The organism is Paenibacillus sp. JT22N12 (assembly GCF_056269365.1).
This window is the reverse complement of record NZ_JBWDNU010000009.1, coordinates 1-57671: the sequence shown is the minus strand read 5'-3', so window position 1 is coordinate 57671 and position 57671 is coordinate 1. Positions and strand designations below refer to the sequence as shown.

Here is a 57671-nt window from a genome sequence, read left to right as displayed (position 1 = left end):
ATGAAGCCTACCTACATGACGATCATCCGAAACTATTTTCACCATTTCCATGCTGATGTGGCAATGGCATCATTCTCATATACAAGACCGGGCTTGAGGGTGCAGAGCCTTCCCGAGTTTTATCGCTTATGGTACATAAAAGAAGGACAAGGGGTCCTTTATATGAACGGGCACCGCTATGAAGTACAAACAGGGCAGCTGTATCTGCTGCCGCCGGGATCCCAGATCGTTTTTGGCAGCGAGACTTTGCCGGCCATCGGCATCTACTGGTGCCACTTTCGCGCATCAATGGGAGATATGCAGCTGTTTGAGCTGCTCCAGCTCCCATTTTGCGTTAAACCCGTACATGGAGATCATATCATCGATTGCTTCGAAAGCCTCATCCATGCTTTTCACTCGACATCTTTGTCCAGTGATTTGAGGGTGAAGGCGGGCATGCTTGAGGTTATTGCTTATTATCTCGATTATTGCGGACAGCAGGAGGAGATTATGCAGCGAATCGATTCGCTCGAAGTGATCGATCGTGTGTTAGAATATATTGATGAGCACCTGGATGGCAATATTGGTGTGGACGAGCTGGCGAAGCTGGCTTTTCTGCACCCGAACTACTTTATCAGTTTTTTCAAAAGTGCAGTCGGTTTTTCGCCTATTCAGTATGTCAACAGAAGACGCCTGGAGGAAGCCAGACGGCTTCTGGAACAAACGGACCGCGCTGTGAATGAGGTTGCCGGGCAGGTGGGGCTGCAAAATCATTATTTGTCCCGACTGTTCAAGCAGCATATCGGATTGTCTCCGACACAGTACAGGCGCGTTCACCGCGAATCGCATCTCTTGCTCGAGGAAGGTGACCACTAAGATGGATAGGGAAGCAGCAGATTATTTCAGCCGCGAGTTGCTCGGCTGGTACCGTGAGAATAAACGTGTCCTGCCATGGAGGATCAATCGTGATCCCTACAGGATATGGGTATCCGAAGTGATGCTGCAGCAGACCCGGGTGGATACGGTCATTCCTTATTATGAACGTTTCATGGAAAAATTCCCTACGGCGGCTGCGCTTGCGCAAGCCCCCGAGGAGGAAGTGCTGAAGTGCTGGGAAGGGCTTGGCTATTATTCGCGTGCCCGCAACCTGCAGGCCGGAGCAAGCGAGGTGCTCACCCGGCACGGAGGCATAGTTCCGGATAACAAGGATGCCGTTTCGTCGCTGCGTGGAGTAGGTCCTTACACGGCTGGCGCCATAATGAGCATTGCCTTCAACCGGCCGGAGCCGGCTGTGGACGGCAACGTCATGCGTGTGCTGTCGCGGTATTTCTGCCAGGAGGACGATATTGCCAAGCCCTCGACGAGGATCAAAATCGAGAAGCTTGCTAAGTCGCTCATTCCTGAGGGAGCGGCCGGCGATTTCAATCAGGCGCTCATGGAGCTTGGAGCGCTTGTCTGTACTCCCAAGTCACCGGGCTGTCTGACCTGCCCGGTGATGGCGCACTGCGAGGGAAGGATGGCAGGGAAGGAGCATACGCTGCCGATCAAGACGAAGGCCAAGCCGCCGCGGCCGGAAATGCGGCTTGCAGCACTTGTTGTTGGCAGCGGCGAGCATGCCGGCAAGATACTGGTGCGTCAGCGACAGGGCAGCGGCCTGCTGGCCCGGATGTGGGAGCTGCCGCATGTATTGGGGCCCCAGCAGCCGCCAGGCGGCGAAGCGAGGCCCAGAGGCCGCGGGCGGAAAGCCGCCGCGGCTGGAGGCACTGCAGTTATCGGCAGCAGTGAAGCGCTGCTGATGCAGAGCGCAGCCGCAGCCGGAACAGATGGCGGCCTGCTTTCCCTGAAGAGCGCTGCGGAGCCGGATCTTATTCCGGACTCCGGGGTCGGACTTCGCGGCCTCGCTGCCAGCAGCGGCCTAGCAGGCAGGGCCAATACACACGCAATCCACGCGGATATGCTGTGCCGTGAGCTGTTCGCCCAGGATGGGCTGCTTGTCCGCCCGGCCGGCTGGTGGGGCGAGGCGGAGCATGTGTTCAGCCATATCGTTTGGGATGTGCAGGTGTACCGCGCGGAATTCGGGTATTGGCTTGCCAATGAAGCGGCGCTTGAAAAACCGGATCATTCGGGAGGAACGTTATTCGGGAGCGGAGGCGGTCAGAATTTCCTCGCGGCTGAGTCGGGCGCAACTTACACGACAAAGGGGAAGCCGCGGAAGGAACCAAACGGCGGACTGCCTCCACACTACCGCTGGATCGGGCCGGAAGATATGCGCGAGCTGGCTTTTCCCAATGTTTTTCTGCGCTTGCTTCGAGATTATTGGGAAACCACCGATTGAATCTTGTACAGGATATCTTTTACAATAGAATAAAGCGCCAAAACAGCTATTAATGGAAATGGGGAATGTTGAATGAGCCAAATGTTGGATGTGCTGATCCGGGAGAAAATTGTGGCGATCTTCCGCAACATTGAGGACAAGTATGCCGACCAGGCAGCTGAGGCGCTGCTGGACGGCGGGATAACCCTGATGGAAATAACGATGAATACGCAGGGCGCTGCTGGGATGATCAGCCGATGGCGCGATAAATACGGGAACAGGGCGGGAATTGGCGCAGGAACGGTGCTTGATCTGACGATGGCGAAGGAAGCCGTCGCTGCAGGCGCCCAGTTTCTGATTTCTCCTAATCTGGATGAAGCGGTTGTCGATTACGGAACGAAGAACGGCATTTCCGTATGGCCAGGCGTTATGACGCCAACTGAGATTGTAAGGGCATGGAAAGCGGGAGCGGAAGCGGTGAAGATCTTCCCGATGGGAACGCTTGGCTGGAAGTATTTGGCGGAAATCAAAGCGCCTCTGGATAAAATACCGATGATGGCCACCGGCGGCGTCGATCTGGACAATATTCAGGACTACTTCAAAGCAGGCGCCTGCTCCGTGGGAATGGGCAGCAAGCTGGTCAATATGGAATGGGTGAGAGAAGGACGTTTTGATTTGCTGACCGAGCGGGCCCGCAAATTTGCGGATGCGGTCAAATCGCTGTAGGCGGTGTGAAGATGAGGATAGCTTTGATTATAAGCGCGGCGCTTGTCGCGCTTCTTTTGTGGTTGATCTGGATTATCGCAGCCAAAGCCCAGCAGCCGAGGAGAATGGCCAATCCTGCTGTTCCGGTCGGGCGCTACCGGTCATTAACATTCAACAGCGGAGGAATTGCGCTTCAGGCATGGCTCTTGTTTCCGGACAATGAGATGCAGTTTCGGGATTCCAGCCTGCTGCCGCTGGTTATTGTGGCGCATGGCTGGGGCTCTAATCGTTCACGTGTGTTGAGATATACGCAGCCGCTGCTCGATGAGGGGCTCGCCGTTCTGCTGTATGATGCGCGAAGCCATGGGGACAGCGAAGCCATCAAAGCCCCTTCGGCGCTGATGTTTCGGGACGATATTCAAGCCGCGGTATTGGCTGCCCGCAAGCTGCCGGAGATTGATCCGCAGCGGATAGCCGTTCTGGGCCATTCGCTCGGCGGCTTCGGCACGCTGCTCGCGCTGGGTGCGGGACTTCCTGTACGGGCGGTTGTTACCGATTCGATGCCTACCCGCTTCGAGACCATGCTGAAGGCGGATTTGAAGCGGAAGAAGCTGCCGTTCTTCCCGCTTGGCTACTTCATTCCGGCGATTTGGCTGCTGCGTGCCGGGATCTCTCGTGCCGAATACAGGGCGGCACAAATTCCTTATGCGCTGGCGGCGAACGAAGCTGGTGCTGCGGTGCCGGTATTGATGATTCATGCGAAGGGAGACAGCTTCATCCCGGCGGATGATCTGCGGATACTTGCGGAGCAGTGGCCGGTTGATGCCTTTTATGTGGAGGGAAGCGGGCACAGTCAGTCCGAGCAGGACCCGCGGTTTTGGAGCAAAGTGATTCCATTTCTTAAGGAGAATCTCTTATAGCAAAAAAAGAGGCCTGCGGCAATATCCGCAGGCGCAAGAGAGAATATATAATAAAGGGGGGTCATGTCTCTATTATAGGCAAATAAGATGAAAAGAACATGAAGGAAACATTACAATTATATTACAAAAACATCCGGGTTCTGGAGCGGATAGAAAGCGACAGGTTCCGGATTACAAAAACATCCGGGTTCTGGAGCGGATAGAAAGCGACAGGTTCCGGATTAAAAAAACATCCGGGTTCTGGAGCAGATAGAGAGCGACAGGTTCCGGATTAAAAAACATCCGGGTTCTGGAGCAGATAGAAAGCGACAGGTTCCGGATTACAAAAACATCCGAGTTCTGGAGCGGATAGAAAGCGATGATGAGGTAGAAAATAAAGCAGTTCTGCGAGAAATAAGGTTCTTTAATGAGAGGCAGTATACAGACAATTCGAGGAGAGACTCGCCTCTATCCCACCCGATCGATTCTCCCATATTTCAGCGGGTTCAAGTCATATCATTCTTTTGCCCCATCAGGGTACCCCTGAAGAAGTTCGGGCAAGCGTCTCCGCTTACAACATAACCTGTAGATTCAGAGCCAGTGGACATAAAAAAATGATGACCCTTGATGAATTCAAGGGTCATCTCCTGGCAGCTAAACTCCGTGGTAGTTTGTTTTAACTATCCACAATCCGGTTCAGTATCCAGCTCTGCTGGAGGGCGAAAAAAATAAATTGAACAACAAATAGCGCTATGATATAATCGATAGCGCTATAGACAAATTAAATTATATGATGTGTCCAATATTATTCCTACTTTAATTGTACATCTGGAACTTTGATTTGTCAATGCTCTTTTTATCCCAAAAAACGGAAAAAGGAGTGTGTTCAAGGAGAGATGGAAGCGAATAATTGGCGGCAGGAACAGGAGCGACTGGAATGGGTCAGGAACAAGCTGCAGGCGAGAATCGCCGAACTGGAGCCGGAGGTTGCCGGACTGAGCGATCAGGCAGCGGACATCCGCAAGCGGTTTTGGGAAGAAGTTACGATCAACACAAGCACGCACGAAGACTTCGAAGAGACCTTCTACACGATTACCCAGCAGTCCGCGGTATTGGCCGAACGGGAGCGCGGCCACAAGTTGTTGACGCAGCAATGGAAAAGCATGAATCGTCTGCTCCCGTCTCCTTATTTCGGACGCATCGACTTTCAGGAGGATGGCCTGAACCTCAGCGAGCAGATCTATATCGGCGTATCTTCCTTTGTCGACGAAGACGGGTTGAGCTTTCTGATCTATGACTGGCGTACGCCAATCGCGAGCCTGTACTATGACTACTCCCCCGGCACGGCGTCTTATGTCACGCCGGCCGGACGAATCGAAGGGACGATGGAGCTCAAACGGCAGTTTCAGATTCAAAACGGGCAAATCCGCAACATGTTTGACGCGAGTGAAACGATCGGAGACGAATTGCTGCAGCAAGTGCTCGGCAAAGATGCGGACTCGAAAATGAAGAGTATCGTGGCAACCATCCAGAAGGAACAAAACGCCATCATCCGCAATGACAAAAGCCGCATGCTTATCGTACAAGGGGCGGCCGGCAGTGGTAAGACTTCTGCGGCACTGCAGCGGGTGGCATACTTGCTGTACAAACACCGCCAGACGATCAGGGCCGATCAGATCGTTCTTTTCTCACCGAATCCGATGTTTACCAGTTATATCTCCACCGTCCTGCCGGAGCTCGGTGAAGAGAATATGCAGCAGACGACTTTTCAAGAATATCTCGACTATTGGCTGGGTTCCTCGTTAAGGCCGGAGGATGCCTTTGATCAGATCGAATATGTACTGACCGCACAAGGAGCGCCGGGATATGAGGCTCGTCTTCAGGGGATCGAGTATAAAGCTTCTGAGGCTTTCCTGCAAGCCCTGCAGAACTATGGAATGTGGTTGGGACGGGAAGGAATGCGATTCAACGGTATCCGGATTCGGGACCGCGATTTGATTACTGCCGAGCGAATGAGAGCGAAATTTTACGGTTATGACCGTTCCCTGCCGTTGACCAATCGTGTCGTTCTCTTGCAGGAATGGCTGCTGAATGAACTGGCTTCGCTGGAACGCATGGAACGGGAAGCGCCTTGGGTACAGGAAGAGTTGAATTATCTCGATACCGAGCAGTACATGGAAGTCTTCGGAACGCTGCATAAAGAAAAGGAATTATTCGACCTTGCGGAAAATTACGCCACAGTTCGCGAGAAAATGAACAACAAGCGCCGGGAAGATGAAGGCGACTTTGATTTCGCCCGCAAGGAGGAAGATCTGCTCCGCCGAAGGATCGTGAAAGAAATCTTTAAACCGCTAAGGAAAAGTGTGAAGAAATTTTCGTTTGTAGATGTCAAAGGCATATATGGGCAATTGTTTGAGGGCGGAGCCGCTTATCGGGAGAAAATAAATGGGGCCGCCATCCCCCCGCTGTGGCCTGAAATATGCAGGCAAACCAAGGAAACGCTGCTTCGCAGCGAGTTGTTGCATGAGGATGCGACTCCGTATTTGTATGTAAAAGAACTGATTGAAGGCGTCCGGACGAACACGGAAATCCGGTATGTCTTCGTTGATGAGGGTCAGGATTATTCCCCGTTTCAATATGAATATCTAAAAAAGCTGTTTCCCCGTGCCCGGATGACGGTGCTCGGCGATTTCGGGCAAGCGATCTTCATGCAGGCTACAAGTTTGGCCGCCTCCGACTCGCCGCTTGTCCGCCTTTTCGGCGAAGCCGAAACAAGTCTTGTCTGTCTTGTACGCAGTTATCGTTCAACCAGGGAGATTGTTGAATTCACGAAATTGATGCTCCCAGACGGGGAAGAAATTGCACCGTTTGAAAGGGGAGGCCAAAAACCCCTTCTGAGGAAACTGGACGGCGGGGAGAAGCGTGATGCGCAAATTCTGGCAGACATCGCGGCGCTCAGGGCCGAGGGCTTCGATTCCATTGCCGTCATTACGAAGACCGCAGCCGAAAGCCGGGAGGTTCATGAATCGTTACGGATTCAAGGAGGCGAAGCTCTGCAGCTCATTACGAAGGAGACGCTGGTCTTTGAAAAAGGAGTGATGGTCATTCCCGTTTATCTCGCCAAGGGTGTCGAGTTCGATGCAGTCTTGGTCTATGACGCTTCGTCCGAAGCTTACGGTCGGGACAACGAACGCAAGCTTCTTTATACGGCGTGTACGCGGGCCATGCACCGGCTTCATCTTTACACAACGGGCGACTGGTCGCCGTTCGTGCAGGCACTGCCTGCGAATTTGTACGAGAAAGCGCCATATTGACGGATCGGTGGCGACGCAGACTACTTCGACACCGATCTGAAGACGATCCAATGGACCGTCACCGGTTATACGCTGGCCTTATCCGCCGTTATCCCGCTTGCTGGCTGGATGAATGATAATTCGGCTCCGATTCGCTCGTATGCAAACAGCCTTGGCCGTTAGTCGGCCAAGGCTGTTTTTTGCTGATTATGCTAGTACAAGGACTGTTCCGCGCCGGCTCGGTACTGTGGGGCTTCCCGCTGGACATGACACAACTTATCGTCCTCCGCGCCATCCAGGGGATCGGGCTTCTTGATGGGGATTGGCATATTCGGCGCAATCACCTGCATTCCGCTGTTCTCGCAAGCCGTTTTGGGTTCTGGAGGTTCTTTATCACTTCTAATTAGTGGTATATTTATTTAGAAGCGGATTAATAGACTTAAATCCGGGAGCAAGCTGCAAATAACCCATTTGGAGTTGGTGGAAGGAGGAGTAAAAATGAACTTTTCGAAACTGGAGGATTATCTGAATCGTTTTTACATGGAGAAAAACATTCCCGGCGTGGGTTTTGCAATGTATTACAAGCACAAGCCTGTCTTTGAGTACTATGCAGGATTTTCCGATGTAGAGAATCAAATCAAATTCGGAGCCGATACGATTTTCAGGCTCTATTCAGCGACCAAAGTCATAACCTGTACGGCGCTCCTGCAATTGTTCGAGGCTGGAAGGTTTAAGCTCAGCGATCCGCTGCACGCGTATATTCCCGAGTACAGGAACATGACCGTCCGGCACATTCTGAAGGATGGGTCGGAGGAGGTGCGTCCCGCGCAGAACAACATCACTATTGAGCATCTGTTTAGCATGACGGCGGGGCTTGACCAACGGGATACCGGGGAGACCCGAAAAGTTATCGAGGAATCAAAAGGCGAGGGCAAAACGCTGGATGTTATCAAGGCGCTTGCCAAAGAACCGCTGATCTTCGAGCCGGGTACACATTTCAAATACAGTGCCTGCCATGATGTATTGGGTGCGCTTATCGAGGTGCTGTCGGGCAAGACCTTCGGAGCCTATCTCAAGGAGAATATTTTTGACAGGATCGGTATGAGCGAGACTTCTTTTGCTCTGAAGGACGAGAAGCGCTTCTGTAAGCTTTACAATAAATTCAATGGAAAGACGCATACTGCCGAGAGCATAGGGGAGACATTTGTCCTCCAACCAGGCAGGGCTTATGAGAGCGGCGGCGGCGGACTCTACTCTACCGTAACCGATTACATCTTGTTTGCCGAGGCGTTATGCAATTATGGCCTGGCGTCAAACGGCGAGCGCATCCTAAAAAAAGAGACAGTCAATGAGATGAGGACAAAGCGCTTGTGCCAAGAGGCGCAGCAGGATTTCGCCAAATTCGGCGGAGTGAGCAAGAACGGCTACAGTTATGGTCTTGGCGTACGGACGCTGGTGGATAGGGAGGAAAACAACTCTTTGAGCCAAAATGGCGAATTCGGCTGGGATGGCGCCCGCGGATGCTATGTTGTCATTGATCCGGAGGCAGAAGTGGCATTGTTCTATGCACAGCAAGAGGGAGGCTCGCCATGGTATCGCTGGCACGGGACGATACGAAATTACGCCTATGCCAGCGTCTGGGGAGATTAACCACTATAATATTGGTTATGAAAGCGGTTAACCAGTGCAGCAAGATGAGCAAAAGATCCCGTCAAACACAATATTACATAAAACAGGTTGGTTCCCTTGACCGGGAGCCTAAGCTGCCTGTTGAAGCCATTAGGCAAATCTATCAAGGGATCAACAAAACAGGAAAAAACATGAAAGAGGGCGTATCCAGGGATACGCTCTTTTTTAGCGCAGTTTAATAAAAGATATGGAATTTATTTGCATTCATATCAACCTCTCGTCTACTTCCATTTTATATAGTTTTGGAGCTTACACCAATGATTTTACATACGCATTTCTATCTTTCCAGGCAGAGGAGCTCTAACAGGGGGCTGTGTTTTTCGGTAACTTATGGCTTAATAAGGGAGGGAATATTTTAGTATTAAGGAAGGAGATGGCCTTTGAAGATAGTCGGTTTTTGGCGAAGATCGATATTTATACGGCTTGTTCTTACCTTTCTGATCGTTATGGTACCGCTGTACGGAATCGGCATCAGTATGTACAAATGGGGCGTTACCGCGATCAAAAGGGAAATACTCAATACAAAGGCAGCCCAGATGTCCTACTATCTGGATAAACTCGAAAAGGAGATTCAGGGACTCAAGCTGGTACAGTCTGATACGCTTTACAATGACGATATTAACCGGCTGGCCAATAGTGTTCCGTTCATGGACAATTACGAACGCGGCTATTATTTAAACAAGCTGCAGCAGAGGCTGAGTGCGATTAAAAACGGCAGTAATTACATTGAAAATGTAATCGCCTACATTCCATCCATAGGGCGGACAATTCCTGCAGAAGGCAGTATAGAAGATTTGCAGGAATCGGATTTGAAATGGATGACGTTCTTCGACAATTCGACTCCTTCGCAGTTGATTTATAGTGATGAGCAGCTGCTTCTTAACGCTTTTTTTCCGCCCAACTACATCAAGAAAAGCCCTCAGCCTTTATATGCTGTGCAGATCAAGCTATCCCTCCCCCGGCTCAAGGAGTCTCTGCAGCAATTCAACCTGAACGAGAATAGCGGTTCATTCCTTGTGGATGCCCGCAAGCATTTGCTGATTTCAGACAACAGAGCAGCGCCAACTCAGGAACGTATCCGCGTGCTGATAGGCATTTCCGACAGCGGCAGCGGTTCAATTACGATTAAAGGAGAGCGTTACCTTTATATTTACCGCACTTCATCCTATATGGGTCTTACACTGGTCAGCTATATTCCGGAAAGCTCTCTGTTTGCCGGGCTGGGAAAATACGAATTCTCGTTCTGGCTGCTTTCTGTTGGGGTACTATTGATCATCATTCTTTTTTCGCTGACGATTCTCCGCTTTATCAGGATGCCGCTGCATACTCTGATCAGAGGGTTTAAACGGCTTGAAAAAGGAGACATGGATTTCTCGATCGGTCATCGCTATGAAGACGAGTTTGGTTTTCTCTATGACAGATTCAATTCTATGCTCGGACGGTTGCGATCGCTGATCGACCAGAATTATAAGCAGACCATCATGGTGCAGCGGGCGGAGCTGAAGCAGCTGCAAGCCCAGATAAACCCGCATTTTCTCTATAACAGTTTTTTTATCCTTTACACGATGACCAGGCGGGGCGAATATGAGCAATTAATGAAATTTCAGCTTCAGCTGGGGGAATATTTCCAATTTGTAACCAGAAATGCTTCGGATGAGGTAACCCTTGAGCAGGAAGTAAACCACGCACGAACCTATTGCGACATACAGTCGATGCGATTCTCCAACAGAATCCGGGTGGAGTTCGGCGAGCTGCCGCCGGCCTATGCAAACGTAGTTGTGCCGCGGTTAATTCTGCAGCCCATTATTGAGAACGCTTTCGAGCATGGTCTGGAGAATCTGGAAGAGAACGGTCTGCTGAACGTCCGGTTCCTTCCGGAGAAAGACGGATTGCTCATTGAAGCGGCGAATAACGGGGCACCGATGACAGACGAACAGCTCCGCAAATTCGAGTCCGATATAGAATCGAACGAACACGCGGAAGTCACAGGCTTGATCAATATACACCGGCGGATCAGGCTGCTTCTCGGGAACGGGTGCGGTCTCAGCATTGCAAGCGGCAAGTTCGGTGTTGTGGTAACGATCCGGCTGGCAACAATCTGAACAAGAAGGGGGATTCCGATGTATACGCTTTTGATAGTCGATGATGAACCGATTATCGCCGACGGCTTGTATGAAGATTTCAAGGATTGCGGTGAATGGGAAATGGATGTGCATCGCGTCTATTCCGGGAAGGGAGCGCTCGAGCTGTTGGGCCGGATGAAAGTCGATATTATCATTTCGGATATTCGTATGCCTGGCCTGGATGGAATCGGCTTGCTTCATCATGTTAGAAGCAATTGGCCATCCTGCCGTGTGATCTTTTTAACCGGTTTTAAGGAGTTTGACTACGCGCATCACGCCATGGAGAACGGTGCAGTCCGATATATTCTGAAAACGGAAGGGTATGGCAAGGTAAGGGAGGCCGCTCGGCAGACCATAGCGGAGATTGAGCGGTCGCTTCGTGCCGAAGCGTTGATTGCCGAGGCGGAAAAAAGGCTTCAGGTATTGAACGAGATGATGCTGCAGGACATGCTGGCAGCCGCGCTATGCAAAGAGATGGAGGCTGGTCCCGCCATTGCCGAAGAGCTGATGCGGATCGGCCTGCCTCTCAATCCCTTCAAGCCGGTCTGGATGGCCGTCTGCCGATTCGACACGCCATTCCCGCCGGTTCCGTCAGGATATATGGCCAGGAAGGCATCGGTCGAAACGATCCGTCTGATTGCCGAGCAGTATTTTTCGCCACTTGTGGAGAGTGTCATGACCGCTTCCGGTTCGAATCTGATGGCATGGCTCCTGCAGGCGAAAAATACAAGCAACGGGTCTGAATTCTCCGGCCATCGGGATGAGCAAATCGGACTGTTCATCCGTGAAACGCTCGAAACCATCCAGAGGGCAGCAAAGGAAACGACGGAGCGGACGGTTTCGTTTGCGGTCTGCACGGAGACTATTGAATGGGAGCGGATTGCGGAAGCGTATCAATCGCTCGCTCTCCTTCTTGATTACCGATTGGGTGCAGGTACGGAGATGCTTCGTACCGATAAGCAGGAGTCACGGTCCCAGGATATTGTCACTAAGGTCAAAGTCTATATTGACGCGCATCTTCACGAGGATATTTCTCTTGTGAGGCTTGCGGAGCTTGTTCATTTCAATCCAACCTATCTGTCCCGCTTCTTTAAACAACAAACCGGTCTTAACCTTTCCGAATTCATCCAGACTGTCCGGCTGGACCGGGCCAAGCAGCTGCTGGCTGATTCTGAGAACCGCATCCACGACATTGCAGCATCGCTCGGATATGGTTCTGCTTCGAACTTTGCCCGTTCCTTCAAGAAGTTGACGGGTCTCGCCCCACAGGATTACAGAGATGCATTTTGCAGGTAAACAAATGAATGGGGCGTAAAGAAATGATGATATGAAAACGCTTTAATCTTTTCTATAATGAAAACACGGTGGCCACTGTAAATAATGATTAAAGGGGAACGTGCATGAAGAAGAAAGTTTCATACACCAAAATTTTCCTTATTGCTGTCCTGACGGCTGCAATTCTGGTTCTTACGGCCTGCGGAGATAACGCGACAACGAACAAAGAAAGCGATGATTCATCGCAAGCAAGCAATACATCGAACGACAACACGGGGGAAGCAGCCGTCACTAATGGCGAAGACGCGAAGGGAATATACGAACCTCCGATTACCGTTACATCGGTTATGGGCTTAAGCGATCAGGTCCAGAAAGCCGTCGCCATCAAGCCCGATGTTGCGAGCGACAATATATGGACCCGAGGCTATGAGAAGGAATTGGGAATCAAGGTCAACTATCTCTGGACGGTACCCGGGGCACAAATGGAACAAAAAATGAACGTGGCGATTTCTGCAAACGATTTGCCGGACATCATCCCTGCCAACTCACGTCAATTCAAGATGCTGGTTGATACGGGTGTGGCCATGGATATCACGAAACTGTTTGATCAGTACGCCTCCGATTTTACAAAGGAAATGATGGAAGCCGACAAGCAAATCGGTTTAAATCAGGCTACTGTGGAAGGCAAACTGATGGGTCTCCCGCAGCTGAATGGGGCTATTGATGCAGCATCGATGATTTGGATCCGGACGGATTGGCTGAAAATTCTCGGTCTGGAGCCTCCAAAGACAATGGACGATGTAATGAAAATCGCGGAGGCGTTCACTAAAAACGATCCGGACCAGAACGGAGTCAATGATACCTACGGACTTGGGCTCGTGAAGGACTTGATGGGCGGTTTTGCCGGGCTTGACGGTTTCTTCGAGGGCTATCACGGTTACATTAACGGGTGGATAGATGACGGATCGGGCAATCTTGTCTTTGGGGGGATACAGCCGCAAATCAAGAGCGCACTCGCCAAGGTGGCGGAACTGTACAAGAACGGATATATCGACAAGGAATTTTCCGTCAAAGACACCGCGAAGGTCGCCGAGTCGGTAACGGCTGGCAAAGTCGGAATGCAATTCGGCCAGCATTTCAACCCGTTCTACCCGCTGCAGGATGCGAAGAACAAGGACCCGAAAGCGGATTGGCAGGCGTTCCCGGTCGTTTCAGCAGACAGTGTACCCGCCAAGCCGATGATTAACGGCTCTGCAGGCACGTTCTACGTCGTCAACAAGAATATGAAAAATCCGGAAGCAGCGATCAAGCTTTACAATTATTTCTATGCCAAAGACCCGGCGATCAGCCCGGAATTCGATCCCGCTTATCACGGCAAGAACGGCGAGCTCGAAAAAGCGCCGGATCAAAGCTTTCAATTGGCCACTATGTCGACGTTCTACCCGCAGCAGAACCTGTTCATCCATCAGAGCGTGAACAAGTATTTCAAGGAAAAGGATCAATCGGTCTTGGAGAATTACTGGGTCAAGGATAACGTGGAACAGATCGAGAAGTACAAGGCTGGCGATAATAAGCTCTGGAGCGCCTACGCTTGGGCGGGTCACGACAACAGCGCATTCAACGTGATCGACTACTACGACAAGAATAATCTTTTTTTGCAAAACGGCTATATCAAAACCGATACGGACTCGACTACTCAAAAGGGAGCGACGCTTAAGCAGATGCGCGACGAGACGTTCACGAAAATCATTATGGGAACGGCGCCCGTCGATGAGTTCGACGCTTACGTGACGAAATGGAAGAAGCTCGGCGGGGACGACATTACCAAAGAAGTCAATGCAGCCAAGTAAGGTCAACGAAGCCGGTTGGATGGATGAAATCGCTCCTTCAACCGGCTATAAATAGAACGGGGAGTGTAAAGGGAATGGCGATTAGACAAACCGCGGCTCAAACCGGTAGTTATACCAAACGTGCGCGTGCCGCAGCGAAATTCAGGCAGCAGTTTCCAATGCATCTCATGCTGCTCCCGTGTATTCTGCTGGTCGCGGTCTTCAGCTACTATCCGATGGTTGGCATACTGATCGCATTTCAGAACTACAATCCGACGAAAGGGTTCTTTAACTCGAAATTCGTCGGCCTCGAGAACTTTGACTATGTTTATGCGATGCCGGAGACGATGCAGGTGCTCTGGAATACGATCTTTATCGCGCTGCTGAAGATCATTTTCGGGCTGCTCGTACCCGTCATATTTGCGATATTGCTTGATATGGTACGCCGCAGCTTCGTCAAGCGATCCATTCAGACGCTGATTTATATTCCGCACTTTTTGTCCTGGGTCATTCTGTCGGGCATCCTGGTTGATATTTTGTCCCCGACTGACGGCATCATCAGCTTCATGCTGAAAGGAATGGGAATCGAACCTGTTTTTTTCCTGGCAAACGAGAGAATATTCCCTTATATCCTGGTCGTTACCGATGTTTGGAAGGAGTTCGGCTACGGGACGATTATTTATCTGGCGGCGATCACATCCATTAACACCTCGCTCTACGAGGCTGCCGTCATGGACGGCGCCAGCCGTTTCCGTCAAGTGCTGCATGTCACCATTCCGGGTATTATGCCCATTGTTGTGCTGATGGCGACGCTCAGTCTCGGCAACGTGCTGAACGCAGGCTTCGAGCAAGTGTTCAATCTGTACAGCCCCGTCGTATACAAGACCGGCGACATCCTGGATACATTCGTTTACCGGATCGGATTGCTGAACAGCCAATATGGCGTTGCTACCGCGGTCGGGCTGTTCAAATCAGTCGTTTCGTTTGTTTTCATCGTCGCGGGCTACAAGCTTGCCTCCAAATTCGCAGGCTATCGCATTTTCTGACAAAGGAGCGTGCAGCATGCATCACCAAACGTTCGGCGGCAAAGTATTCGAAGGCATAAATTATCTACTCCTTGCTGCCAGTGCGCTGCTATGTATTTTTCCGATTATCCACGTGTTGGCCGTGTCCTTCAGCAGCAGTACCGCAGCTGCTGCCGGAGAGGTGACGCTATGGCCTGTCGACATTAACCTAAGCTCTTATAAATATGCACTTAATAATCCGCAGTTTCTCACCTCCTTCCTTGTAACGCTGGAGCGTGTGGCACTCGGCGTTTCTGTCAATATGCTGTTGACTATTTTCGCGGCCTATCCTTTGTCAAAGGAACGCGGTGATCTGTATGGGCGGAATGTTTATTCGTGGTACCTGTTTATCACGATCATTTTCAGCGGCGGACTCATTCCCTGGTATATGACAGTTAAGCAGCTTGGCCTGCTGGACTCGGTGTGGGCGCTGATTCTGCCGGGTGCGGTCCCTGTATTCAACGTCATCATTTTGCTTAACTTTTTCCGTCAGCTCCCGAAGGAGATCGGCGAATCGGCCTTCATCGACGGCGCGGGTCATTGGACCATTCTAAGTCGAATTTATTTGCCGCTTTCGAAGCCGGCTCTTGCGACATTAGTGCTCTTTACCTGTGTAGGGCACTGGAACTCCTGGTTTGACGGGCTGATACTGATGAGCTCGCCGGATCATTATCCACTGCAATCCTATCTGCAGACGATCATCGTCAACCGCGATATGTCCCTGTTTACGACCGCCTCGCAGGAGGAACTCAAGACGTTGTCCCAGGTGTCCGACCGCACATTGAAATCGGCGCAGATTTTTATCGCGGCAGCTCCGATTCTGGCCGTGTATCCGTTTCTTCAGAAGTATTTTATGAAAGGTATTGTACTCGGCAGCGTGAAGGGTTGATGCCAGTTTGGAAACTATTGCTTTTCATACGTTTATATCAGGAGGGCTTCGCATGAAGAACATGAAGAACATGAATAACTATGATGTAGCCGCTTATGTCTGGCCGGCTTATACGGGGGACGAACCCAGAACCAGGATGTTCTGGCCGGAAGGAATCGGAGAGTGGCAGTCCGTCAAAAATGCCGTGAGAAAATTTCCGGAACACGATTGGCCGAGGAAACCTTTATGGGGATATGTTAATGAAGCGGATCCTTATGTGATGGAAATGCAAATTAATGCTGCGGCAGACCACGGAGTCAATGTGTTTATCTATGACTGGTATTGGTATGACAAGCGGCCTTTCCTGGAGCAGTGTTTAAATAACGGCTACTTGAAAGCGCGAAACAATGACAGGGTTAAATTTTACTTGATGTGGGCGAATCACGACGTCAATCATACATGGGATATCCGGCTTTCTCATATGCAGGATACGGTCATCTGGGAGGCGTCGGTTGATCGGCCCGAGTTCGAACGAATTGCCAACCGGTTGATCGCCGAATACTTCAAACACCCGTCATACTACACCATCGACGGCAAGCCTGTATTTATGATTTACGATCTGGCAAATTTAATGAAGGGCTTGGGAGGAGCAAGCGCAACCAAAGACGCGTTCGAATGGTTCCGAAACCGGGCGGTAGAGGAAGGGCTTCCGGGACTTCATCTTCAATTGACCCTATGGAGCGAGATGAGTTTCAATCTTAGCGGCGTCGATGGCGGCAAAGAGGCAACGACAAGCGAAGTTGTCACTCTGCTGGGATTTGACAGCTTGTCCCACTATCAGTTTGTGCATTTTGCAAATATCGACAGAGACTATGGTGACATTATGAAGGATGTCGTTCAGGAATGGCAGCGGATTGACCAAGCCTCTGACATTCCTTATTTCCCGCATATTTCAATCGGATGGGACAACAATCCGCGATTTCAGGAATTCCGTCCCGGCATTGTGAAGCAGAACACGCCGGACAATGTGCAAAAGGCGCTTCAGCTGGCCAAGCAATATGCCGACAGTCATCCAGGGCAGCCTCCGCTGATCACCATTAACAGCTGGAACGAATGGACGGAAACCAGTTATCTTCAACCGGATGACCTATATGGGTACGGCTATCTTGAGGCAGTGAAGCAAACCTTCAAGAAGTAACAGGGCCAACTTCTGTTATATAGAAGAGACGTGGCCGAGAGAGTAGTAAACTTCCTTTATATGGTAATTTTTGATGGTTTCACACCTGCTTTTTTCGTATTTTTCAAGCGATGCGTCGGACTCCATTAATTCAACAAAGCAGCCGGTTCCAGACTTTTTTATCACGTGACAGAGGCAGCCGGGTTCAACCGGCTGCCTTTTTGGCGCGCGCGATCGGGCAGCATTCCCGGGGAATGGTTTTGGCTATCGAGATGGGATAGGCCTTGGACTTACGATGGCCTGCAGGCAAGTTTTTACAGCAACGAAGTTTACGACCGGTATGGGCCGGGGCTGCATAGAGCTCCTGACGGGCACCGGGAAATGATTGTCGAATGTGCTGATGTTTTGATATACTGACCATAACTTTCTTGAAGGACGTCTCTCGTGGGCTGCACAATCAGCCTCGCGGCTAAGAAGAGACGTCTTTTTTTCCACCTTATAGGAATCTATTTAATTAATTCATAGAGTTTTGGAGGCGCATTCATTGAACCGCAGCTTATTGACCAGGCTATCCCTGAAGAAGCGGCTTCTCATCATTATTCTGACCAGCTCGCTTATCCCGTTGGCCTTAATTGGAACTCTTTCGTACTATAAAATGTATTCCATGCTGGACAACAAAATCGAGTCAGGCGTGCAAAATAACTTGCAGCAGGTTGAACTTTCGCTGGAGAACACGTTATCCAACCTGAATCATGTTACACAGCAGCTAGCATTTAACGGAAGTATTGGACAAGATTTACAAAACTATCTGGATACAGCGGATGTATATGAAAAATCGCGATTGGAGAAGGAGCTCGTCAACGAGCTCAATATTATTAACTTTGCCAATCCGTCGATCGGGCTGACCTTCTATTATTTTAAGAACGACCATCGCTTTTTATTTGAGAACTTCCCGATCAAAAAAGATTTCGATTTGGACAGCTTGCCCATTCTGCAGCAGTATGACAGCATCACTTATTATGGTCCGCACAAAGCCAGCAACCGGTTTGACGACAATAACGTCATCTCCGTCTTCCGGCAGGCCAATATCCCGGATCGGGACGATGTGTACGTATATATTGAAACCGGATTCAAATTTGCCGAGAAAATATTGGAGAGCAGCCAGGATGGCATGCAGGTCGACCATCTGATCGTCAATGATCAGGGTTTGGTCAGCTACAGCGAGAATCCGGCTGATTTTCCTGTCGGCACGATGTATCCGGACGAGAATGTACCGGGCAAATCCTTGAAGCATAAGGGATATTATTTATTTCGGAATGTCAGCAATCAGGGCTGGAGCGTTGTTTCCGTCATCCCGCAGTCGGAGTACAGCAAGGAAATATCGGAATGGATCAGGCAGTTTGCCGGCTTCTCCCTATTGTCGATTGCCGTCAGTCTGCTGCTTGGCTGGCTGCTCTGGCGGATGGTGTACGTGCCTCTTACGAAATTCAATAAAGAGATCATGCAGCTGACAAACAAAAACTTTCATTCTGAGATTAAGACTTCGCAAATTCCCGAGTTCGATCATCTGCTGCATCAATTTTGGAATATGCGCAGGCGGATCTGGGAGCTGCTTGCCGAAGTGGAGCAGAAGGAGAAACGAAAAGCCGACCTTGAGGTCGAAAAGCTGATGTACCAGATCAATCCGCATTTTCTCTATAATACTCTCGATACGGTTTGCTGGCTTGCGCGCCTGAACGGCCAGGACGAGATCGACGGTCTTGTTACGTCACTCAACAAGCTGCTCCATTACAATCTGGACAAGCAGGGACAAGAAACGACGATCCGGCAGGAGATCGGCGCACTGAAGGAATATTTGAATTTGCAGCAGATACGCTATGATTTTCGCTTTGGCGTGGAAATTGATGCTGACGCAACCATCGAAAATCTGGACATTCCCAAGTTTATTCTGCAGCCTCTTGTGGAGAACGCCTTATATCACGGATTGGGAGACGATGGGGTGATACAGGTGCGGGTCAACCTGGAAGGATCGTCCCATGTCGTCCTCTCGGTAACCGATAACGGAATCGGGTTATCCGGGGAAACCATTCATAAGCTGCTTCATAATGAGCGCGGCGAGAACAAGAAGATGGGGTTTGGCATCGGTATCAATTACGTCAAGCGCGTGCTGTCATCGCGATATGGATCGGAAGCCGTAATACAAATGAAAAGCAACGAGAGCGGAGGTACCACCGTTCTGCTTCGCATTCCTTTACAAAAGGCTGGTGTTTGAGATGAACGTATTGATCGTGGATGATGATAAATTGGTCCGCAAAGGGCTGATGGTTCTGATGCCCTGGGGGCAATTCGGGCTGCAGGTTATCGGAGAAGCGGCTAATGGCGAGGCAGCCCTTCAATTTCTGCAGAATAATGATGTCCATATGCTCGTTACCGATTTGGCCATGCCGGTCATGTCGGGCATCGAATTAATGCGCACCGTCCGCATCCGCTTCCCGGATATTTGGTTGATCGTCCTGACGTTCCATCAGGATTTCGAATATATTCAAGAATCGCTCCGGCTCGGCGCAATCGACTATATCGTGAAGACGCAGCTGGAAAAAGAGAAAATGGAGGATGTGCTTGCGCGCATTATGGGGAGGATTGCCGAAGAAACCGGGAAACGTCCGCCAGCGGGCCGGTTCCTGCCGGAGGAGAACGAGAAGCTTCAATTTCAGAGCGGGACCGGTCTTGTCTTATTATCCCTGACTCCCCGGCAGGACAGCGAATGGACTAAACGGCTGCCGGTTAGGCCGGGAGACTTTATGACGGAAGTGGAACAGGATATATGGCTGTGGGTCCAAGGCGATAGCGATGCCTTGTCGCTGCAGGGTGAGGATTTGCCGGAACGGCTGCAGGTCGAGCCCGATATTGTCCTGATACGACTGCCCGATATTGAGGGCTTCGACAGAGGAGAGGCCGTCAAATGGCTGAGGGAATTCCGCAGCCGGGGATTGCTGTACGAATTGGAGGCAGGTAAGCGGCTGTACGATATCTCTATTGTATCGGAGCAGGAGAACTGGCCGATCGTGTTCGAAGACGATGTGCGTGAAATGCATAAACGGTGGTCATCGCTCAGCTGGGTAAACAATGATCTGGTATTCAACGAGTGGTTGACTGATCTGAAGCTGATGCGGCTGCCGAAGGAGAGGCTGGAGAGTATCTTCTACTCCGCTGTACGGGAATGGGAACGGACGCTCTCCGCCGATACGATATCCGGAAGCTACCGGATCGGCAGCTTATTGTATTGGTACGAGTGGGAGGAATGGCTCCGCGAGACGCGGCGGAGCATGATCGCCTTAACGAATAAATCAATGTACTCCGGGTCGATCGTGGACAGCATTCTCAAGGCGGCCGACCTGATTGCACAGGATATTACGCTGCAGACCGGTCTTGTCGAAATGGCCAGCACGGTTCACATGAGCCGCAGCTATTTCAGCCAATGCTTCAAGGATATTATCGGGAAGCCCTTCAATGAATATGTCCGCGACCGGCGGATTGCCAAAGCGGAGGAGCTGCTCGCACAGACGGGAATCCCGATCGTGATGATCGCGGAGAGAACCGGTTACCCGAATGAAAAATATTTCAGCCGGTTATTCCGCGAGCAGACGGGTCTGACGCCAAGCGAATACCGCCAGAAGCAGCGGGGTGCACTATCATCCAAAAAATAGCCATAAATCATCTTTTAGATAGGGATAGAGGACGTATATATAAGTACGATCGTATACGAGATTATGGACGCTTGAGCTCCCGACGGGAGTTTTTTTCTTTTATAATGAAAACGCTAGCAAAATATTCAATCCAAAAAAGGGTGGGAGAATATGAAAGTTGTGAAAATGCTCGGCCTTGTGTTGGCCGCCTCTCTTGTTTTTGCGGGATGCAGCAGCAATAACGCCTCTGATACAAACACGGGTGGGCAGCAAGCATCCGACAATACGCCTGTGGATCCGTTTCGTTTGCCTGAGCCGGTAGAGATTCAGATCATCAAGTCCGTCCTTCCGGACCTGACCATGAAGGAAGGCGAGACGATCGAGGACAATGAGTATACCCGGTACGTTTATGAAAAAACGAACATTAAAACCAAGGTCATGTGGTACGCTTCTTCGACCGATTATGATCAAAAGATGCAGCTTGCCGTCGCAAGCAACGACATGCCCGACATGATGGTAGTGGATGAGAAGACATTCCGCGCCATGGCGGCATCGGATCAGCTTGAAGATTTGACGGATGTGTACGAGAAATACGTGACGCCGGAAATCCGGAAGTTCTACCAGGCTACCGACAACAAGGTGATAGACGCCGCGACCTACGGCGGGAAATTGCTGGCGCTGCCAAGCGTGGGCATTCAAGCCGATGCCCCTTCTATGCTCTGGGTCCGTCAGGATTGGCTGGACAAGCTGGGCCTTCAGCCGCCTAAGAACATTGAGGAATTGAGGGCCGTGCTCAAAGCGTTCGTGGAGAAGGATCCTGACGGAAACGGCGCCGCCGACACGATCGGCTTAACCGGCAACAACGTAACGCTCTCCGCCCAGGGCGGCGGCCTGCATGATTTCAAAGGGATCTTCAATGCATTCAATTCGTATCCCTTGACCTGGGTAAAGGATGAAGCAGGCAATATCGTATACGGCTCGACGATGCCTGGAGCCAAGGAAGCGCTGAGCGTTATCCGCGATATGTACAAGGAAGGTCTTATCGATAAGGAATTCGCGCTGAGGAAAAGTCCGGATGAGCTTGTAGCCAGCGGCAAAGGAGGCGCGTTCTTCGGTCCCTGGTGGACGCCCTGGGCGCTGACCGCCTCAGTAAAGAATGACCCGAAGGCGGATTGGCGGGCTTACATGATTGGGGATAAGGATGGCAAGTACAATATCTCGTCACTGCCTGCAGCCCAGTCTTACCTCGTCGTCAAGAAGGGCTTCAAGCATCCGGAAGCGGCTGTCGTCTATGCCAATATGTATGATCAGGTGTCGCATACACCGGATGAGAAGGCCAAAAATCTGATCGTCGGACATTCCCTTTGGCCGCTTACGATGATTACGGATTACCCTGATGCCGCAACGAAGAAACACGAGCTGCTTCTCGATGCATTGGCAGGCAAGGTGAAGCCGGAAGAATTGGACGGGGAAATGCAATTGGTATACGAGCAGGCGCTCAAGGATAAGGCAAATCCAAAAGCGAATGCCGACGATTGGGCAGCGCCTCAGGCTTATTTGGTAGGAGCGGGCGTGCTGGAGCTGGAAATGAATGCGATCGATCCCGTATTCAGCGCTTCAACCAAAACGATGGAGCGGCGGTGGGCCAACCTGCAGAAGCTGGAAAACGAAACGTTCTATAAAATCGTGCTGGGAAGCCTGGATTTGGATGCGTTCGATAAGTTCGTGGAGGACTGGAAAGCCGAAGGCGGCGATACGATTATTAAAGAGATTGAGGAAGAAATACAGAAATAATCCAATGGATTGCATAAAGCGCCAAGGATGGACCGGCGCTTTATGTCCCTCTGCTGTTTCTTCAGGAAATGAGGCGTTAATAGGATGAAGCATAATACTTTTCAGAAGCACTACCACATGATGTTATTGCCGGGAATGATTCTGCTTATTATTTTTAGTGTCATTCCGATGGTCGGCATTGTGCTCGCCTTTAAGGATTTCAAAATGGGGCTGGGCTTTACGAAATCGCCCTGGGTTGGATTGGAAAACTTTAACTATTTATTTGATATGCGCGACAGCAAAACGATCTTTTTCAACACCATTAATATCGCTTTTTGGAAGATTATCGCCAATAGCGTCCTGCCGTTGATTTTCGCCATTCTATTGAACGAAGTAAGGAAAGTAGCCTTCAAACGCTGGGTGCAGACGATCGTCTATTTGCCGCACTTCTTGTCCTGGGTTATTTTATCCGGCATTATAATCGATCTTCTCTCGCTCGACGGGGTGGTTAATAATGCGCTGCAAGCTTTTGGCATGGAGCCTATTATGTTCCTTGGAAGCAATACCCTGTTTCCGTGGATTATCATATCAAGCGATGTTTGGAAGGAATTCGGTTTTAATGCGATTATCTACCTGGCGGCTCTGACCGGAATCAGCCTGACCTTATACGAAGCGGCTGAAATCGATGGTGCCTCATGGCTGCAAAAATTAAGACATGTTACGCTGCCGGGCATTGCACCGACCATCGTGCTTCTCGGAACGTTGAGCATCGGAAACATCTTGAATGCCGGATTCGATCAGATCTTCAATTTGTACAATCCGCTCGTGTATGACTCTGGCGATATTATCGATACGTACGTGTATCGCGTTGGTATTGTACAAGCCCAATTTGGTTTGGCGACTGCGGTTGGATTAATGAAATCGGTAATCGCATTGATCTTGATTTTCATCTCGTACCGGTTGGCCAGCAGATTTGCCAATTATCGCATCTTTTAACCAGAAAGGGGTGGCAAGCTCATGGTTCGTAACAAAACAGGGACGGCGCGTCTGTCACGAGGCACTTTATACCTCCTTATGACCGTTATAGCTGTTCTCTCATTGGCTCCGATTTTGTATACGGTCGCAGTATCCTTTAGTGATAAAGCGGCAGCGGCAGCGGGTAAAGTGACCTTGTGGCCCGTCGGTTTCAACACCTTTGCGTATGACACGATATTGAACGACAAAAATTTTCTCGGTTCTTTTTTCATATCCGTGAAGCGGGTGCTGGTAGGCGGCATCATCAATTTTGTGATAACAGTATCAATGGCATACCCGCTATCCCGTCAGGTCGCGGAATTTCGTTCCCGTGATCTGTACATGTGGTTCATCATTGTGACAATGCTGTTCAGCGGCGGGATCATTCCTCTCTATATTTTGATGAAATACTTGGGAATGTTCGACACCATTTGGGCTCTGGTGCTCCCGACTGCGGTACCGGTATTCAACGTTATTCTGCTGATGAATTTCTTCCGGAGCATTCCCAAGGAATTATCGGAAGCGGGCTATATCGATGGAGCAGGTCCATGGTACATGCTGATGAAGGTATTCATACCTCTGTCCACGCCGGCGTTGGCCACAGTCACATTGTTCAGCATTGTCAGCCATTGGAATTCCTTTTTTGACGGTCTCGTATTTATGCGGAGTATGGATAAATATCCGCTTCAAACGTATATTCAACAGTTTGTCGTTCAAACGAATCTGCAAAATGTATCCTCGGCAGAAAAGATTGAAATGTTCAAAAGGCTGTCCAATCAAACGTTGAATGCGGCGAAAATCGTGATCGGCATGCTTCCGATTCTTCTTATTTATCCATTCCTGCAAAGATATTTTATTCACGGCATCATGCTCGGCTCAGTCAAGGAATAGAACGCCCAGGGAGGACAGGTATGAACGGACAAATTCAACTGACAGGGGAAGAACTCGCGTTCTATCGGGAGAACGGATACTGGATAAGCGGCCGGATCTTCAATGACGAACAGCTGGAACGGTTGCAGAGAGCCCATGACCGTATTTGGGACGGTGATTATGACGGGGACGGCTTTCCACTGTCAGACTGGCATTCGAACGGCAATCCGCTTCAGCTTCGGAAGATGGACAATGCCTGGTGGATTAACGATGAAGTGAGAGAAGCGGTTACCAGCCCGCAGCTTGGGCAGATCGCGGCGCAGTTAATGGGCACTGGCGAAGCGAGGCTGTGGTACGACCAGGTCATTTATAAACCGGGAACCGGGCAGCAGGCCGCGGAGAAATCCGGGAATGTGGGCTGGCATCAGGATTATGCCTATTGGCAATGCACGGATACCGCTAATCTGGTGACGGCTTGGGTGGCGCTGCAGGATACGGAGGTACAGAACGGCTGCATGCTTGTCGTTCCGGGTTCGCACAAGTGGGGACTGATCCCCGCCAGTGATTCGTTCTTCGATCAGGATCTGGATTCCTTGAAGGAGCGGTTCGCCAAGGAGGGGCGGGTGTGGAGCGAGGTGCCGATGATCCTGAAGGCGGGAGAAGTGAGCTTTCATCATGCGTATACGCTGCACGCTTCGGGCCCTAATCTGTCCGATCATCCGCGTCTGTCAGTCGTTGCGCATCTGATGCCGGGGAATACGGTTTACCGGAACAAAGGGCAGAATGTCGATAACATCCGCCTGCTTGGACCGCGGCCCAAAGAAGGGCAGCCTTTCGATAATGCCTACTTCCCGAAATTGTGAATGATATTAAATCGAATAAATGGAGGAATTCAAATGAAAATTCAACTGACGGAACAAGAACGTTCGACCAGACAATTAAATCCGGAGACATTGGAAATTGCGGTTGAGCAGGTAAATACCAATGGGTATATTCTATTCGAAAAAGTGCTGAGCGATGAGAAAATCGCCCATATCCGCAAATCGTTCGATCCGCTTTTCGATGAATTTATTGAACGTAAAGGCTTCAATACGGGGACGAATCGCGCGCAAATGTTTCTCCCATTCATGCAGCCTTTCATCGACGAGGAGATTATTTGCAATCCGATTGCCACAGCCGTGCTAGACAGCATTCTCGGCGCTGACAACCGCTGTACGTATTTGGCTTCGGACACGCCGATGCCGGGCTCCGACTACCAGCATGTACATTGTGACATCATGCCTCTCTTCCCGGATTTGTCGATTCCGCTGCCGACCTTCAGCCTGGTTGTAAATATTCCGCTGGTCGATGTTACGGAAGAGAACGGGCCTCTTGAGGTTTGGCCTGGCGGTACACATCTGAATCCGGACCGGGCAAACCACGACACGCTGGACGGAAGCGTGAATCCGCATCTGCATATCGTGCGTGCGGCTGAACATATGCTTTCCGAGAAGGTGCTCATGTCCGCCGGTTCGATTGTGATTCGCGATATCCGGATGTGGCATCGCGGAACCCCGAACATCTCCAACGACCGCCGTACGAATCTGGCCATGATTTTTAACAAGAGCTGGTATGGCGGAGGCTCTTATATTCCGATCCCGCAAGAAACATATGATCAGCTGCCGCAGAAAGCCAAGGAAGCGTTCCGCATGGAGAAAATCGGTTTCCCGGCCAAGATGCCCTGGGAGTAATGGAGGATATAATGAGAATTTATCTTATTGGCGCAGGTGTAATCGGCCGGTATCACGCGGAGGCCATACGCAAGCTTCCCGCTGGCGAGCCTGTGGAGCTGAAGGTTGCAGATCCGAACGCGCAGGCGCTTGCGGGGTTCACAGAAATGTTTCCCGAGGCGAAAAGCTATTCTGATGCGCGTACGATGCTTGCTGAGCCGGCGAGAGAGGACGATATCGTCATAGTCGGCACGCCTCCGTTCACGCACTTTGAATTATCGCGGATGGCGCTGGAATCCGGCCGTCATGTATTATGCGAGAAACCGCTGGTGATGAACGGCCAGGAAGCCAAGGTGCTGCTAGAGACCGCAAAACGGCATAACCGCATGCTGGGATGCTGCAGCGACCGCTTCCTGGGCCTTTCCAAGACCGAAGAAATCAAATCGATGCTCCACTCGCAAACATTGGGCGAGGTTTATAAGGTGACATTCGTATACCGGAACCAGCGCGCCCGGGCGGGCGTGGAATACCAGAAGGAGAGCAAATGGTTTCTGGACCGCGCCAAGAGCGCGGGCGGGATTCTGATGGACTGGGGTCCTTATGATTTCACAGTGCTCAATGATCTGCTGCAGCCTGAGTCGATTGAAGTTGCTGCAGCCTGGACAAGCAAGCCTGTAACGCAAGCCGATCCGGCGGATACGAAATACGATGTCGAGGGTCATGTCGGCGCGATGCTGAAGTATTGTCTTGCCGGCGGCAAATCCGTATGGGTTCAATATGAGCGGGCATCCTGCACGCACGGCGAACCGTATCATCATGTTGAGCTGGAAGGCACGCTGGGTGCGGTGAAGTGGTCGCCGTATTTTGAAACTGATCAGATTGATTACAAACGGGATAAAGAAGGGCAAGTGGAAACGACGGAGAACCAAATGGCCCATAACGGCCCCTTTACCGTTATGGACCATCCGATCTATTACTTTTATCTGAAAGTCAAAGGACTGGACTCGCAAGCAACCATTAATGAGCAAGCGGTTTTTAATTTTCAATGCCTGCAGGCCATCTATGATTGCGCAGAATCAGGAACGCCGCAGACGGTGCCCCATTCCGTGTTATAGGAGGTTATCAAATGCGCCTGTCACCGGAAGGTAAAAGGAGAGTTGAGGGATGATCATAAAAGGATTTTCGACCGCGATGTACGGTTGGCATGAACGATACCGGTTCGACCGAAGAGAGGCCTCCTGGGATGAAATATTCCGGGAGTGTGTGGCAGCCGGGATGAACGCCGTTGAAATTGATCCGGAGCCGGAGCTCGTAAGTCTGGCCCGGATGTACGGTTTATCCGTCTCCGGTGCCTATATCGGGCTTAATCTTCATGAACCGGCGATTCCTTTCGAGGAGAGCATCATGCCCTTGGCCCGAAGGCTGGCGGAGGCCGGAGGGACGGATCTGATTGTAAATGCGGATCCCAAAGGCGGGTGGGGAGCTGCGCTCCCAAAAACAGAGGACGAATTTAAACGGCAAGGCGAGCATTTGTCGCGCATATCCGCTGCCGCAGAAGAATGGGGGCTGAAGGTCAGCCTGCATAATCATGCGGATGAGAAGCATAATGCGGAAGGCGACCTGCGCAGCGTTATTGAGTACGCCAGAGCAGATGTGGGACTATGCGTGGACACGGGATGGGCGCATGCTGCGGGATACGACCCGATTGAATGGATTCGGACCTACCCGGAAAGAATCGATGCCTTCCATTTAAGAAATCAACGGGGGCAGACTCCAACGGAAGATCTCCTTGAAGGGGACATCGATATGGAGAAGCTGCTTCAAGCACTGTTGGATATCGGATATAACGGCTGGCTGGCCTTTGAGCTGCTGCATAACGAAGAGAACCGGCCTGTGCGGACAATGGCCGAAGATGTCAGAAGATCGGTTGAATTTTTGAAGCGGTTCATCCAGTAGGAGACAGACAAGCGAGAGGGGCATTTGCTTAAACGGCAAATGTCCCTTTTTTATCAATATCGGAAGGGGACCGGAAGCGGGAATAACCACACAGTGAAATCTTTTCGCACAAGTTAAAAGCATTCATAAATATTTGCCCAAGAGCCGGCTGTTGCAGCCGGCTCTTTTTGCTGAACTGGGGCTGTGCCCGGTCCGGAATCAGTCCCTTTGTGTATGCGGAAGATGTAGGGCGTCCATATGTGTGCCCATTAACCTACCGCTACAATGGGGCTGGGAATACTTGCCAAGCTATATTAGTTGTATGAGAATAAAGTAGACAGACTATAGGACTCCTTAACGAATATATAGGGATATTGGAGATGACTGCCCATGCAACCAAAATCGTGAAGTAAAAATAGTACACCAAATCCAAAAATATGCACATTATATAAATCCTTTCGCTTCTGTAAAATGGGTCACAACGGCAGAGGGATGGGGGAAGGGGGGATATGACGGAAACGGAAGCGACATACCAAAGATATCGATAGATTAAGGAGGACACTTGAATGTTTAAACTCATAATTGTGGATGATGAGCTTTGGATCCGGGAAGGTTTGAAACAAACCATAGACTGGGGGGCATACGGTATCCAACTTATTGGAGAAGCCGAAGATGGACGGAAGGCACTCATGCTGATCGATGACAATATCCCGGATATCGTTATTTCCGATATTAAAATGCCCTCCATGAATGGGTTGGAATTAATTGAAGAGCTAAAATTACGCGGCACAGATATTAAGGTGATCTTTATTAGCGGATTCAGCGACTTCGCATATGCCCAAAAAGCTGTCAAACTCGGTGCGTTCGATTATATTCTCAAGCCGATTGAGGAGAAGGTGATGCTTGAGATCATTGAACGGTGTGTCTGCGAAATCATGAAAAAGAAGGAGGATTCATACCGCTTGGAAGAATTGTCAAGCCGGATTAGAGAGAGTTTACCACTCGCAAAACAGAAGCATTTGGAAATGTGTCTAACCCAACCTATGCCGGACAACGAATTACAGATCAAATGGAAAACGTTCCAGATTGAACTGGATCCGAATCGCCTCGTTATTTTGGCTGCCGTAGTGCACGAATGGGGTGAACGAGACATGAATGAGAAGGAATGCTCGCTTATTCGATACGCTCTTGGCAATCTGATGGAGGAGATGATTTCAGGCGATGGCATGCGATGCATCGCATGTCCTTTACATGAGAACGAGTTTCTTGATTTGGCGCTGATTGTTTCTCCACAAGAACATGACAAGCCGACAATGTATGAGCAATTATTCAGATGTGCTTATCGTGTCATCGAAGGAGCACAAAAATATCTGGGCATCCGAATTACCATTGGGATCAGCGATATTTCGGATAGAAAGAATCTTTATTCCGCATTTAAGGAAGCGCTTACAAACAGTACGGGTTATTTATTTGAAGAATCCGGTCATGTCTACGGCCCGGCAATCATGGAAAACAGTTATATGGATGTCAATGCGCCTCCACAATATCCATTGCCGGCAGCGTATGCTGCATTCCAAATGCCGGGGGCGCGACAGTCAGTATCCTTTGCAGGGAGCATACCCGTCGCAACGATTAAACCAGAAGCGCTGGATGCTGCACGCTCTAATCGTCTGCTGCACGCCCTGAAGCTGATGGATGAACATAAATGTTCCGAGCTGCTTGACGATCAGACTGAGCATCTAAGAGAGCTGATCAAACAAACTTCCGCCATTGCGGTTCGATGCGAGATGAACTTGTATATCGGTATTCTTCTTTCCAAATGGCGAGAACTATGCGCCGCTAAGTATACCTCAGAACCCTTCAGCGTTACTCATCAACAGAAGCTTCAGCTTTATCGGTGTCCCCTTAATGAATGGAAATCCACGATCATGAGTGTCTTTTTAACAAAGAATACCACTGTGTCTGTGTCTGGACAGAAACGCATCATCGAAACAGCACTACGTTACATTCATGACAATTATCACCTTGGCATTAGCCTCAATAGTGTAGCGGAACATATATATTTGAACCCCTCTTATTTCAGCAGGCTGTTTCACGCAGAGGTTGGGGAAACGCTTAGCCGTTATCTCATTCGGATTCGGATAGCAAAAGCAAAGGAGCTGCTCGAGCAGACGCTGCTTAAGATTTATGAGATAGCAGATCGCGTAGGTTATAAGGACTTTCGGCATTTTGTCAAAATATTCAAAGAATATGAAGGGATGACACCAGCTCAGTTCCGCAACCACGGTATGTAGAAGAGGAGGAATCAGGACTGTGGCATTCATTAGGAGAATAAAGCTTACCAACGTAGGCATGAGGGTCTTTGGGTTGTATGTCGCCAGTATGCTTATCATTATTACGGTGATGGGCTATCTCTCTTATGTCAAATCCACCGAGATGATGGAGAACAAGATTGGCGGAATGGCTCTTCAGAATGTCCAGCAAATGAGTAAACGGATTGAGAAAATCATCGAAGGATACGAGGATCGCTCGCTGCTGGTCGTAGGCAACAAGGAAATTCAGAAGCAGCTGGATGGAGAGCTGTCTGACGAAATGGAACGAATCGAGAACAACAATAGCAATACGGCCTTTCTATCTAATCTGGTCAATTCAAGAAACGATGTGGATAGCGTTTACTTGTTTGGCGAGAAAGGCTTCTCCTATCATTACTCGCCTAGAGATTCAACCCCTGCCTATAATCCCTATATTTACGATCATTCCCTCGAGCTCTGGTACAAACAAATTCGCGAAGCAGACGGACAAGCGGTTTACTTCGGTATCCGTAAGTCGTTTATTACGCCATGGAAGGCGGAATCCGGGCCCGTGTTCTGCTTCGGGCGGGCGGAGAAGGATTTTAATAGCCGCGGAGAAATTATCGGTGTTACGTTATATGAGATAGATCCCAAAGAGATTATGGATATTCTATCGGAAATCGACTACGACGGATCGGGCATGAATGTCATTATCGACGGAACCGGTCAGATTGTCGGCGACAAGGACGGCATACGCTTATCCAGTATGCTTAGCGTTCAATTGGAACAAAAGCATCAGGGTATATTCAGCAAACGAATCGATGGAGAAAAGGTGCTCGTTGTTTACAACAAGTTGGAAACAGCCCCCTGGACTCTAGTAGGTATGCTCCGCGGCTCTGAGTTGATGAAGGAAGCGAACGATATCCGCTTCTACATGTTATCGCTCGGAGTCCTGTTTTCCGCAATCGGTATCCTGTTGGCCTTAATTATTGCTTCGACGGTTCACCGGCCGCTGCAGAAGATGATTCGGGCAATGCATAAAGCGAAAAACGGCGATTTCGATGTACGTCTCGAGGACAAGCGGGAAGATGAATTCGGTTACTTGTTTATTCATTTTAACGAGATGGTCGCTCATATCAAGGAATTAATCAATGAACTATATGTGCAGAAGTTGTTGGAGCAGGATCTTCAGCTCAAGATGCTCGGCTCTCAGATTAACGCTCATTTTCTATACAATACGCTGGATTCGGTACACTGGATTGCACGGATTAACAAGGTGGACGATATCAGCACTATGGTCTTTGGGTTATCCAGGTATTTGCGGTTGAGTCTCAGCGAAGGCAGGGATGAGGTGTACGTCAGTGAGGTCGTACAGTTGATCGATAGCTATATCATGATTCAGAAGGTTCGCTATCAGGATAAGTTCACTCTTCTCTTGAAAGCAGACACATCGCTTGCGGATTTTAAGGCGCTTAAATTTATATTTCAACCTATCGTAGAGAACGCGATTTATCATGGGCTGGAGAAAAAGACTGGCAAAGGCAGGCTTGATGTAGCATTTATTCGGGAATGCAATTGCTTGAAGTTCATTGTAGCTGACGATGGGGCCGGGATATCGGACGATAAGTTGTCCGAGCTGCAGCTTTTATTAAAAGGTGGGGAACCGCAGGATAATCGGAATTTTGCGCTGCGAAACATTAATTCACAGATTAAAATCGCATACGGGCCTCAGTACGGGATTGAGATCCACAGCCGGTACGGGGAAGGTACTACGGTTACGATGACGATACCGCTCACGAAGAGGGATCAGGTTAAGCATGCCAGCTGAACTCGTTCCATGCAGAAGATGCCGCAACATGCAACGTATTCCATTAATTGTAAGGGGGATTTATGTAAAGATGAGAGAGCTTTTACTTGGTGAGAAAAGCCGTGTATCTTCCATTCTTATCCTCATGATAGCCGTAATCATGTTATTGGCCGCTTGCAGCAGCAAAGAATTTTCATATTCGGAAGCGGACACGGGGACGGCCAATGACAATGGAGATTCGAGTGATGTAAAGAAGAGCAGCGAACCTGTAACGATAAGCTTCTGGTTTCCATGGGGAGGAGGATTTCAGAAAGAATTTTACGATACAGTCGTGAAACCGTTCGAAGTGGTTAATCCGGATATCAAAGTCCAAATGACTTTTGTTGAAAACTCTGATAATACCCAGGCTTCGGATAAATTGCAGACCGCGATTGCAGGAGGCCAGGCACCGGATGTAGCAATGTTTGACCGGTTTATGGTCGGACAATGGGCTGAAATGGATTCTTTGGAGGATTTAACCCGGTATGCCGTCCAGGATGATATGGCAAGCCTCTATTACCCCAATGTATGGTCGGAAACTCAATATAAGGGCAGAACGTACGCCCTCCCTTGGAATATGGACAGCCGTGCTATGTTTTACAACAAATCCATGATGCAGGAAGCGGGCCTTGACCCGGACAAACCGCCGACAACGATAGCAGAGCTGGATGCAATGGCTGAAAAAATGTTCAAAAAAAACAGCAATGGAAGTTACGATCAGGTTGGTATTATACCTTGGATGGCCCAGGGGTTCTTATATACGCATGGTTGGAACTTTGGCGGCCAATGGGAGAAGAACGGAGAACTTATGCCAAACGATCCGCAAATTGTCAAGGCGCTGGAGTGGATTCAAAGCTATGCCAGGAAATATGACAACAAGAAAATGACGAATTTCTCGAATAGTTTGAGGCAAAGCGGACAAAATCCGTTCATGTCCGGCAAAGTAGGTTTTATTTTTGAAGGCAACTGGCTGCTTAACGATATCGATAAGGCGAATTTTGAGTGGGGTGTAGCGCCGATGCCTTCAGAAGAGGGTAACAAATCGGTTACTTGGGCGGGAGGCTGGTCTTTCGTTATGCCCAAAGGAGCCAGGAACCAAGATCAGGCGTGGAGGTTTATTAAATTCATTGCTGGTAAAGAGGGGGCGCTTCTTTGGTCAGGCCGACCGGCTAGCAATTATGATCTGACCTGTATTCCGGAAGTGAACGCACAGCTTGGATTGGATAAGAAGGAAAAAATGAACGTATTCATCAAGCTGCTGGAGCATGCATATATTCGTCCGGTAACGCCTGTGGGCGGATTCATGTGGGATGAGATGTATCGCGTACAAAAGCTGGCAGTCAATCTGCAGGGTGAACCAAAAGCCCTCCTGGGCGAAATGAAAAAGAATCTCGATGCTGAGCTTGCAAAAGTGAAGGCATTGGAAGGGTCGAAGATTGAGCGTACCCATAAAACAAAAATACTACACTAAATACAAACATAGGCACATTACCGAATTGAATTAAAGCGTTTACACTAAGGTGGTGTCAAAGATATCCATTGAGATGATTAAAGAGGAGGCTGGAAAGTGAGGAAAAAGAGTGTTGAAACTCTACAATTTAAAAGCAAAATGATTATGTTTGTTGTGGCTGCACTATTAGTTTCCATTGCATTAACAGGCTGCGGGGGCACGAATGAAGCAAGCGGAACGAATACATCAAATGGAAATAGTAAAAAAACCGGAGACAGTACAGCAAATGGAGATGATGCAAACAGCGGGGCCGATAACGGGAATAGCAAAGACAGCAGCAAGCAAGTAACGCTCGATTTTTGGTCATGGGGCGGCAAGTTCCAGCAGGATTATACGAAGATTGTTATTAGTGAATTCGAGAAAACGCATCCTAACATCAAAGTGAAATACATTACCGAACAAGGGACCGAGAAATTGACGACTCTGATTGCCGGAGGAACGCCTCCGGACGTGGCCTTACTCGATCGCTTTATGGCGGGAGCGTGGGCAGCCAAGGGGTCTCTCGAGAGCTTAACTCCTTATCTCGCAGACGGCACGGTTACCGCTGATGATTATTACCCCAGCGTTTGGGCAGAAGGGAATTACAAGAATGAATTATATGCTATGCCGTTCGGCACGGATAACCGGGCGATGTATTTCAACAAAACATTAATGAAAGAAGCCGGTCTTGACCCGGAGAAGCCACCGACTACTATTAGCGAGCTTGACGCGGCGGCTGAGAAGATATTCAAGAAAACAAGCAGCGGGTATGAGCAGGTCGGGTTAATTCCCTGGATGAATCAGGGCTTCTTATATACCCAGGGATGGAACTTTGGCGGGGAATGGGCAAAAGACGAGGAATTAACGCCGAACGACCCTCAAATCGTGAAAGCGCTTGAATGGATGACTGGTTATGCGAAGAAGTATGACATGGCCAAAATTAACAATTTCAACGACGTAATGGGGAAAACCGGAATCAATCCATTCTGGACGGGGAAAGTCGGATTTGTGTTTGACGGAAACTGGATATTGAACGATTTGATCAATAACGCAAAGGTGAAACCGAAATTTGAATGGGGCGTCGCTCCGATGCCTGCAGAGGATGGACAAGCTCAATCCACCTGGGCAGGAGGCTGGTCTTGGGTTATGCCAAAAGGAGCCAAGCATCCTAAAGAAGCATGGGAGCTGCTCAAATATATCGGCGGTTATGAAGGTACGCTGCTCTGGGGAAAACGTGCGGATGCCGGAAATGATATTACAGCGATGCCGAAAGTGAATGAGGAGCTAAAAATAGCGGATAATCCAAAATTGAAAGTGTTCCTGGATTTGATGCCAACCGCGCATACTCGCCCTGTTACCCCGGCAGGTCAAAAAATGTGGGATGAAACATTCCGTGTGACGGATTTAGCACTGAACGGGAAAGGCGAGCCCAAGAAACTGCTTGATGAAGCAAAAAAGAATGTGGATAACGAATTGAAAAAACTAGAAGCTGCCAAATAAATGATCAGATCGGTAAAGGGGTAGATACGAAGCTGCCCCTTTCCTTTACCGATTTACCTGTAATGACAAATAAGACAACTGCCTGGATGAATTGAACGACAATGAGGTGACGGTTCTTGAAACGAAGTTGGAACAAAGCATTGAACTGGAAGAAATTCATGCTGTTATCGCTTGCCTTTCTTGTTTGTTCTGTAACCTTTGGTGGAAATTTTCAATCTTATGCCAGCGAGCGTTTAAGGGATCGGAATCAAAATCAAGGTATTCCGCAATCGGATAAAGATCATTTGTCGATAGACGATATTTTACAGCCGACCTACGGGAAGACATTGGCTGCTTATAACAAAGAAGGCTATGTACCTGCAGCGGGAGCGGAAATAGTCATCCCGGCAAATGAATTTTCGGCATTCGGCGGTTCTAGGCCTGCTTCGGAAGCTGTCGAAGGTCATTCAACCGCTCTGGTATGGGATAAAGGTACGACATGGCTGGAGTGGACGGTAGATATACCCTCGAGTGGACTTTACAACATAACGACAAATTATTATCCAATGCCGGGGAAACGGCTGCCTATACAACGTGAGCTGCTAATAGACGGACAGAGTCCATTTCGTGAAGCACAGCGGATCTATTTCTATCGCAACTGGATAGATCGAGGCGATCCCGTTCAGAACAATCAGGGAGATGATGTTCGCCCCAAGCAAGTGGAGGAGCCGGAATGGATGAGTTTGCCGGTTATGGACGGTAACGGGTTATATCCGGGACCCTTTCAATTTTACTTCAGTACGGGCAAACATGCCATACGGATGAATTATTTAGTAGAACCCATGGCATTGGATCAAATTCGGATAACAGCACCGGAACAATTACCAAGCTATGACGCTATTAAACAATCCTATGGGGCGGAAGGATATGAATCCGTTTCGAATATAAACGTGAAGGTACAAGCGGAAAGCAATCCTGCAAAATCCGATCCGACCATTCGTAGAGAATCCAATGGCGATCCGCTAATGGAGCCGGCAGGGGATGGAAGAATACGGCTGAATGCATTCGGCGACTGGCGCTGGAGAAAAGGTGGTCAGAAAGCCACATGGGCATTTACAGTCCCGAAGGATGGATTATATAAGATTGGCCTGAAATTTGGACAATGGTGGGGCGATGGGCTTCCGTCCTATCGTCAAATTCTCATAGATGGGAAGGTACCTTTCAAAGAATTGGAATTATACCCGTTCACCTATTCGCGAAGCTGGCGAATCGAAACACTGCATGAACGAGGCAGCAAATCTGATCCTATGCTTATGCATTTATCGAAGGGGGAGCATACGCTCACCATGGTTGCCGAGGTCGGGCCTTACCAGCCGATTATCGAGGACTTAACGGCGGATACGCAGAAGCTGTCCGACCTGTATAGGCGCATCATTATGGTAACGGGACCTACTCCGGATCCAAACTTCGAATATGAACTGGGCAAGAAAGTGCCAAAACTCATTGAGGATTTAAAGGTAATCGCGGACGACCTGATCGTTCAAATGAATGCATTGAAGGCTTTATCGGAGGAAGAGCCAAGCACGGTGAACAGTCTTCGTATGATGAATCATACATTCGAAAAAATGATCAAGAATCCGGATTCGATTCCAAGACAGTTATCGGAGCTAAGCAATAGCCAAACGAGCTTGAGCACGCTGCTGATGGGTTTGCAGAATGTACCGCTTATACTCGACTACCTTGCAATCAGTTCACCGGATACCGAATATCCCAAAGTGAAGTCCAGCTTCCTGCAGAAGTCCATCAGTACGTTCCAAAACTTCATAGCCTCTTTCACGAAGGATTATACGGGCGTTGGCAGTGTCTACGCTACAGGCGAGCCTGCTAAAGAAACCGGTCCGGTCATTGAGGTCTGGGTATCGCGAGGCAAAGAATGGGCGGAAATCATGAAGGATATGGCGGAAGAAGATTTTACTCCGAAAACCGGTATCCGGATTAATGTCAATACGCTTCCAGCGGGACAATTAAACGCAGGCTCGGTCAATACGCTGCTGCTTGCGGCGAGTTCGGGCAAAGCGCCTGATGTCGCGACAGGTGTCGATGCACATTTACCTGTCGAATTTGCAATTCGGGATGCCTCGGTCGATTTATCACAATTCCCGGATTATGCGGAGGTCAGTAAACGATTCTTGCCAGGATCGCTAATTCCGTTTCAATACAACGGGGGCAACTACGCACTCCCGGAGACACAGGATTTCAACGTACTTGTTTATCGTAAGGATATATTGAAGGAGCTCGGTGTGAGCATCCCGCAAACATGGGAAGACACGTACGCCATGCTTCCGATCCTGCAGCAAAATGGGATGCAGATGTTCTACCCGATCTCGTCACTTGGATTTATGCCTTTCCTTTACCAGAATGGCGGCGATTTCTATCATGCGAATGGGATGAAATCCGGACTTGATACTCCTGAAGCCTTTCAAGCCTTTACGGAGTGGACAGAACTATACACCAATTATAAATTTCCGGTTACAGCCAATTTCTTCAACCGTTTCCGGACGGGGGAAATGCCGATCGGCGTTGCCGACTATCTGACATACGTTCTACTCTCCACTGCAGCACCGGAACTAATTGGACGATGGGGCGTTGCACCATCGCCTGGCCATAAGAAAGCCGACGGTACGATTGACCGAACGAGCGGCGGTGCCGTTCAATCCGTTGCAATCTTCAAACAATCGAAGCATCAAAAGGAAGCGTGGGAATTTCTCAAATGGTGGACCGGTACGGAGAGCCAGGTTCAATTCGGTCAGGAACTCGAGGCTCTGCTCGGCGTAGAAGCGCGCTGGAATACAGCAAATATGGAAGCCTTCTCTCAGCTGCCTTGGCCTGAGGATGACTTGAAGGCTTTAACCGATCAGTGGAAGTATTACAAGGAACAGCCGTATGTGCTTGGCGGATACTTTACTGCGCGGAACATTGACAATGCGTGGAACCGCGTTGTTCTTGGGGGAATGAACATCAGAGAGTCGCTGGAACAGGGAATCAAGGATATTAATAAAGAGCTTGAAGCCAAACAAAAAGAGTTCGGGTTTACTCCGGATTAGAGCGGCGGAAGGAGGAACGAGATGCAAAGCAGTGTCGAAGTCAAAAGCCCGTTTCAGCTGGCATCACAGAAGGTAAGCCGATTCAAATTATCCCATGCAGGGAAGAGAGTTGCACTTGGTTACTTATTTCTCAGCCCGTTTCTGATCCTCTTCATCGTGTTTACCGTTATCCCTGTCGTTCAATCCGTCTACCTCAGCTTTACCTACTACAACATGCTTCAGCCTGCCAAATGGGTTGGCCTATCGAATTATAGCGTCTTATTTCTTGAAGATGATATTTTCATCAAATCGCTCAAAAACACCTTCATCTTTGCTGTTATCGCTGGACCGCTCAGCTATTGTTTATCGTTTCTGCTTGCCTGGGTCATTAATACGCTTCGGGCTAAAATGTTATTTTCATTGGCCTTTTATGTGCCTTCCATTACAAGCGGTATCGCATTATCCATCGTCTGGCTCTACATTTTCTCTGGCGACCGTTACGGCCTGTTAAACAATTGGATGTTGAACTGGGGAATGATCAGCGAACCCATTCTATGGACGACCGACCCGGATACGATCATGCCTGTCATCATTATTGTTTCCTTATGGATGAGCATGGGGACGGGGTTCCTGGTCTTTCTTGCCGGGCTTCAGAATGTTTCGCCTGAGTTGTATGAAGCGGGGGCAATCGATGGCGTATCAAGCCGTTTCCAGGAACTCTGGTTTATTACGCTGCCGCTTATGAAGCCGCAGCTGTTGTTTGGGGCAGTGAACTCCATCGTGGCTGCCTTCGGTGTGTTCGATATTGCCGTTGCCATGGCCGGCATGCCAAGCCCCAACTATGCAGGACATACGATTATTTCCCATCTCTTCGATTATGCGTTTATTCGGTTTGAGCTGGGGTACGCTTCTGCCATCGCCGTATTCCTGTTTTTTGTTACGCTTGGTTTGGGACGGATAGTCATGAAATTATTATCGTCCAAAGAACAATAAGGGGGCAAAGGACGTGTCGATGAACTATGCGAAATTTGTTACCCGCTTCAACAGGGGACTATTGTATGTCTTTATGATTGTTTTGGTCGGGTTCACGGCAATGCCGATCATCTATATGGTTTCGACGGCATTCAAGCCACTCGATGAGCTGTTCCTTTACCCGCCGAGATTCTTTGTACAAAAGCCGACGCTGCGCAGCTTTTATGACTTGCTTACCGCTACGGACAGCTCTATCGTTCCTTTCTCGCGATACATCTTCAACAGTGTGTTCGTTTCAGGATCGATCGTTGTTGCCAGCTTGATTGTGTGCAGCTTGGGTGCTTATGTGCTATCCAAATTCAGGCCGCCTGGCGCCGGGTTTATCTTTGCGGTGATTCTATCGGCTCTGATGTTCTCGCCGCAGGTCACGCAAATTCCGACCTATATGATTGTTTCCAGTCTGGGTTTGGTCAACACATATTGGGCATTAATCCTGCCGAAAATCGCGGTGGCCTTTAATATTTTCTTAATGAAGCAGTTCTTTGATCAAATTCCGGATGCGCTTATTGAGGCAGCACATATTGACGGCGCTTCGGAGTGGACCATTTTCTGGAGGGTCATCATGGCGGTAAGCAAGCCCGCTTGGTCGACACTGATCATTTTCTCTTTCATCGGGAACTGGAATGATTATTTCTCTGCCCTTGTTTTCACTACAAGTGAAACCATGAAGACTCTGCCGCTTGCGATTCAGACGCTTGCCGGGGGTCCGGGTGTGGTAGCGCGATCGGGTGCACTTGCTGCCGGTACCTTCCTGATTACGCTGCCCCCCATATTAATCTTTCTTTTGTTTCAGAAAATGGTTATGAATACGATGGTTCATTCCGGCATCAAATCCTAGGGGGCGGACACAATGGTCAAACGAATATCAGCGGTCCTGCTCGGCTGTCTGCTGTTTCTTATTTGCAATTTGCCAGCCTATGCTCTCCCGCAAATGTCCTACACACTTGACCCGATGCATGGTTATAAGATTCCGATCCCGCTCACGTATACCGTCGATAAGGTCATCCTGGATGTGGGCAGTCCGGGATTGAATAAGCCCAGGGACCTGTTTATCGATGAGAAGGGTCTATTGTATATAGCAGACACAGATAATAACCGGATTGTGAAAATGAACACCGATGGGAAGGTGCTTGGCATCTACGGCAAGGAACAAGGAGTTGTGCTCGATCAACCGAGCGGCATCTTCGTAGATGGGCTGGGCGATATGTTCGTTGCGGATACGGGGAGCGGCAAGGTGATCCATCTGGCTCCTGATGGCAAGCTGGTGGAGGAATTCGTAAAGCCGGAATCCACGTTGATTAGTCCGGAAATGGAATTCGCTCCCGATAAAGTCATTATAGACCGTCGCGGCTACTTGTACGTACTGAATAAGACGGATTACAGCGGGTTTATGATGATCGATGCCATGAATCGGTTTCGCGGTTATATTGGAGCAAACCGTGTTCCATTTGATTGGAAGAATCTCCTCATCCGGTTATTGGCAACGCCTGAGCAGAGAGAGCAGTTAAACAACGCCGTGCCTCAACAGAACGCTAATTTGACGATGGACAGTAAAGGATTTATCTATACGCCTACCGTTCTGATCGATACCGATCAGATTAAAAAGTTTAATGCGATGGGTGAGAACATCTATAAAAAAGCTTTCTTCGGCGAGTCCTCGATTGATAGCGGAACGTTGGAGGTTCCGTATTTCGTCGATTTGGCGGTAGATCAATACGGGATTATTAATGCCTTGGATGCCATGTCGCGTAAGATTTATCAATACGATCAGGAAGGGAATTTGCTTGCTGTATTCGGCGGTCAAGGGGATGTAAAGAGCCGATTCGAATATCCAACCAGCATCGTAATCGATAAAAGCGGTACGATCTACGTCCTTGACCGTGATCGGAATAATATTCAAATCTTCAAGCCGACGCGGTTTGCGGAATTGATTCATCAAGCGAGTCAATTACATTTTAATGGGCGTTACCAGGAAGCCCTGCAGCCGTGGAAGGAAGTATTGAACATCGATGAAAATTATCCGTTAGCCCACCGGGGCGTAGCCAAGGCCCTGATGAAGGAAGAGAAATGGAAAGAGGCTATGAAGGAATTCAAGCTGGGTGAAGATCAGGATGGTTATTCGCTTGCTTTTGCCGAGTATCGTCATGACTTCATGCGTCAATACCTCGGCTGGATCCTACTGGTGGCTGTTCTCATCATTTATGTGGTGTACCTTATTGTGAAGGTCATGATTCGCGTAACGAATTCCGTCATAAGGAGGTATGGCTATTGAACAGAGCAGCATCAATGAAACAGTCCTCCATGCGGTCCTTTCGGCTCGGGATCGCGATACTGTTTCATCCTGTGGACGGATTTGAAGAGCTGCAGAAGAACAAGCACCTGATCTCAGCTTTTGTGCTGATCCTTCTGACCTTGTGCGTCAGAATCGTGACGATATATATGACGAGCTTTCATATCACTTCTCTTCAGCCCAGGGACGCCGATTTGAATTTGGAATTAGTCCGATTCGTACTGCCGTTATTATCAGGGGTCATCGCTTGTTATTTGATTACGGCAATTATGGACGGTGAAGCTTATTTCAGCCAAATTCTCACGGCCATGTCCTATGCGCTGATTCCGTATATCGTGTTTGCGATTCCCTTGGCAGCGCTCTCCATCGTCATATCGAAAGGCGAGATTGGACTCTATAACAGTATCAGTCTCTTGATCTGGCTGTGGGTAGCCTTGCTCATCTTTATACAGCTCAAGGTGCTTAATGATTATTCCTTTAAGAAGTCGATTGGCGTCGTCCTGTTATCCATTTTTGCTTTCCTTACTTTCTGGGGGACGATTGGCCTCGTCTTTGCCCTTACGAACCATGTCATCCAATTTATCAACGAAATTGCCGTAGAAATTCGATACTTGCTGGATAATTAAGGGGGTACCATGATTACGGGAAAATCCAAAAAGTGGATACACAATGTCGCGGTCATCCTGATCCTTGCAGCGCTCGTGCTCTTGGCCTTACCCTCTCTGCAAAGAGCCATTGACCGGGCACATCAGGAAATAAAACCGAAAAACGGGGTCGTGGAGGCTTCTGCGGAACCATCTGCCTCGGATGCTCAGCCGGCGCATGAACAAAGCGAATTTGAGAAGGTGGGGGAAACGGACCGCCTTGAGTTAATGTTCCGCTCCTCTGATTCCGCCATTGTGGTGAAGGATAAGAAGAACGGATATAAGTGGGAATCTGCAGTACCGCTCGAGGACGTGGAGACAGATGGGAATGAGCTGTGGACGGCGAGCAGTCAGTCGGCCTTTCAGCTGACGTTCACGGATCCAAGCTTGCCTGCCCTGGAGACCCAGGAAACAAACTCGGTCATGGAGCAGCCGAAGATGAAGGCCGTTTCTCTGGAAAACGGGATATCCGTACACTACGATTTGCCCAGATTGCAAATTAGTTTTGATATGAGCTTTCAATTGAAGGAGAACTCGCTTGAGGTCACGGTACCGGGAAAGTCTATCAAGGAATCCAGCGATAATTGGGTCATGGCGATTGCTCCGCTTCCTTTTTTCGGAGCGGCATCGGATCATAAGGAAGGGTATTCCATTTATCCTGACGGTCCCGGTGCGCTGTCTACGTTTAAAACCAATCATCCCAACTATTTGAATCCTTATCGGGCGAGTGTCTACGGCCCGGATACCATATCATTCAATAATTATCAAAGGCAGCAGAATGCGCTGCTTCCCATATTCGGTCTGAAGGTCGGTAATAACGCATTCCTTGGGATGATTACGGATGGCGCTTATGACGCGAATATTCTCTACTCGCCAAGCGGCTATCTGATTAATTTAAACCGGGTTTCCTCCGAGCTCGTCTATAGACGGGAGTATGAAGCTGTCAAGAAGGACGGGAATTTGACCAAGAAACCGGAGAAAAACTTGATACGGGAAGATCATACGATCCGCTATGTTTTCTTCAGCGGGGAGGAAGCCGACTACAGTCACATGGCTTCGGCATACCGGGAATACCTGGTCAACGAACAAGGGCTGACTTCAAAAATCAGGAAAGAGGATCCTATTCCGTATGGTCTTGATTTGCTGATGGGGATCAAGAAGCACCAGATCCTGTTCGATGATTTCATTGCTTCCACTACATTCCCGCAGGCGCAGGAAATGATGGAAGACTTGAAGAAACGGGGTGTGGAATCCATTTCCGCAAATTTACTTGGATGGACGAGAAAAGGTTATCTGGAATATCCTTCCGGAAGCGTTCCCTCCGGTCAATTGGGCGGTTTGAGCGGCTTGAATAAATTGAGCGATTATACTAAAAATAACAAATTTCAGTTATTTCTTCAGGATAATTACGTCGACGCCTGGAAGGGAAGCGGAGGATTCTCGACACGCAGCGACGTCGTTGTCGGAGCCAACCATTTTGCCGTGACGGATCGTTACAGTGAAATGTTTAATCTTAATGCAGGTAAGCAAAATTTGAAATTTCAAGGAGATGTGCTTGATCCGCTAAGTAAACTGGGGATTACCGGCATTAACTTTGATGGCATCGGTTATCAGGACTACTACGACTTTAACAAGGATTACCCCCTGACACGAGAAGGAACGGCCATGCAATGGATGGAGATGATGGAAAAGTCGAGCAAGCAATTTGGTGGTGCCGCTGCTGTAGGCGGGAATGGGTACAGCATTCTGAAAGCGTCCCGCTTATTCGATATTCCAATGGAGGACAGCGGTTATTTCTTCACCGATGAAACCATTCCATTCTACCAAATGGTCGTACACGGACTCATTCCCTACTCGGGATATCCGCAAAATTTGTTTTATGATCCCCAGCTGCAGTTCCTTAAAATGGTAGAATATGGTTATATGCCTTACTATCAATTGACGAAGAATTTCTCGGAAGAGCTAAAAGACACCTACTATAGCGATTTATTCAGTTCCTCGTACAACAACTGGGTAGATCAATCGGTCCAACAGTATAAAGAGATGAATGAGAAGCTGCAGCCGACATGGTCTCAATCGATCCAGGTGCATCGAAAACTGCTAAAGGATGTTTATGAAGTCGTTTATGGAGATGGCACTCGTGTCATTGTCAATTATTTACCGCGGGAAATTGAAATCGATGGTCTTCGTATTCCGGATAAAAACTATATCGTCGTGCCCAAGGGGGGATAAGCGTGAAAGAGCGAAGAATCGGCTTGGAAAGAAAAAAAATGCTGGCAGGCTACGTGTATATTGCCCCATGGGCCTTAGGCTTCGTCTTGTTTATGTTTTATCCGCTCGCTTACTCCCTTTGGCTTAGCTTTCATGAAGTCGTAGGCGTTGGCAATTTCCAGCTTGAATCTGTCGGCTGGAGAAATTTCAACAAAGCCTTTGTACTCGATACCGAATTCATTCCTTTATTTATCTCAGTCATTCAAGACGCCATAATCAACACACCGCTCATATTAGTGTTTTCTTTATTTATCGCCATTCTGCTCAATCATAACATCAGGGGAAGGGCATTTTTTCGTGCCGCATTCTTTCTTCCCGTACTTATTGGTTCGGGGCTGGCCATGCAGCAGCTGCTGTACGCGGGGGTTGGAAAAGATACACTGGTGAACGGAATCGGCGTGCCTGATGAAGTGTTTCTTTATATGGGTCCGACATTCTCCCAAATCGTCTTTGATATGTTGAGCCGTTTAACCGTGATATTTTGGAAAACGGGTGTGCAGATCCTGCTCTTCCTTGCCGGATTACAGGGCATTTCCTTATCGCTGTATGAATCCGCAAGATGCGATGGAGCCACAGAGTGGGAGATGTTCTGGAAGATAACCCTTCCGCTCGTTACGCCAATTATTCTACTGAATCTGGTATTCACCTGTGTTGACTCTTTCACCGACATTAACAACCGGATGATGGTTTACATTAAAGATACGGCATTCACCAAGATCGAGATGGGCTACGCTTCGGGAATGGGCTGGATTTACTTCTTGTTTATATTTCTGCTGCTCATTATTGTATTCGTGTCGACCAAACGCTTTGTCATTTACACAGGAGAAAAATAAATGAGGAGGTGACCGCAGAGTGAAAAGGATTAATAGTCTATTAAGCCGAATAGGCAGCAAAAGCCGCTGGATTGCGTTGATCTATCGTATTTTCGTCTATGTGATTCTGATCGACTTGGCCTTTGTATTCCTATATCCTTTCATTTATATGATTACAACGTCGCTCAAGCAGCCGGCCGATCTCATGGATTTTACGATCAAATGGATTCCTACAAGTCTGGCTTGGGAAAATTTCTATTATGGAATGGCTGGTCTTGAATATTGGCCTCACTTTAACAATTCCGCCTTTATCTCTGTCTTAAGCGTGGTTGGGCAAGTATTGTCATGTTCCTTTGTTGCCTATGGATTTGCCCGAATCAAGTTTCCCGGGCGTGAAGCACTATTTGTTTTGTGTATGTTTACGATGATCATTCCGCCGCAAACGATCATTGTGCCTTTATTTATCCAATACAAAACTATGGGATGGCTGGACAGCATGCTGCCTCTCGTCGTACCGGCATTTTTCGCCAACGGGCTTAGAGGAGCCTTGTTCATTTTTATCTTTCGTCAGTTGTTTCGAGGGCTTCCCTGGGAGCTGGAGGATGCCGCCAGGGTGGATGGCTGCGGGAGCTTTAAAGTGTACTGGAAAATCATCATGCCACTTACTCCTCCCGCAATTGTCGTAACAACGCTGCTTTCCCTAGTCTGGCATTGGAATGACTTCTTCGAGCCTTCTATCTTTCTTACATCCCAGGAAAAGTTTACTTTGCCGATGATGCTGCCGCGGCTCTACCAGTCACTGGATACGCTAACGGGCAGCAGCTTTGAAGTATTCAGTCTGCCGGTCGTTATGGCCGCTACGTTCTTTGCCCTAGTTCCGATGCTGCTTGTCTATCTCTTTCTACAGCGGTATTTCATTCAAGGCGTGGAACGTTCCGGATTGGTGGAGTAGGGTTACGGGTGGTCTTATAGTAGTGTCTTTAGTTGGAAAGATCCAGACTGGCACAATATTATATTTAGCGAACGGAATCATGGTCTTGCGGGCAGTTAGGCTCGACCACTGTTGTCGTTTACCAAGCCAATTAATTAAAAAAGAGATCAGCCAGAAAAAACGGGCTGATCTCTTTTTTTGTCCAGCCTGCAAAAGCATCAGCAGGTGAACGCGTGCAGGCTGGCAATCAACTGTCAGCCCCTGGATTATCCGGCTTACTTCTGTGCTAAGGCTTGTACGTAAGCGGCGGCACGAAGGTTGAAAGCTGCCGCCCGTGGAATTTTTGCTCAAGGGCGTAGCCCATTCCAAGGATCTTGCCATCATTCCACGCACGTCCCACAAGCTGCATGGAGATCGAATACCCGTGCGGATTTGTGCCCACTGGGACGATCACAGTCGGCAGACCGACGTTCGAAGTCAGAACGCCAGTGCCCCGGTCGGAAGACAGCTGGGAATCGGCGCTGCCATTGTTGTACATGTCGCTGATAAATCCGGGATATAGTACGGCATCAACATTAAAATCATCCATCCAGTTCGCAATGATTTGTTTATAAACCGCACGATAGGTGAGATAGGAGTCGACCTGGGCCGGAGTCATTCTGGCGGTGTCACGAAGCTCCCGTTGATTGTACGGCAGGACGAGAGGAGATGCCAGCAGCTGGTCTCCGTCAGCGAATGGGAAGTCTTCATGCAGACCGATATAACGTGCCCAGCCTTCTTCGCTTCGGCTGCCCTCGGGGCTGCTTCCTCCGCTTGGCGGCGGCGTCATTTCGACCATCGTGCCGCCTGCAGCTTCGATCTCAGCAAATTTGTCCATTAACGCGTCTCCAGTTCCATCGTCTGCGTAGCTGGAGACGAAGGAGGCAGGAATATAACCGATTTTTTTGCCATTAAGCGCATTGGCGTCGAGGTAATCTGTCCAGTTATCCGGCTTGTACGTATCAGCATTCTTAGTCAACACATCAAGAGGGTCTGTTCCTGTTGTCGCGTTAAGCAAATACGCCAGATCCGTGACAGTCCGGGCGATAGGACCTCCGTAGTCCTGCCCCCAAGTAAGCGGCATGACCCCGCGGGTACTTGCCATACCGTCGGTGCCTCTGAACGTTGCCAAGCTGGCACCCGTACTCGGAGCATATAATGAGACGCCTGTCTGGCTGCCCAGTGCACCGGCTGCCATGCTCGTAGCCACTGCTACGGCGGAGCCGCCGCTTGATCCGAAGGATGTCTTCGACGGATAGAGAGCGTTCCAGACCTGTTTCCAGCCGCTTTCGCTGTAGCTGCCTGAATTGGCGAACTCGGACATGTTGGTCTTCCCAATCAGTACGGCGCCACTTTCACGCAGCTTCTCTACCTGGTAGGCATCCGTATCTGGCTGCCAGCCTTCAAGTGCAAGAGTCCCGCCGGTAGTTGGCATATCTTTGGTATCGTACAGATCTTTAATCGCAATTGGAATACCGAGAAGTTCACCGGTTTCCCCGTTCTTGCGAGCCTGGTCAGCGGCTTTTGCCTGATCGATTGCATCGGCTGCGACGTACAGGAATGCATTAAATCCAAACTGTCCGCCATCGTACGCAGCAATCCGGTCGAGGTAGGCGCGGGTGATTTCTTCCGAAGTGGTAATACCCGCCTCCATGTCCTTTTGCATCTCTCCAATAGACTTGTTTACAATGTCGTATTTGGACGTTGTATACGGCTCAGCTGCCTCGGGAGATGCTGGAATATCGAGCCGGCTGACATCAGGACAAACACTGGCGTCAAACCATGGCAGATTGGATACATCCCAGTTCACTAACGAGCAGACTTCCGGTGAGGACAGATCAGAAAATTCCGGATCCACTGCAAGTTCCTTAAGTTCTTTAGCAGCGGCACTCACTGCAGATGAACCAGTCGCGCCCAGGAATACAAAGTGGGCCAATGACTTTGTTTCGTCCGGTTTGACGGTTAAGCTGTTTACGTATCCATAGAAATTTGCCTCATTGCCGGTGGTAGCCAGAGGCGTTTCAAACGGGTTCCGTTCCTGGTTGCCCATTTTTATCAGCGCGCCCGGGTATGGACCAGGTGTTCCCAGCACCACACCGACCGGACGCTGCTCCTGATTAGGAGTCGCCGCCAGCGTCCACGAATCTTCCGGAGTGATCGTTTTATCGCCGCTCGAAGTAGCTTGTACTATACTTTGAGCCTTGCCTGAACCGTAACCGAGATCCCCTCCAAACGAAACGTCAACCGTAACAGGTTCTTTGGTGGTATTCGTGAAGGTGTCAAAGAACCTCGTCCAGCTGCCGTCACTATCAACCTTTATTTCGCGGGTGATATGTACGCCTCCAAGATCAACGGCCTGCGTGGTTGCGAAAGTGTCAACTCCGTCGAACTTAAGTCCAAAACCGCGTATCATTTGACCGTTTAAACGTGGTTCAGGCTTCGTTGACACGCGGACAAAAATATTGCCAAACCCCTGAAGCGAAGATTCACTCGCTGTTCGGATGCTGCCGGTATCAAGTCCCGGCGGAGCAGAGTCATGGATCTGCCAAGTGATACCATTGTCAGCAGGTATGCTTGAAACTGCGGATACGGAGTTAGGGGATAACCCGACACTCAAAGATCCAAATGCGATCATGCCAGCAAGGAGTATAGACAAGTTCTTTTTTCGTCTGCCCGAGGATCCCGACGAATCGTGCGACGTGACCAGGTTCATTTGAGAACCTCGTCTGGGTGAAAGTGCTGCAATTCTCATTTTCTTTAAGTTGTTGGTCAAAATCTCACAAACCTCCCTTTTAATAGGTACATAGATTACTATAAAAGCTCTACAACAAGTGACCCACATGACTTCATGTGGAAGTTAAGTTAACACTTGTATCCTATGCAATTGGAAAATTGTAGTCAATCAGGAAGTCAGCCGATGAAAGCGCTTAAAATTATGTTTATCTACCTATTAATCTATTTCTCTCTTGTTTACATATATTTCATAAATTTTGCTTTTATCAGAGGTTTATGTAGATTTGGGGCTGTGGAATATCTTACACTCCTAAAAACTCAAGAAAACGCAAACGTTTTTATAAAATAACTATTTTGTGTCATATTACATGACGCAATAACACGCGGGTCAAACTGCCATCATTCTCAGAGTACAGGTCCTCAAATAAAGCACATCGATGAATTTCCGCTTTCTTACATGAGATGCAAACCTAGATTTAATAGGTCTAATGGGAGGTTATTTTATGAATTTAACTGAATTATGGAGACTGTATGAAGCAGAGAAACGAATCCAGGGATTTAGTCCATACACAATAAAAGCGTACACTTTGCAGCTAAAGATGCTGGTCGCTGAACGAGGTGATTCTGAAATTAGTGAGATCACGTTACAATTGTTGAAGGAGTACCTGGCTAAACAGTCCGGTCGATTAAAGCCAAACCGTTTAGGGCACCGCATCCGTTTTGTACGTTCCCTTTTATGCTTTGCATATGAAGAAAGTTGCCTCACGACGAACCCTTCACTTAAATTACGAGAGCCAAAGATGGATAAACGCATTCCAAAGTTCTGATCGAAGAGGATGTGATTCATTTGAAGCTCTCTTGTCTTTCCCTTCGAGAACGAGCTTTGCTTGAATTCCTATATAGTACCGGCTGCCATGTTGGGGAGGTATAGAAGATAAACATTGAAGATCTTAACTGGGAGAATTGCTCCTCGATTGTAAACTGCAAGGGGGCGAAACAAAGGAATGTTTACTTTACCACCGAATGCAAGGTATGGTTGAGAAAGTACCTGGCAAGTCGAGAGGATTTCTGTAAAGCTTTGTTTGTGACAGAGACACATCCTACTCGCCGCATGGCGATTCCGACGATCAGGTGGGCATTAAAGAGGCTAGCAAACCGAGGAGAAGTTCAAACTAATATGTACCCTCACCGGTTTCGTCACACCTATGCTTGGCAGTTGCTGGATAACGGAGCACCGCTGGAGTTCATACAAGGCATGCTGGGACATGAGAAAGCATCGACCACTCAAATATATGCCCAGTTGTGTAGAGACGAAGACGAGAATTGTACCGTAGGTTCTTTTAGTGCCAGTGGTGCACTAGACGCCGGCATCACCGGCAGCTGCTCACCTATTGGGCAGTTGAACGCAGCAAAGCTTTCCGGTAATTCGTATTTATAGTGGATTAGATAACAATGTATTCCCGTTTTTTTTGCGGCTGTATCTAGTGAGAAATTGAACATATAAATTAATTTAAGGAGGTTGTGAATGGAGTTAAAAGGGAAAGTGATTAGATATTTATTAATAGGTTTTTTTGCAATAATCATTCTTAATGGGTGCAGTAGTAGTAACTCAGAAGTGTTTATAGAGGGATTAAAACCACAACGTAGTAATTATAAATTACATCTGTTTTATATTGGAAATACACCTCAAAATGAGATGCTTAAAGTACAAACTTTCATGCACTCAAATCGCGTAATTCTTGATAACGTAACGGAAATGGCTACTCATTCTGAAAATAAGCGCTTGAATAAAAATCTAAAAAAGTTGAGCATAAAATCATATCCGATGTACGTCCTGGTGAATAAGGATGGGATCGTTTATAACTCCCCTTACTTAAGTGAGATGGAAACATTCATAAAAGAGGAACTGAAAGTTTCCGATAGCTAAGCCAACGGTACGATAGATCAATGCCCTAAAGGCAGTTATCGCAACTTCATTTAAATTAACGCGTTTAACCTTGAGAGGGATAAATTTTACAATTATTAATGTAGTATGAGTGTCTCGCAAGGGAATAAATGGGGGGACTTCATGGGCATTGTTATTATCTTTGCGTGTGTAGTAATCGTTTTAGCCATACTCAATATCGATGGGAAGTTGAAGAAAAAGTTAGAGAATGATGAACGCATCATTGAAAAGCTTGACATTTTAATTAATATTCAAAAAGATAAGGATAAGATGGATTAATTTTTGATTGAACTACTATGAAAATTAAAGTCTTCGGAGTTGATTTGGACTGGATCAAGAGGCTTCTGGCTGTGTTATTGTTACGAAGTAACCTAGTCCTTCTTGTCTGCGGAGAGCATGTCGAACAATGGACTAAGTCTACATACATTTCTTTACGGGTTAGAAGGTAGTATGCGATTCGCAAGATGGCGTGAGCGACTACGATCCCTGCTCGTTTCTTTCCTTTTCGTGCGGCTGTACGTCTATATAATGCACCGAGATAGTTCTTAGACCCTCTTACCGAATGAGCTGATTCTGTTAATCCTGATCTCAAATATTTATTGCCTTTTTTGGTTTTAGACGATTTCCTTTTGCCTGCACTTTCGTTATGTCCAGGAACAAGTCCTGCCCAGGAGCACATATGTGCCGCGCTTGGAAACTGATTTTTAATATCTGTGCCGATTTCCGCTAAGATTTGTGTAGATATACCAGGGATCGAATCAAGGAATTCGATATCTTTTTGATAGGAACTCATTCGTCGTGCGACTTCTTGATCGAGTAAATTAATTTGTTCATTTAGAAAATCGATGTGAGTTAGAATGGTTTTTAACATGAGACGTTGATGGGGGCTGATGTACCCTCGAAGAGCAAGTTCAAGTTGATCCTTTTTTCGTTTGAGTGTACGTTGAGCCATGTTAGCCAGTTCTTCAGGGTTATCTTCACCTTCGGCAATGGCATAAAGCATATTTTTAGACGAAACCCCCATAATGTCTGAAACAACAGAGCCAAGTTTGATAGTGGCTCCTTCTAAAACCTTTTGGATCCGATTATGCTGTCTGGCGCTGATACTCCGACGATAACGAACGAGTTCTCTTCGTTCTCGTTGCTTCCGATCGGGGATAAAACTTGCTTTAATCAGTCCATGACGAAGAAGCTGACAAATCCATTCTGCATCTTTAACATCGGTTTTGCGATCTGGAACTGCTTTCATGTGCTGAGTATTTACAACTAAAAACTCAATATCTTCAGCTTCAAGTAAATTCACAATAGGTTTCCAATACACACTGGTGCTCTCCATAGCGACATGAGTACATCCATGCTGCTTAATCCAGTCCACTAACTGCAGCAGAAAAACAGTTTTAGTCGAAAACGTTTGGATCTCCTTTCCTCGCGGTGTCATGATGCATGCAGTAATATTGTCCTTGTGGACATCCAAACCACATGCCTGTTCGATCATTACATCCATCTCAGACATCCTTCCCACGGCCGTCATGATGGGAGACTGGTGCAACAACCAGAATAGGGATTAATCTACTATGAGTGCTTCCCGAATGGGAGCGACATTCTGTGGTGCACCGTGGCCGCCCAAGTCAGACTAACGGATGGGCTCTAACGCACCATAGTTCATCGACCTTCCTCTCCCAGCCGTAGAATCAGTATAGCCCAATTTTCAACGGGTACGATAGCATTCCTGTAGAGCGTTAAATTACCGCTTTGCAAAAAAACGAGCGCCTCGGTACGATGGGAGTACGCAACGGGTCATAGCCCTTAAATCCCATCATCCAGGAGGACGCTCTACTATGAAGTTTAAATCGCAGGACAAACAAAATCAACTCCTTGAAAAAATTACCGCCCAAAATCTAGTCGTTGGGATTGACATCGCCCAGCAAACGCATGTCGCACGAGCTGTGAACTTTCGAGGTATTGTGCTTGGTAATCCCCTATCCTTCTCGAATGACGAGGAAGGTTTTCACAATTTTCTTCGGTGGATCCAGACGCTACAATCTGCCCATGCTTTAACGGCGGCCATTGTTGGCATGGAGCCTACCGGACACTACTGGCTTAACGTATCCAAGTGGCTTGCCGAACGTCAGTTTGAGGTTGTTCTCGTCAATCCGCATCTTGTAAAGAAGAACAAAGAAAACCGCGACAACACGCCCTCAAAGAGCGATAAAAAGGATGCTCTGGTCATCGCCGACATGGTCAAAAACGGATACTACTCCTTCACTCGTACAACACCAGCAGCCTTTGAAGAACTACGTGTCTTTCTCTCCAATCGCGACTTTGTCGTGAAGAGACTCGTTAGTGCGAAGAACCAAATTCATCGCTGGGTCGACGTGGTTTTCCCTGAGCTGCGGCAAGTCTTCACGAACATCATGTGCACCGGTTCATTGGCCACACTTCGTCTTTTTCCAACGACCGATGACCTGTGTACCTTACAGCCCCAAGATGTCATACATGGTTGGAAATCACTCATGAAACGGCATGCTGGTGAGCGAAAAGCCCGAACCCTTATCGATCTTGCTAGCCGTTCTGTGGGTTCTAAGCAGGCCTTGCATGCCTACAAGCTTCACTTGAAGCAGCTTCTCGATGAGTACGATCTTGCTTGCCTGCAGCTAGAAACGGTAGAGACGGAGATTGTTGCCGTTTTAGAACGGATTCCATTTGCGAAATTTATGCTTGCTGTCAAAGGGATCAGCGCCATTTCACTGGCTGGTATTCTAGGCGAGGCGGGGGATTTAAGTGGCTTTGTTCACGGTAATGCCTTACTGCGACATGCCGGTCAACCTCGCAGAAGCAAGTTCAGGCAAATGGACCGGACAAATGAAGATTAGCAAACGAGGACGATCCCGACTCCGACGTTTCATCTTCATGATGACGATGAGTTTAGTTGCGAACAATCCGGAGTTTAAAGCGATGCATGCCTACAATGTGCAGGTGAAGAAGATGAAGAAAATGAGGTCCATTATGAAATGGTGTGGCAAGTTAGCGAGAATATTAGTTGGAATGGCTCGCAGCGGCGAAGCCTACAACCCTCCTAAAACAATGCCAATCCAGCTAGCAGCTTAATCGATACCTACCGTTTCGTTGCACGAATTTTGGCTTATTCGCGGGATTTCAAAGAAAGCACGGCGTACCGGATACATTGAACCAAAGGGCACCGACCCGTAACGATAGCAAGACCGGCCTCCACCCCTTGGACAGGCGTAACGAAGGAATGAAAGGGCATCGACCCGTTGAGGCATGGGAGTGAGAACCTCCAGACTTTTCTCATATCAATGGCGACAATCGATGATCTTGATGAATTAACAATTTTGTTTAATGATTATCGGATGTTTTACAATCAGGAATCAAATATTTCAGCAGCAAAGGAGTTCTTATTTGAACGATTTCAACACAGAGAATCCATTCTCTTCGTTGCTAAAGATCTTAATCGCAATAAAGTAATCGGGTTTACTCAGCTGTATCCTTCATTTTCTTCAATTTCTATGCAGAGATCTTTGATTTTGAATGATCTGTATGTACTTTCAGATTTTAGAGGTGCAGGAACTGCTCGGGCATTATTAGAAGCTGCAAAAGATTATGCAAGAAGCATTAAAGCCAAGGGACTAGCACTCTCAACAGCGATTGATAATGTAAGAGCACAAGGGATTTATGAAAAAAGTGGCTATGAAAGGGATGAAGCATTTTATCATTATTTTCTAAAGGTTTAGAGAGACAGCAAATTCAATAGTAGTATCTACAAGGATTAAACTCCCTCGGTACGATAGTTGAACACCAAAACGGCTATCGCGGGGTAGCCGTCATTGCGAACGGGCAGTATTAATCAATTCCATATAAATTGTTGAATAAAATTTGATTGGAGTGGGTCATATTGGTTGGAATAACAAGTTTCGGACTTTTTTTATTAACTGCCTTATTGATGAATATAACTCCTGGTACAGATACAATGTACATCGTTAGTAGAAGTGTATCGCAAGGGAAAAAAGCAGGAATTTATTCAGTTCTTGGCATTTCCACGGGTTCATTAGTGCATACCTTTTTAGCTGCTGTTGGTTTATCTGTAATTCTTACAACATCAGTTGTCTTATTTACTATTATTAAAATAATAGGTGCAGGATATCTGATTAATCTTGGTGTTCGAATGTTAATACAAAAATCATCTAATTTAGAACTCAAGGATACAAAAAGTATGTCATTAAAAAAGATATATACTCAAGGTCTTCTGACTAACGTTACTAATCCAAAAGTGGCTTTGTTTTTCATTTCCTTTCTTCCCCAGTTTATTTCAGGGGATAATACATATGGTCCTTTACCCTTTATTATTTTAGGACTTTCTTTTGTTATGACGGGAACTGTTTGGTGTTTGTTAGTAGCTATTTTTTCTTCATATGCAACTAAAAAATTGAGAAATAATCCTAAAGTAGAATTTATATTGAATAAAATAACAGGTATCATTTTCATCGGATTAGGAATAAAGTTGTTTCAGACAAAAGCATTTTAAAAATCTTTCTTCAACTACTATGAAAGAACGAATTAAACTTTCATGCTCTGTGGTGCAGCAAAGAGATGCATGGATGGCTAACGGGTACGATAGCGCAATACTGAAGGGCTGCCGAGCGGCAGTCCTTCGTTACGCTAACTGGCAGTTTAGCGTGGCGGCCAACCAACTAAGTGGTTGCTTACTCTCAATTGTTGGAAGGTAAGTTCTATTCTTTCGCGAATTCATTAGATATGCCGAAATTACGAATTTCGCAAAAAAATTGCGGTAGAGCATTGGAAAGAACATTTTAGTTTTCTATATCTTCATAGAAAGGTGATTACGCATGAACCAAAGACCGTCAGAAGAAGAATACACCGGGGACGCCGGCGAGTATATCCGGTTGGTGCCGGAAGGCAACATCATCGACATTCTGCTCGCCCAGGAAAAGCAAATGACCGAGCTGCTGGCATCGTTGACCGAAAGCCAGAGCGCCTATCGGTATGCGGAAGGAAAATGGACGCTGAAAGAAGTCGTGGGCCACATCGCAGACAGTGAACGCGTCATGTCCTACCGCCTGCTCCGATTTGCAAGAGGGGATCAGACGCCTCTGCCCGGTTTCGACCAGGAATTGTTCATTCCTCCTTTCGGAAGCTGGACAACCGCTCAATTGGCCGAAGACTACCGGGCCGTACGGCAATCGACGATCACACTGCTGCGCGGGTTACCGACGGAGGCGTGGTCCCGCAAGGGCAAAGCCAACAACGTAAGCATTACGGCGCGCGCCCTCGCTTACGGCATGGCAGGACACGAGCTTCATCACATGGGGGTCATCCGAAATCGTTACTTGAGTTAGTCGTCCTTACTTTATGGCACCCTTCCCGCCTCGTTCATAGACTGATATGAAGAGAGGACAAGACGGGTTGAAAAAACAGCAGCGATTGGTTGCTGACTGGAGTATTGTCAAAAAATGAATAGCCAATAATAATCTCAAACAAGAAGAAGTCATTCAACTCCCTCGGTACGATAGTTGAACGCATTTTGGAGCGGTTTTTTAAACGCTGAGTTATAATAAATAGGAACATATAGCCCCTCGTTGTGCTACACGAGATAAGTTTAATTATGAACACAGGAGACGTGAGATATGAAGATCGCGGGAGAGCTCGTCACAGAGACGCTCGAGTATGATGGTGGTCGGCAGGTTACGGTGTACGTCCCTCCAGATCCACCCCAAGCAGTCGTGTTCGCCGGTGACGGTCAGCTGATCTCGCAGTGGGGCGGGTACCTCGAGGCCGCCGACGTACCGCCCACGATGATCGTCGGTGCCTACCGGACGTCCGATGAGGATGAGATGGTGCGCATCCATGAGTACTCACCGCCGTTCGACCAGAAACGGTTCGCGGCACACGAGAGGTTCTTCGTCGAAGACGTCCGACGATGGGTGCGATCGCGCTTCAGCGTCGCGCTGCCCGCCAAACGCACCGCGGTGTGTGGCGTGTCGGCGAGTGGAGAGCTCTCACTCGCCATAGGGCTTCGGCATCCGGACATCTACGGTACGGTCTTATCCGCGTCGCCAGGCGGGGGCTACCGACCTCCTGCCGTGATGCCAAGCCCGCTACCGCGCACCTACCTCGTAGCCGGCACACTGGAGCCGTTCTTCCTCGAGAACGCGACCCGGTGGGCGGCTGCGCTGCGCGATGCAGGTGCAGACGTTGAAATGAGAGAGCGGGTCGCGTCGCACGACGATGTGATGTGGCGAGAAGAGTTCCCGCTGATGGTGGCGTGGGCGTTTGGACGATAAACATCCGCCGAGCCCGGGTCAAGTGGGTTTGACTCGCATCCGACCCGCCTACTCCGACGACATTGCAAGCCCTGATGGTGAGCAGCCCAATCGTCCTGACTTGCATCGTCAGCGGATCGTCCGGTTGGGACCATTGCGCGAATCATCATTACGCTATACCAGCTAATAGGTTGTCAATATTTAATTATTAATGAGCCAAACGAGGGATGTTATACTGGTAAAAGGGAATGGCAAATAACCGTCCCTTAGATTTTGGGAAGGTGT

Annotated in this window: 42 protein-coding genes and 2 pseudogenes; 42 read left to right on the top strand and 2 right to left on the bottom strand. The window is 48.5% G+C overall.

Features of this window, described 5'->3' with window-relative positions; genetic code table 11:
- The 33 genes from AC0YOA_RS26715 (at position 1) to AC0YOA_RS26555 (ending at position 46391) form a co-directional block, all read left to right on the top strand.
- Positions 1-855, top strand: coding sequence for a helix-turn-helix domain-containing protein (locus AC0YOA_RS26715; protein ID WP_210044125.1), 855 nt, complete (start codon positions 1-3; stop codon positions 853-855).
- A 1-nt stretch (position 856) separates the two neighbouring features.
- A complete protein-coding gene (gene mutY / locus AC0YOA_RS26710) occupies positions 857-2314 on the top strand; it encodes an A/G-specific adenine glycosylase (protein WP_475789226.1) in 1458 nt (485 codons plus the stop codon).
- A gap of 72 nt (positions 2315-2386) precedes the next feature.
- Positions 2387-3019: a bifunctional 4-hydroxy-2-oxoglutarate aldolase/2-dehydro-3-deoxy-phosphogluconate aldolase gene (locus AC0YOA_RS26705; RefSeq protein ID WP_210044127.1), complete on the top strand. Its 633-nt coding sequence runs from the start codon at positions 2387-2389 to the stop codon at positions 3017-3019.
- Positions 3020-3030: 11 nt separating this feature from the next.
- Positions 3031-3918, top strand: coding sequence for an alpha/beta hydrolase (locus AC0YOA_RS26700; protein ID WP_475789225.1), 888 nt, complete (start codon positions 3031-3033; stop codon positions 3916-3918).
- An 875-nt stretch (positions 3919-4793) separates the two neighbouring features.
- Positions 4794-7211 carry an RNA polymerase recycling motor HelD gene (gene helD, locus AC0YOA_RS26695; protein WP_475789224.1) on the top strand — a complete coding sequence of 806 codons (2418 nt, stop codon included), beginning with the start codon at positions 4794-4796 and terminating at the stop codon, positions 7209-7211.
- A 477-nt stretch (positions 7212-7688) separates the two neighbouring features.
- Complete coding sequence (locus AC0YOA_RS26690; RefSeq protein WP_475789223.1) at positions 7689-8840, top strand: serine hydrolase domain-containing protein; 1152 nt, start codon at positions 7689-7691, stop codon at positions 8838-8840.
- Between the two features lie 419 nt (positions 8841-9259).
- Positions 9260-10981, top strand: coding sequence for a sensor histidine kinase (locus AC0YOA_RS26685; RefSeq protein ID WP_475789222.1), 1722 nt, complete (start codon positions 9260-9262; stop codon positions 10979-10981).
- 18 nt (positions 10982-10999) lie between these two features.
- Complete coding sequence (locus tag AC0YOA_RS26680; RefSeq protein WP_475789221.1) at positions 11000-12298, top strand: response regulator transcription factor; 1299 nt, start codon at positions 11000-11002, stop codon at positions 12296-12298.
- A gap of 104 nt (positions 12299-12402) precedes the next feature.
- The gene (locus AC0YOA_RS26675; RefSeq protein ID WP_475789220.1) at positions 12403-14127 is read left to right on the top strand and encodes an extracellular solute-binding protein; all 1725 of its coding nucleotides are present in this window, start codon (positions 12403-12405) and stop codon (positions 14125-14127) included.
- Between the two features lie 74 nt (positions 14128-14201).
- Positions 14202-15152: an ABC transporter permease gene (locus AC0YOA_RS26670; RefSeq protein WP_475789219.1), complete on the top strand. Its 951-nt coding sequence runs from the start codon at positions 14202-14204 to the stop codon at positions 15150-15152.
- A 16-nt stretch (positions 15153-15168) separates the two neighbouring features.
- Positions 15169-16059, top strand: a complete 891-nt coding sequence (locus tag AC0YOA_RS26665) for a carbohydrate ABC transporter permease (protein ID WP_475789218.1) — start codon at positions 15169-15171, stop codon at positions 16057-16059.
- Positions 16060-16111: 52 nt separating this feature from the next.
- The gene (locus AC0YOA_RS26660; protein WP_475789217.1) at positions 16112-17236 is read left to right on the top strand and encodes a glycosyltransferase WbsX family protein; all 1125 of its coding nucleotides are present in this window, start codon (positions 16112-16114) and stop codon (positions 17234-17236) included.
- Positions 17237-17759: 523 nt separating this feature from the next.
- Positions 17760-19487 carry a sensor histidine kinase gene (locus AC0YOA_RS26655; protein ID WP_475789216.1) on the top strand — a complete coding sequence of 576 codons (1728 nt, stop codon included), beginning with the start codon at positions 17760-17762 and terminating at the stop codon, positions 19485-19487.
- 1 nt (position 19488) lies between these two features.
- Positions 19489-20922, top strand: coding sequence for a response regulator transcription factor (locus AC0YOA_RS26650; RefSeq protein WP_475789215.1), 1434 nt, complete (start codon positions 19489-19491; stop codon positions 20920-20922).
- A 150-nt stretch (positions 20923-21072) separates the two neighbouring features.
- Positions 21073-22695, top strand: coding sequence for an extracellular solute-binding protein (locus AC0YOA_RS26645; protein WP_475789214.1), 1623 nt, complete (start codon positions 21073-21075; stop codon positions 22693-22695).
- Between the two features lie 84 nt (positions 22696-22779).
- On the top strand, positions 22780-23670 hold the full coding sequence (locus AC0YOA_RS26640) for an ABC transporter permease (RefSeq protein WP_475789213.1): 891 nt from the start codon (positions 22780-22782) through the stop codon (positions 23668-23670).
- Positions 23671-23691: 21 nt separating this feature from the next.
- On the top strand, positions 23692-24579 hold the full coding sequence (locus tag AC0YOA_RS26635) for a carbohydrate ABC transporter permease (RefSeq protein ID WP_475772789.1): 888 nt from the start codon (positions 23692-23694) through the stop codon (positions 24577-24579).
- Positions 24580-24599: 20 nt separating this feature from the next.
- A complete protein-coding gene (locus tag AC0YOA_RS26630; protein ID WP_475789212.1) occupies positions 24600-25421 on the top strand; it encodes a phytanoyl-CoA dioxygenase family protein in 822 nt (273 codons plus the stop codon).
- A gap of 33 nt (positions 25422-25454) precedes the next feature.
- Complete coding sequence (locus AC0YOA_RS26625) at positions 25455-26288, top strand: phytanoyl-CoA dioxygenase family protein (RefSeq protein ID WP_475789211.1); 834 nt, start codon at positions 25455-25457, stop codon at positions 26286-26288.
- An 11-nt stretch (positions 26289-26299) separates the two neighbouring features.
- The gene (locus AC0YOA_RS26620; RefSeq protein ID WP_475789210.1) at positions 26300-27382 is read left to right on the top strand and encodes a Gfo/Idh/MocA family protein; all 1083 of its coding nucleotides are present in this window, start codon (positions 26300-26302) and stop codon (positions 27380-27382) included.
- Positions 27383-27431: 49 nt separating this feature from the next.
- Entirely contained in the window at positions 27432-28223 is a 792-nt protein-coding gene (locus tag AC0YOA_RS26615; protein ID WP_475789209.1) for a sugar phosphate isomerase/epimerase family protein, read from the top strand.
- A 545-nt stretch (positions 28224-28768) separates the two neighbouring features.
- Positions 28769-30496, top strand: coding sequence for a response regulator transcription factor (locus AC0YOA_RS26610; RefSeq protein ID WP_475789208.1), 1728 nt, complete (start codon positions 28769-28771; stop codon positions 30494-30496).
- A 73-nt stretch (positions 30497-30569) separates the two neighbouring features.
- Positions 30570-32321: a cache domain-containing sensor histidine kinase gene (locus AC0YOA_RS26605; RefSeq protein ID WP_475789207.1), complete on the top strand. Its 1752-nt coding sequence runs from the start codon at positions 30570-30572 to the stop codon at positions 32319-32321.
- A gap of 70 nt (positions 32322-32391) precedes the next feature.
- Positions 32392-33810, top strand: a complete 1419-nt coding sequence (locus AC0YOA_RS26600; protein WP_475789206.1) for an ABC transporter substrate-binding protein — start codon at positions 32392-32394, stop codon at positions 33808-33810.
- 96 nt (positions 33811-33906) lie between these two features.
- Positions 33907-35328 carry an ABC transporter substrate-binding protein gene (locus AC0YOA_RS26595; RefSeq protein WP_475789205.1) on the top strand — a complete coding sequence of 474 codons (1422 nt, stop codon included), beginning with the start codon at positions 33907-33909 and terminating at the stop codon, positions 35326-35328.
- A gap of 116 nt (positions 35329-35444) precedes the next feature.
- Entirely contained in the window at positions 35445-38411 is a 2967-nt protein-coding gene (locus AC0YOA_RS26590; RefSeq protein ID WP_475789204.1) for an extracellular solute-binding protein, read from the top strand.
- Positions 38412-38432: 21 nt separating this feature from the next.
- The gene (locus AC0YOA_RS26585; RefSeq protein WP_475789203.1) at positions 38433-39383 is read left to right on the top strand and encodes a carbohydrate ABC transporter permease; all 951 of its coding nucleotides are present in this window, start codon (positions 38433-38435) and stop codon (positions 39381-39383) included.
- Between the two features lie 19 nt (positions 39384-39402).
- A complete protein-coding gene (locus AC0YOA_RS26580; protein ID WP_379113413.1) occupies positions 39403-40260 on the top strand; it encodes a carbohydrate ABC transporter permease in 858 nt (285 codons plus the stop codon).
- A gap of 12 nt (positions 40261-40272) precedes the next feature.
- Positions 40273-41694 carry an SMP-30/gluconolactonase/LRE family protein gene (locus AC0YOA_RS26575; RefSeq protein WP_475789202.1) on the top strand — a complete coding sequence of 474 codons (1422 nt, stop codon included), beginning with the start codon at positions 40273-40275 and terminating at the stop codon, positions 41692-41694.
- Entirely contained in the window at positions 41691-42338 is a 648-nt protein-coding gene (locus tag AC0YOA_RS26570) for a Yip1 family protein (RefSeq protein ID WP_475789201.1), read from the top strand. The genes AC0YOA_RS26575 and AC0YOA_RS26570 overlap by 4 nt, the downstream gene beginning before the upstream one ends.
- A gap of 9 nt (positions 42339-42347) precedes the next feature.
- Entirely contained in the window at positions 42348-44588 is a 2241-nt protein-coding gene (locus AC0YOA_RS26565) for a DUF5696 domain-containing protein (protein WP_475789200.1), read from the top strand.
- 2 nt (positions 44589-44590) lie between these two features.
- Complete coding sequence (locus tag AC0YOA_RS26560) at positions 44591-45460, top strand: carbohydrate ABC transporter permease (RefSeq protein ID WP_210044179.1); 870 nt, start codon at positions 44591-44593, stop codon at positions 45458-45460.
- Positions 45461-45479: 19 nt separating this feature from the next.
- On the top strand, positions 45480-46391 hold the full coding sequence (locus tag AC0YOA_RS26555) for a carbohydrate ABC transporter permease (protein ID WP_475789199.1): 912 nt from the start codon (positions 45480-45482) through the stop codon (positions 46389-46391).
- Between the two features lie 265 nt (positions 46392-46656).
- On the opposite strand, the gene AC0YOA_RS26550 is transcribed toward AC0YOA_RS26555, so the two are convergent.
- On the bottom strand, positions 46657-49122 hold the full coding sequence (locus AC0YOA_RS26550; RefSeq protein WP_475789198.1) for an amidase: 2466 nt from the start codon (positions 49120-49122) through the stop codon (positions 46657-46659).
- 523 nt (positions 49123-49645) lie between these two features.
- Here AC0YOA_RS26550 and AC0YOA_RS26545 point away from each other — a divergent pair.
- The 4 genes from AC0YOA_RS26545 to AC0YOA_RS26530 all read left to right on the top strand — a co-directional run bounded on the left by AC0YOA_RS26545 (position 49646) and on the right by AC0YOA_RS26530 (position 51366).
- Complete coding sequence (locus AC0YOA_RS26545) at positions 49646-49969, top strand: hypothetical protein (protein ID WP_475789197.1); 324 nt, start codon at positions 49646-49648, stop codon at positions 49967-49969.
- A 107-nt stretch (positions 49970-50076) separates the two neighbouring features.
- Positions 50077-50580, top strand: a complete 504-nt coding sequence (locus tag AC0YOA_RS26540; RefSeq protein ID WP_475789387.1) for a tyrosine-type recombinase/integrase — start codon at positions 50077-50079, stop codon at positions 50578-50580.
- Positions 50581-50667: 87 nt separating this feature from the next.
- Complete coding sequence (locus AC0YOA_RS26535; protein ID WP_475789196.1) at positions 50668-51069, top strand: hypothetical protein; 402 nt, start codon at positions 50668-50670, stop codon at positions 51067-51069.
- Positions 51070-51210: 141 nt separating this feature from the next.
- Positions 51211-51366 (top strand): hypothetical protein, encoded by a 156-nt coding sequence (locus tag AC0YOA_RS26530; RefSeq protein WP_475789195.1) that lies wholly within the window; start codon positions 51211-51213, stop codon positions 51364-51366.
- 54 nt (positions 51367-51420) lie between these two features.
- Here the strand turns inward: AC0YOA_RS26530 and AC0YOA_RS26525 are convergent.
- Positions 51421-52591 (bottom strand): annotated as a pseudogene (locus AC0YOA_RS26525) (IS110 family RNA-guided transposase).
- Positions 52592-52925: 334 nt separating this feature from the next.
- Here AC0YOA_RS26525 and AC0YOA_RS26520 point away from each other — a divergent pair.
- The 5 genes and pseudogenes from AC0YOA_RS26520 (at position 52926) to AC0YOA_RS26500 (ending at position 57407) form a co-directional block, all read left to right on the top strand.
- Positions 52926-54195, top strand: a pseudogene (locus AC0YOA_RS26520) (IS110 family RNA-guided transposase).
- A 209-nt stretch (positions 54196-54404) separates the two neighbouring features.
- On the top strand, positions 54405-54839 hold the full coding sequence (locus AC0YOA_RS26515; RefSeq protein ID WP_475789194.1) for an N-acetyltransferase family protein: 435 nt from the start codon (positions 54405-54407) through the stop codon (positions 54837-54839).
- Between the two features lie 161 nt (positions 54840-55000).
- Entirely contained in the window at positions 55001-55630 is a 630-nt protein-coding gene (locus AC0YOA_RS26510; protein WP_475789193.1) for a LysE family translocator, read from the top strand.
- Between the two features lie 322 nt (positions 55631-55952).
- Positions 55953-56462, top strand: a complete 510-nt coding sequence (locus AC0YOA_RS26505) for a DinB family protein (RefSeq protein WP_475789192.1) — start codon at positions 55953-55955, stop codon at positions 56460-56462.
- A 288-nt stretch (positions 56463-56750) separates the two neighbouring features.
- On the top strand, positions 56751-57407 hold the full coding sequence (locus tag AC0YOA_RS26500) for an alpha/beta hydrolase (RefSeq protein WP_475789191.1): 657 nt from the start codon (positions 56751-56753) through the stop codon (positions 57405-57407).
- Positions 57408-57671: the final 264 nt, after the last annotated feature.

Excerpts from the sequence above, each read along its gene's own strand:
- AC0YOA_RS26665 (WP_475789218.1), top strand. The coding sequence starts at position 15,169 with ATGCATCACCAAACGTTCGGCGGCAAAGTATTCGAAGGCATAAATTAT.
- AC0YOA_RS26645 (WP_475789214.1), top strand. The coding sequence starts at position 21,073 with ATGAAAGTTGTGAAAATGCTCGGCCTTGTGTTGGCCGCCTCTCTTGTT.
- AC0YOA_RS26715 (WP_210044125.1), top strand. The coding sequence starts at position 1 with ATGAAGCCTACCTACATGACGATCATCCGAAACTATTTTCACCATTTC.
- AC0YOA_RS26545 (WP_475789197.1), top strand. The coding sequence starts at position 49,646 with ATGAATTTAACTGAATTATGGAGACTGTATGAAGCAGAGAAACGAATC.
- AC0YOA_RS26530 (WP_475789195.1), top strand. The coding sequence starts at position 51,211 with ATGGGCATTGTTATTATCTTTGCGTGTGTAGTAATCGTTTTAGCCATA.
- AC0YOA_RS26625 (WP_475789211.1), top strand. The coding sequence starts at position 25,455 with ATGAAAATTCAACTGACGGAACAAGAACGTTCGACCAGACAATTAAAT.
- AC0YOA_RS26635 (WP_475772789.1), top strand. The coding sequence starts at position 23,692 with ATGGTTCGTAACAAAACAGGGACGGCGCGTCTGTCACGAGGCACTTTA.
- AC0YOA_RS26680 (WP_475789221.1), top strand. The coding sequence starts at position 11,000 with ATGTATACGCTTTTGATAGTCGATGATGAACCGATTATCGCCGACGGC.
- AC0YOA_RS26660 (WP_475789217.1), top strand. The coding sequence starts at position 16,112 with ATGAAGAACATGAAGAACATGAATAACTATGATGTAGCCGCTTATGTC.
- AC0YOA_RS26515 (WP_475789194.1), top strand. The coding sequence starts at position 54,405 with ATGGCGACAATCGATGATCTTGATGAATTAACAATTTTGTTTAATGAT.
- AC0YOA_RS26675 (WP_475789220.1), top strand. The coding sequence starts at position 12,403 with ATGAAGAAGAAAGTTTCATACACCAAAATTTTCCTTATTGCTGTCCTG.
- mutY (WP_475789226.1), top strand. The coding sequence starts at position 857 with ATGGATAGGGAAGCAGCAGATTATTTCAGCCGCGAGTTGCTCGGCTGG.
- AC0YOA_RS26610 (WP_475789208.1), top strand. The coding sequence starts at position 28,769 with ATGTTTAAACTCATAATTGTGGATGATGAGCTTTGGATCCGGGAAGGT.
- AC0YOA_RS26550 (WP_475789198.1), bottom strand. The coding sequence starts at position 49,122 with ATGAACCTGGTCACGTCGCACGATTCGTCGGGATCCTCGGGCAGACGA.
- helD (WP_475789224.1), top strand. The coding sequence starts at position 4,794 with ATGGAAGCGAATAATTGGCGGCAGGAACAGGAGCGACTGGAATGGGTC.
- AC0YOA_RS26650 (WP_475789215.1), top strand. The coding sequence starts at position 19,489 with ATGAACGTATTGATCGTGGATGATGATAAATTGGTCCGCAAAGGGCTG.
- AC0YOA_RS26505 (WP_475789192.1), top strand. The coding sequence starts at position 55,953 with ATGAACCAAAGACCGTCAGAAGAAGAATACACCGGGGACGCCGGCGAG.
- AC0YOA_RS26580 (WP_379113413.1), top strand. The coding sequence starts at position 39,403 with ATGAACTATGCGAAATTTGTTACCCGCTTCAACAGGGGACTATTGTAT.
- AC0YOA_RS26565 (WP_475789200.1), top strand. The coding sequence starts at position 42,348 with ATGATTACGGGAAAATCCAAAAAGTGGATACACAATGTCGCGGTCATC.
- AC0YOA_RS26670 (WP_475789219.1), top strand. The coding sequence starts at position 14,202 with ATGGCGATTAGACAAACCGCGGCTCAAACCGGTAGTTATACCAAACGT.
- AC0YOA_RS26615 (WP_475789209.1), top strand. The coding sequence starts at position 27,432 with ATGATCATAAAAGGATTTTCGACCGCGATGTACGGTTGGCATGAACGA.
- AC0YOA_RS26640 (WP_475789213.1), top strand. The coding sequence starts at position 22,780 with ATGAAGCATAATACTTTTCAGAAGCACTACCACATGATGTTATTGCCG.
- AC0YOA_RS26620 (WP_475789210.1), top strand. The coding sequence starts at position 26,300 with ATGAGAATTTATCTTATTGGCGCAGGTGTAATCGGCCGGTATCACGCG.
- AC0YOA_RS26600 (WP_475789206.1), top strand. The coding sequence starts at position 32,392 with ATGAGAGAGCTTTTACTTGGTGAGAAAAGCCGTGTATCTTCCATTCTT.
- AC0YOA_RS26585 (WP_475789203.1), top strand. The coding sequence starts at position 38,433 with ATGCAAAGCAGTGTCGAAGTCAAAAGCCCGTTTCAGCTGGCATCACAG.
- AC0YOA_RS26575 (WP_475789202.1), top strand. The coding sequence starts at position 40,273 with ATGGTCAAACGAATATCAGCGGTCCTGCTCGGCTGTCTGCTGTTTCTT.
- AC0YOA_RS26630 (WP_475789212.1), top strand. The coding sequence starts at position 24,600 with ATGAACGGACAAATTCAACTGACAGGGGAAGAACTCGCGTTCTATCGG.
- AC0YOA_RS26535 (WP_475789196.1), top strand. The coding sequence starts at position 50,668 with ATGGAGTTAAAAGGGAAAGTGATTAGATATTTATTAATAGGTTTTTTT.
- AC0YOA_RS26500 (WP_475789191.1), top strand. The coding sequence starts at position 56,751 with ATGAAGATCGCGGGAGAGCTCGTCACAGAGACGCTCGAGTATGATGGT.
- AC0YOA_RS26705 (WP_210044127.1), top strand. The coding sequence starts at position 2,387 with ATGAGCCAAATGTTGGATGTGCTGATCCGGGAGAAAATTGTGGCGATC.
- AC0YOA_RS26690 (WP_475789223.1), top strand. The coding sequence starts at position 7,689 with ATGAACTTTTCGAAACTGGAGGATTATCTGAATCGTTTTTACATGGAG.
- AC0YOA_RS26700 (WP_475789225.1), top strand. The coding sequence starts at position 3,031 with ATGAGGATAGCTTTGATTATAAGCGCGGCGCTTGTCGCGCTTCTTTTG.